General features: G+C 60.6%; 53 protein-coding genes (2 of these 53 running past the window's edge). 12 read left to right on the top strand and 41 right to left on the bottom strand.

All coding sequences use genetic code 11. The features are described 5' to 3' along the window. On the top strand, window positions 1–338 hold the 3' portion of the coding sequence (locus tag I9H07_RS21210; protein WP_024673647.1) for an AI-2E family transporter. It extends 673 nt beyond the left edge of the window; only the last 338 of its 1,011 coding nucleotides appear in the window; the start codon falls outside the window, past its left edge; its stop codon occupies window positions 336–338. Window positions 339–398: 60 nt separating this feature from the next. Here the strand turns inward: I9H07_RS21210 and I9H07_RS21205 are convergent, their stop codons facing one another. After that, on the bottom strand, window positions 399–1,664 hold the full coding sequence (locus tag I9H07_RS21205; protein WP_236424019.1) for an Hsp70 family protein: 1,266 nt from the start codon (window positions 1,662–1,664) through the stop codon (window positions 399–401). 311 nt (window positions 1,665–1,975) lie between these two features. Here I9H07_RS21205 and cbpA point away from each other — a divergent pair, with 311 nt between their 5' ends. Beyond that, window positions 1,976–2,920, top strand: coding sequence for a curved DNA-binding protein (gene cbpA, locus I9H07_RS21200; RefSeq protein ID WP_024672060.1), 945 nt, complete (start codon window positions 1,976–1,978; stop codon window positions 2,918–2,920). 82 nt (window positions 2,921–3,002) lie between these two features. Here the strand turns inward: cbpA and I9H07_RS21195 are convergent, their stop codons facing one another. The 19 genes from I9H07_RS21195 to I9H07_RS21105 form a co-directional block, all read right to left on the bottom strand. Beyond that, entirely contained in the window at window positions 3,003–4,133 is a 1,131-nt protein-coding gene (locus I9H07_RS21195) for a sensor histidine kinase (RefSeq protein ID WP_236424022.1), read from the bottom strand. A gap of 293 nt (window positions 4,134–4,426) precedes the next feature. Further along, a complete protein-coding gene (ureC, locus tag I9H07_RS21190; protein WP_058825251.1) occupies window positions 4,427–6,127 on the bottom strand; it encodes an urease subunit alpha in 1,701 nt (566 codons plus the stop codon). A 255-nt stretch (window positions 6,128–6,382) separates the two neighbouring features. After that, window positions 6,383–6,688 (bottom strand): urease subunit beta, encoded by a 306-nt coding sequence (locus tag I9H07_RS21185; protein WP_024666231.1) that lies wholly within the window; start codon window positions 6,686–6,688, stop codon window positions 6,383–6,385. Then, window positions 6,685–7,218, bottom strand: coding sequence for a GNAT family N-acetyltransferase (locus I9H07_RS21180; protein ID WP_024672057.1), 534 nt, complete (start codon window positions 7,216–7,218; stop codon window positions 6,685–6,687). The genes I9H07_RS21185 and I9H07_RS21180 overlap by 4 nt, the downstream gene beginning before the upstream one ends. A gap of 10 nt (window positions 7,219–7,228) precedes the next feature. Beyond that, the gene (locus I9H07_RS21175) at window positions 7,229–7,771 is read right to left on the bottom strand and encodes a GNAT family N-acetyltransferase (protein ID WP_058825252.1); all 543 of its coding nucleotides are present in this window, start codon (window positions 7,769–7,771) and stop codon (window positions 7,229–7,231) included. A 10-nt stretch (window positions 7,772–7,781) separates the two neighbouring features. Beyond that, entirely contained in the window at window positions 7,782–8,084 is a 303-nt protein-coding gene (gene ureA / locus I9H07_RS21170; protein ID WP_005888604.1) for an urease subunit gamma, read from the bottom strand. 85 nt (window positions 8,085–8,169) lie between these two features. Beyond that, window positions 8,170–9,015: an urease accessory protein UreD gene (locus tag I9H07_RS21165; protein ID WP_236424024.1), complete on the bottom strand. Its 846-nt coding sequence runs from the start codon at window positions 9,013–9,015 to the stop codon at window positions 8,170–8,172. Between the two features lie 48 nt (window positions 9,016–9,063). After that, the gene (gene urtE / locus I9H07_RS21160; RefSeq protein WP_058392532.1) at window positions 9,064–9,762 is read right to left on the bottom strand and encodes an urea ABC transporter ATP-binding subunit UrtE; all 699 of its coding nucleotides are present in this window, start codon (window positions 9,760–9,762) and stop codon (window positions 9,064–9,066) included. A gap of 110 nt (window positions 9,763–9,872) precedes the next feature. Continuing rightward, entirely contained in the window at window positions 9,873–10,733 is an 861-nt protein-coding gene (gene urtD, locus I9H07_RS21155; protein ID WP_024672053.1) for an urea ABC transporter ATP-binding protein UrtD, read from the bottom strand. After that, on the bottom strand, window positions 10,730–11,809 hold the full coding sequence (gene urtC, locus I9H07_RS21150) for an urea ABC transporter permease subunit UrtC (RefSeq protein WP_024672052.1): 1,080 nt from the start codon (window positions 11,807–11,809) through the stop codon (window positions 10,730–10,732). Before urtC ends, urtD begins: the two co-directional genes overlap by 4 nt. Continuing rightward, window positions 11,809–13,398, bottom strand: a complete 1,590-nt coding sequence (urtB, locus tag I9H07_RS21145; RefSeq protein WP_236424026.1) for an urea ABC transporter permease subunit UrtB — start codon at window positions 13,396–13,398, stop codon at window positions 11,809–11,811. The genes urtC and urtB overlap by 1 nt, the downstream gene beginning before the upstream one ends. A gap of 217 nt (window positions 13,399–13,615) precedes the next feature. After that, window positions 13,616–14,881, bottom strand: a complete 1,266-nt coding sequence (gene urtA, locus I9H07_RS21140; protein ID WP_024672826.1) for an urea ABC transporter substrate-binding protein — start codon at window positions 14,879–14,881, stop codon at window positions 13,616–13,618. Window positions 14,882–15,135: 254 nt separating this feature from the next. Then, window positions 15,136–18,564 (bottom strand): dermonecrotic toxin domain-containing protein, encoded by a 3,429-nt coding sequence (locus I9H07_RS21135; protein ID WP_236424028.1) that lies wholly within the window; start codon window positions 18,562–18,564, stop codon window positions 15,136–15,138. A gap of 247 nt (window positions 18,565–18,811) precedes the next feature. Next, window positions 18,812–20,185: a PepSY-associated TM helix domain-containing protein gene (locus I9H07_RS21130; RefSeq protein WP_236424030.1), complete on the bottom strand. Its 1,374-nt coding sequence runs from the start codon at window positions 20,183–20,185 to the stop codon at window positions 18,812–18,814. A gap of 83 nt (window positions 20,186–20,268) precedes the next feature. Further along, window positions 20,269–20,643: a DUF2946 domain-containing protein gene (locus I9H07_RS21125; protein ID WP_268946282.1), complete on the bottom strand. Its 375-nt coding sequence runs from the start codon at window positions 20,641–20,643 to the stop codon at window positions 20,269–20,271. Window positions 20,644–20,716: 73 nt separating this feature from the next. Beyond that, window positions 20,717–21,178 carry a copper chaperone PCu(A)C gene (locus I9H07_RS21120; RefSeq protein ID WP_236424031.1) on the bottom strand — a complete coding sequence of 154 codons (462 nt, stop codon included), beginning with the start codon at window positions 21,176–21,178 and terminating at the stop codon, window positions 20,717–20,719. Between the two features lie 183 nt (window positions 21,179–21,361). Beyond that, window positions 21,362–22,102, bottom strand: a complete 741-nt coding sequence (locus I9H07_RS21115) for a cobalt-precorrin-6A reductase (RefSeq protein WP_058825257.1) — start codon at window positions 22,100–22,102, stop codon at window positions 21,362–21,364. Continuing rightward, entirely contained in the window at window positions 22,099–23,211 is a 1,113-nt protein-coding gene (locus I9H07_RS21110) for a cobalt-precorrin-5B (C(1))-methyltransferase (protein WP_058825258.1), read from the bottom strand. Before I9H07_RS21110 ends, I9H07_RS21115 begins: the two co-directional genes overlap by 4 nt. Further along, complete coding sequence (locus I9H07_RS21105; RefSeq protein WP_058825259.1) at window positions 23,211–24,413, bottom strand: bifunctional cobalt-precorrin-7 (C(5))-methyltransferase/cobalt-precorrin-6B (C(15))-methyltransferase; 1,203 nt, start codon at window positions 24,411–24,413, stop codon at window positions 23,211–23,213. Before I9H07_RS21105 ends, I9H07_RS21110 begins: the two co-directional genes overlap by 1 nt. Window positions 24,414–24,541: 128 nt before the next feature. Between I9H07_RS21105 and cobG the strand changes: the two genes are divergently transcribed. The 8 genes from cobG to I9H07_RS21065 all read left to right on the top strand — a co-directional run bounded on the left by cobG (window position 24,542) and on the right by I9H07_RS21065 (window position 32,124). Then, window positions 24,542–25,882, top strand: a complete 1,341-nt coding sequence (cobG, locus tag I9H07_RS21100) for a precorrin-3B synthase (protein ID WP_283107540.1) — start codon at window positions 24,542–24,544, stop codon at window positions 25,880–25,882. Further along, on the top strand, window positions 25,879–26,505 hold the full coding sequence (locus tag I9H07_RS21095) for a precorrin-8X methylmutase (RefSeq protein WP_024644125.1): 627 nt from the start codon (window positions 25,879–25,881) through the stop codon (window positions 26,503–26,505). The genes cobG and I9H07_RS21095 overlap by 4 nt, the downstream gene beginning before the upstream one ends. Next, window positions 26,505–27,236, top strand: a complete 732-nt coding sequence (locus I9H07_RS21090; protein ID WP_024674957.1) for a precorrin-2 C(20)-methyltransferase — start codon at window positions 26,505–26,507, stop codon at window positions 27,234–27,236. Before I9H07_RS21095 ends, I9H07_RS21090 begins: the two co-directional genes overlap by 1 nt. Then, complete coding sequence (gene cobJ, locus I9H07_RS21085; RefSeq protein WP_236424033.1) at window positions 27,236–28,939, top strand: precorrin-3B C(17)-methyltransferase; 1,704 nt, start codon at window positions 27,236–27,238, stop codon at window positions 28,937–28,939. The genes I9H07_RS21090 and cobJ overlap by 1 nt, the downstream gene beginning before the upstream one ends. Window positions 28,940–29,285: 346 nt before the next feature. After that, window positions 29,286–30,068, top strand: coding sequence for a hypothetical protein (locus I9H07_RS21080; protein ID WP_058392521.1), 783 nt, complete (start codon window positions 29,286–29,288; stop codon window positions 30,066–30,068). A 58-nt stretch (window positions 30,069–30,126) separates the two neighbouring features. Next, complete coding sequence (locus I9H07_RS21075) at window positions 30,127–30,825, top strand: hypothetical protein (protein WP_236424034.1); 699 nt, start codon at window positions 30,127–30,129, stop codon at window positions 30,823–30,825. Then, a complete protein-coding gene (locus I9H07_RS21070) occupies window positions 30,818–31,453 on the top strand; it encodes a hypothetical protein (RefSeq protein WP_236424037.1) in 636 nt (211 codons plus the stop codon). Before I9H07_RS21075 ends, I9H07_RS21070 begins: the two co-directional genes overlap by 8 nt. 35 nt (window positions 31,454–31,488) lie before the next feature. Further along, window positions 31,489–32,124, top strand: a complete 636-nt coding sequence (locus I9H07_RS21065; RefSeq protein ID WP_236424038.1) for a hypothetical protein — start codon at window positions 31,489–31,491, stop codon at window positions 32,122–32,124. A 6-nt stretch (window positions 32,125–32,130) separates the two neighbouring features. Here the strand turns inward: I9H07_RS21065 and I9H07_RS21060 are convergent, their stop codons facing one another. From I9H07_RS21060 to cpaB, 20 genes are all read right to left on the bottom strand, one after another. Continuing rightward, window positions 32,131–32,727, bottom strand: coding sequence for a MarC family protein (locus I9H07_RS21060; protein ID WP_003313945.1), 597 nt, complete (start codon window positions 32,725–32,727; stop codon window positions 32,131–32,133). Between the two features lie 75 nt (window positions 32,728–32,802). Beyond that, window positions 32,803–35,592 carry a hybrid sensor histidine kinase/response regulator RetS gene (gene retS, locus I9H07_RS21055; protein ID WP_236424040.1) on the bottom strand — a complete coding sequence of 930 codons (2,790 nt, stop codon included), beginning with the start codon at window positions 35,590–35,592 and terminating at the stop codon, window positions 32,803–32,805. A 90-nt stretch (window positions 35,593–35,682) separates the two neighbouring features. Next, window positions 35,683–36,978, bottom strand: coding sequence for a phosphoribosylamine--glycine ligase (gene purD, locus I9H07_RS21050; protein WP_024674964.1), 1,296 nt, complete (start codon window positions 36,976–36,978; stop codon window positions 35,683–35,685). Between the two features lie 122 nt (window positions 36,979–37,100). After that, complete coding sequence (gene purH / locus I9H07_RS21045; RefSeq protein ID WP_024674965.1) at window positions 37,101–38,705, bottom strand: bifunctional phosphoribosylaminoimidazolecarboxamide formyltransferase/IMP cyclohydrolase; 1,605 nt, start codon at window positions 38,703–38,705, stop codon at window positions 37,101–37,103. 83 nt (window positions 38,706–38,788) lie between these two features. Further along, a complete protein-coding gene (fis, locus tag I9H07_RS21040; protein ID WP_005888657.1) occupies window positions 38,789–39,109 on the bottom strand; it encodes a DNA-binding transcriptional regulator Fis in 321 nt (106 codons plus the stop codon). Continuing rightward, window positions 39,106–40,119 carry a tRNA dihydrouridine synthase DusB gene (gene dusB / locus I9H07_RS21035; protein WP_024674966.1) on the bottom strand — a complete coding sequence of 338 codons (1,014 nt, stop codon included), beginning with the start codon at window positions 40,117–40,119 and terminating at the stop codon, window positions 39,106–39,108. Before dusB ends, fis begins: the two co-directional genes overlap by 4 nt. A 317-nt stretch (window positions 40,120–40,436) precedes the next feature. Continuing rightward, on the bottom strand, window positions 40,437–41,756 hold the full coding sequence (locus I9H07_RS21030; RefSeq protein ID WP_058825264.1) for a DUF3426 domain-containing protein: 1,320 nt from the start codon (window positions 41,754–41,756) through the stop codon (window positions 40,437–40,439). Between the two features lie 24 nt (window positions 41,757–41,780). After that, window positions 41,781–42,659 (bottom strand): 50S ribosomal protein L11 methyltransferase, encoded by an 879-nt coding sequence (gene prmA / locus I9H07_RS21025; protein ID WP_058392513.1) that lies wholly within the window; start codon window positions 42,657–42,659, stop codon window positions 41,781–41,783. Between the two features lie 137 nt (window positions 42,660–42,796). After that, window positions 42,797–44,140 carry an acetyl-CoA carboxylase biotin carboxylase subunit gene (gene accC / locus I9H07_RS21020; RefSeq protein ID WP_024674969.1) on the bottom strand — a complete coding sequence of 448 codons (1,344 nt, stop codon included), beginning with the start codon at window positions 44,138–44,140 and terminating at the stop codon, window positions 42,797–42,799. Window positions 44,141–44,157: 17 nt separating this feature from the next. Beyond that, complete coding sequence (gene accB, locus I9H07_RS21015; RefSeq protein ID WP_024674970.1) at window positions 44,158–44,613, bottom strand: acetyl-CoA carboxylase biotin carboxyl carrier protein; 456 nt, start codon at window positions 44,611–44,613, stop codon at window positions 44,158–44,160. A 77-nt stretch (window positions 44,614–44,690) separates the two neighbouring features. Beyond that, window positions 44,691–45,143 carry a type II 3-dehydroquinate dehydratase gene (aroQ, locus tag I9H07_RS21010; protein WP_024674971.1) on the bottom strand — a complete coding sequence of 151 codons (453 nt, stop codon included), beginning with the start codon at window positions 45,141–45,143 and terminating at the stop codon, window positions 44,691–44,693. 129 nt (window positions 45,144–45,272) lie between these two features. After that, on the bottom strand, window positions 45,273–47,057 hold the full coding sequence (locus tag I9H07_RS21005; protein WP_268801390.1) for a protein-disulfide reductase DsbD: 1,785 nt from the start codon (window positions 47,055–47,057) through the stop codon (window positions 45,273–45,275). A gap of 106 nt (window positions 47,058–47,163) precedes the next feature. Then, window positions 47,164–47,436 (bottom strand): DUF3613 domain-containing protein, encoded by a 273-nt coding sequence (locus tag I9H07_RS21000; RefSeq protein ID WP_024674973.1) that lies wholly within the window; start codon window positions 47,434–47,436, stop codon window positions 47,164–47,166. Further along, window positions 47,433–48,173, bottom strand: a complete 741-nt coding sequence (locus tag I9H07_RS20995) for a hypothetical protein (RefSeq protein ID WP_024674974.1) — start codon at window positions 48,171–48,173, stop codon at window positions 47,433–47,435. The genes I9H07_RS21000 and I9H07_RS20995 overlap by 4 nt, the downstream gene beginning before the upstream one ends. Before the next feature lie 48 nt (window positions 48,174–48,221). Next, complete coding sequence (locus I9H07_RS20990) at window positions 48,222–49,109, bottom strand: type II secretion system F family protein (protein WP_236423714.1); 888 nt, start codon at window positions 49,107–49,109, stop codon at window positions 48,222–48,224. Window position 49,110: 1 nt separating this feature from the next. Beyond that, window positions 49,111–49,995 (bottom strand): type II secretion system F family protein, encoded by an 885-nt coding sequence (locus I9H07_RS20985; RefSeq protein WP_236423716.1) that lies wholly within the window; start codon window positions 49,993–49,995, stop codon window positions 49,111–49,113. A 19-nt stretch (window positions 49,996–50,014) separates the two neighbouring features. Further along, complete coding sequence (locus tag I9H07_RS20980) at window positions 50,015–51,271, bottom strand: CpaF family protein (RefSeq protein WP_024674977.1); 1,257 nt, start codon at window positions 51,269–51,271, stop codon at window positions 50,015–50,017. Then, window positions 51,271–52,461 carry an AAA family ATPase gene (locus I9H07_RS20975; protein ID WP_236423718.1) on the bottom strand — a complete coding sequence of 397 codons (1,191 nt, stop codon included), beginning with the start codon at window positions 52,459–52,461 and terminating at the stop codon, window positions 51,271–51,273. The genes I9H07_RS20980 and I9H07_RS20975 overlap by 1 nt, the downstream gene beginning before the upstream one ends. Next, the gene (locus I9H07_RS20970; protein ID WP_236423720.1) at window positions 52,458–53,708 is read right to left on the bottom strand and encodes a type II and III secretion system protein family protein; all 1,251 of its coding nucleotides are present in this window, start codon (window positions 53,706–53,708) and stop codon (window positions 52,458–52,460) included. The genes I9H07_RS20975 and I9H07_RS20970 overlap by 4 nt, the downstream gene beginning before the upstream one ends. A 20-nt stretch (window positions 53,709–53,728) precedes the next feature. After that, on the bottom strand, window positions 53,729–54,688 hold the full coding sequence (gene cpaB / locus I9H07_RS20965; protein WP_236423721.1) for a Flp pilus assembly protein CpaB: 960 nt from the start codon (window positions 54,686–54,688) through the stop codon (window positions 53,729–53,731). 321 nt (window positions 54,689–55,009) lie between these two features. On the opposite strand from cpaB, the gene I9H07_RS20960 reads away from it, so the two are divergent. Continuing rightward, a complete protein-coding gene (locus tag I9H07_RS20960; protein ID WP_236423723.1) occupies window positions 55,010–55,234 on the top strand; it encodes a Flp family type IVb pilin in 225 nt (74 codons plus the stop codon). A gap of 40 nt (window positions 55,235–55,274) precedes the next feature. Next, window positions 55,275–55,682, top strand: coding sequence for a response regulator (locus tag I9H07_RS20955; protein ID WP_024674981.1), 408 nt, complete (start codon window positions 55,275–55,277; stop codon window positions 55,680–55,682). Between the two features lie 377 nt (window positions 55,683–56,059). Here I9H07_RS20955 and pbpC read toward each other — a convergent pair whose 3' ends face one another. Next, window positions 56,060–57,437 carry the 3' portion of a peptidoglycan glycosyltransferase PbpC gene (gene pbpC, locus I9H07_RS20950; protein WP_236423725.1) on the bottom strand. It continues 971 nt past the right edge of the window, so the window shows 1,378 of its 2,349 coding nt (coding positions 972–2,349); its start codon lies beyond the right edge, outside the window; the stop codon is at window positions 56,060–56,062.

Raw genomic sequence — 57,437 nt, 5'->3', positions numbered from 1 at the left:
TTCACCTGCCGCTGACCAAAACCCTGATCATCATGACCTTCCTGCTCGGCCTGTTGCCGGTGGTGGGTAACCTGATGTCCAACACGCTGATCTTTATTGTCGGCATGTCGATCTCGATCTGGGTCGCCCTGGCAGCACTGGGTTATCTGATCGTGATCCACAAGGTCGAGTACTTCCTCAACGCGCGAATCGTTGGCGGGCAGATCAATGCCAAATCGTGGGAGCTGTTGCTGGCGATGCTGCTGTTCGAAGCCGCATTCGGCCTGCCGGGCGTGGTGGCAGGGCCGATTTACTATGCGTATCTGAAGAGCGAGTTGCAGAAGGAAGGGCTGGTTTAACGCTAATGTGATAGCGCCACCTGACTGACTATCGTGCGACGCTCTGCGTCCGCTGTTGAGCTAGCCGTAACGCTTTTTCGCCTCGATCGCCAGGCCGCTACCGATGCTGCCGAAGATGTTGCCTTCTACGTGGCGTGCGTTGGGCAGCATGGCCGCGACGCTGTTGCGCAGTGCCGGAATACCGCTTGAACCACCGGTGAAAAACACCGTGTTGACCTGTTCTACGCTCACGCCCGCATCGTTCAGCAGATTCGTCACGCTGTTGCGCACCCGCTCAAGTTGCGCATCAATCGCCGCTTCAAACATCGCCCGGCTCAATTCCACACTGAGCCCCGGCTCAACACGGTCCATCGGCAGATGGCGGTGTTCGGCGTGGGTCAGCTGGATCTTGGTTTCTTCCACTTCCATGGCCAGCCAGTGTCCGGCGCGTTGTTCGATCAGCTTGAACAGGCGATCGATGCCGCCGGTGTCCTCGATGTCGTAGCGCATGCTGCCCAGCGCCAGTTGGGACTTCTGCGAATACACCGCGTTGATGGTGTGCCAGGTCGCCAGATTAATGTGGTGGCTGGTGGGCATGTAGGCACCGCTTTTCATGCGGCTGCCGTAACCGAACAGCGGCATCACACCTTGCAGGCTCAGTTGCTTGTCGAAGTCGGTCCCGCCGATGTGTACGCCGCCGGTGGCCAGAATGTCCTGTTGGCGATCATCGTGCCGGCGTCGCTCGGGCGACAGGCGCACCAGCGAAAAGTCTGAAGTACCACCGCCGATGTCGACGATCAGCACCAGTTCTTCGTTTTCAATGGTCGACTCGTAATCGAAGGCTGCCGCGATAGGTTCGAACTGGAACGACACATCCTTGAAGCCGATCTTGCGCGCCACTTCAGCCAGCGTGTCTTGCGCCTCTTGGTCAGCCTGCGCGTCGTCATCGACAAAATGCACCGGGCGACCCAGCACCACCTGTTCGAAGTCACGTCCGGCAGTGTTCTCGGCACGTTTTTTCAGCTCACCGATGAACAGCGCCAGCAGGTCCTTGAACGGCATCGCCGTGCCCAGCACGCTGGTGTCGTGCTTGATCAGCTTGGAGCCCAGCAGGCTCTTGAGCGAGCGCATCAGGCGGCCTTCGTAACCCTCCAGATACTCGTGAAGCGCAAGGCGGCCATACACCGGGCGGCGCTCTTCCATGTTGAAGAACACCACCGATGGCAGGGTAATCTTGTCGTCCTCCAGCGCGATCAACGATTCCATGCCGGGGCGTTGCCAGCCGACGGTGGAGTTGGACGTGCCGAAGTCGATACCGCAGGCACGGGCCGGGGATTGGTCATTCATGTCTTTTACGTTCCAGTCAAAAAACGGCCGCGCAGTTTATGTCAGCGCGGGCAAATTGCGTAGCGCGACACGTCGCTTATATTTGCCTGGCTGTATTTGCGGCCAAGGCTTGAACTGAGGCCCATCACCCCCAATCTTGAAGGTATTCTCGGTAGACCAGGTTGTCGAAGGCTCGACCCGCCTCAAATGCGGCTGGCTACCTGTACATTTTTCGACGTTAGGTAATCCAGATACCTCATAAACAGAGGGAGCTGGGCGCGTGACGCCAGCGTATCTGGCTTTGCCGGATAAATCGGATGGGTGATCGTTACATGGATTTCAAAGACTACTACAAGATACTTGACGTTGAGCCCACTGCGGACGACAAGGCGATCAAGACCGCCTATCGCAAACTGGCGCGCAAGTATCATCCCGACGTCAGCAAGGAGGCGGGCGCCGAAGACAAGTTCAAGGAAGCGTCCGAAGCCTACGAAGTGCTCAGCAGCCCTGACAAGCGTGCCGAGTACGATGAACTGCGCAAGTACGGTCGACAGGGGCGTCCGTTCCAGACCCCGCCGGGCTGGCAGAGCCGTGCCGGTGCGGGCGCAGGCGGATACGAAGAGACGGCAGACTTTTCCGAGTTTTTCAGTTCCATTTTCGGTGGTCGGCCGCAGCAGGGCGGGCGTACTCGCAACCCGGGGCGCAAGGGCCAGGACGTGGAAATGGAGCTGGCGGTGTTCCTTGAGGAAACGCTGTCCGGGGAATCCAAGCAGGTCAGCTTCAAGGTGCCTCAGCACAGCGCCAACGGGCAGCGGGTCAGCGATATCACCAAGACCCTGAACGTGAAGATTCCGGCAGGTGTGGTCGACGGCGAGCGCATTCGTCTCAAAGGTCAGGGCGCGCCCGGTATCGGCGGCGGTGCCAATGGTGATCTGTACCTGATCATCCGCCTGGCGCCGCATCCGATGTTCGAGGTTGAAGGCCATGATCTGGTGATCACTGTGCCGCTGGCCCCGTGGGAAGCCGCGCTGGGCACCAAGGTGGCAGTGCCGACGCTGACCAGCAGGCTCAACCTGACCATTCGGCCTGACAGCCAGAACGGTCAACGCCTGCGAATCAAAGGCAACGGCCTGATGAACAAGAATGGCGAGCGCGGCGATCTGTATGCGCAGTTGAAGATCGTCATGCCCAAGCAGTCCGACGAAGCGACGCGGGCGCTCTGGCAGAAACTGGCCGACAGCGCGTCGTTCGACCCGCGTGCGCACTGGAAGGGGTAAGCACTGGCAACGCCGTCTGATTCGGCGTTGATATGACGTGAAGCGTCACGGCTGCATGCCGAGCGGCATGCAGCCAGCCGATTCAGTTTTTTGGCAGCACCACGGTAAACGTGGTGCCATCGCCGATGGTCGAGGTCACGGTGATGCTGCCGCCATGGGCGTTGATCACTTCCTTGACGATGAACAGGCCTAGCCCAAGGCTGGTCGACGTGCCGCGTGTTTCGCTGTTTTCTTCGGTGCTGCGCACCAATGGATCGAAGATCGTGCCAATGGCGTCTTCGGCAATCGGTTTGCCTTCGTTGTGCACCACCAGCACCACTGATTTTTCGGACCCGGTGACGCTGACCGTGATTTCATGGCTGGCTGCGCCATGCTGCAAGGCATTGCCGATCAGGTTCTGCAACATCTGGCTGATCCGTCCAGTGTCCCAATGACCCTTGGTGTTGCCTTCGATGCTGAGCACCGGAGTGGAGTCCGGTCGTCCGGCGCAGGCTTCTTCAATGGCTTCGCGGCAGGCGCTGGCCAGGTCCATGTATTTGCGCTCTACCGGCAACCCGGCGCCCAGGCGGCTGCGCACGAACTCAAGCAGATCGCTGACCATCGCGCCCATGTGACGGGTACTGGTCTGGATGCGTGCGACGTAAGCCCCGGTCTTTTCGTCCAGCGCTATTTTGCGTGCCAGCAATTCAGTGGACATGCTGACGGCTTGCAGCGGCGCGCGCAGGTCATGCCCCAGAATGGCCAGAAAGATATCCCGTGAGCGTCCGACTCGCTCGGCATAGGCGGCGGTGGACTCTGCCAAGGCTTCGTCAATCGCTTCATTGAAACGAATCACATCCTGAAAGTCAGCCAGTTGCGGGGCCGCCAGGCTTTCGGCCCACAGACGAATGACGCTGGCGCGCAGATGGCGAAACTCGGACGTCATCTGCACCAGGTCAAAACCGACCTCATGGCGCAATTCGCCATGGCTGCTGGCGGCCTCATCCAGGCTCGGCGTCTTGTTCAGCTCCTCGCCACGGGCCTTGGCGATCTCTTCACTCTTGCTCTGTGCCGTTTTCATGTCGCGTGCAGCCGCGAGCAGAATCGACTTCGCGTGATCCCGCAACTCGACCTTGGTCATCGTTTCTGCAGCCGGTTTCAGGGTTCTGGCGAAGTCTTCCCATTCATCGACAATGCGATCCACATGAATAACGATGAAGTCGGAAAGGCGCATGGCCGAGTACCTTGCTGGAGGTGCGTGACGAAAGATGGCGCATATTACCTCCTTTACATGACATGAAACACAGAGTGTTTACTGTCATTTCGGTCGGTAAACGCCCTTTTTTCGGGGGCCTGTGTCCACCCGGCAGCTTGAGTGAGGGGCGTGCCCGAGCATGGAGGTCACGACGCTCGTCGATGCTCCGCGTGGGCATGCGCCTCTGCGCCCGTTTTTGAACCGGCGATGCTGAACAGACTTCCGGGCACGTCAGGGTTTTTTATAACCCTGAGTGCGGTGCCCGGATGTGACTAGAACAGAAAATACCGCTGCGCCATCGGCAGCACATCCGCCGGTTCGCACCACAGCAATACGCCATCGGCCTTGACCTGATAGGTCTGTGGATCGACCTCGATGTCCGGCAGGTAGTCGTTGTGGATCAGGTCCTTCTTCTGCACAGTGCGGCAGCCTTTTACCACGCCGATCTGTTTTTTGAGGCCCAGCGATTCCGGCACTCCTGCGTCGAACGCGGCCTGGCTGATGAAGGTCATGCTGGTGGCGTGCAGCGAGCTGCCATAGCTGGCGAACATCGGGCGGTAGTGGACAGGTTGCGGTGTCGGGATCGAGGCATTGGCATCGCCCATCAGGCTTGCGGCGATGGCGCCGCCCTTGAGGATCAGGGTCGGTTTCACGCCGAAGAACGCCGGGCGCCAGAGCACCAGATCTGCCCATTTGCCCACTTCGATGGAGCCCACTTCGTGGCTGATGCCATGGGTGATCGCCGGGTTGATGGTGTATTTGGCGATGTAGCGCTTGGCGCGGAAGTTATCGTTGCCAGGGCCATCCTGCGGCAGCGGGCCGCGCTGTTTCTTCATTTTGTCGGCGGTTTGCCAGGTGCGCATGATCACTTCGCCGACCCGGCCCATGGCCTGGCTGTCGGAGCTGAGCATCGAAAATGCGCCCAGATCGTGAAGAATGTCCTCGGCAGCAATGGTCTCGCGGCGTATGCGGCTCTCCGCGAAGGCCACGTCTTCGGCGATACTCGGGTCCAGGTGGTGGCAGACCATGAGCATGTCCAGGTGCTCGTCGATGGTATTGCGGGTGAAGGGCCGGGTCGGGTTGGTCGAGCTTGGCAGCACGTTCGGCGAGCCGCAGGCCCTAATGATGTCCGGTGCATGGCCGCCGCCAGCGCCTTCGGTGTGGTACGTGTGGATGGTGCGGTTCTTGAACGCGGCCAGGGTGGTTTCGACAAAACCTGACTCGTTCAGCGTGTCGGTGTGAATCGCGACCTGCACGTCATATTCGTCGGCAACACTCAGGCAGTTGTCGATGGCGGCCGGCGTAGTGCCCCAGTCTTCATGCAGTTTCAGGCCGATAGCCCCCGCCTTGACCTGCTCGATCAACGGGCCGGGCAGGCTGACGTTGCCCTTGCCGGTGAAGCCGATGTTCATCGGGAACGAGTCCGAGGCCTGGAGCATGCGCGCCATGTGCCATGGGCCGGGTGTGACCGTGGTGGCGTTGGTGCCGGTGGCGGGCCCGGTGCCGCCGCCGATCATTGTGGTCACGCCGCTCATCAACGCCTCTTCGATCTGCTGCGGGCAAATGAAGTGGATGTGCGTGTCGACGCCGCCTGCGGTGAGGATCATGCCTTCACCGGCAATCACTTCGGTGGCCGCACCGACCGCAATGGTCACGTCCGGCTGGATGTCCGGGTTGCCCGCCTTGCCGATGGCGGCGATGCGCCCGTTCTTGATGCCGACGTCGGCCTTGACGATGCCCCAATGGTCGATGATCAAGGCGTTGGTGATCAGCGTATCAACCACGTCAGCGGCCAGCAGTTGACCCTGGCCCATGCCGTCACGGATAACCTTGCCACCGCCGAATTTCACTTCTTCGCCGTAGGTGGTGAAGTCCTTCTCGACCTCGATCCACAATTCGGTATCCGCCAGTCGAACCTTGTCGCCAACGGTGGGGCCGAACATGTCGGCGTAGGCTTGTCGGCTTATCTTCATCTTTCGGGTCTCGGATTCAGAGCTGCAAGCTACAAGCCGCAAGCTGTAAGTTTTTGACTATCGTGCCAATGCTCCGCGTTGGCATGCATCCCGTGACGCTCCGCGTCACAAATCTTCAGTCTTGCGCGATGGTGGGTGTAATCGAGGCGCAGGCTTTTCTGCCCGGCTCCGATGCGACGCAGAGCGTCACGAACAGCATTCCCACGCGGAGCGTAGGAACGATATTCAATATGCGTTTCGCTTGCAGCTGCGCTGCTAAAGCGCACCCATCACCCGGCCGGCAAACCCGTAAACCTCGCGCAATCCCGCCAGATCCACCAGCTCGACTTCGCGGGACTGGCCCGGTTCGAAGCGCACGGCGGTGCCGGCCGGGATATTCAGGCGCATGCCACGGCTGGCGGCACGGTCGAAGGTCAGTGCGTCGTTGGTTTCAAAAAAATGAAAGTGCGAGCCCACCTGAATCGGCCGGTCGCCGCTGTTGGCGACGGTCAGGCTGTGGGTGCGGCGTCCGGCGTTGAGTTCGATGTCACCGGGCTGGATCTGGTATTGACCAGGGATCATGTCGGTTGCCCCAAGGTTTTGAAATAAATGGCGGTCGGCCGATAACGACCGTCCGGTGTTGCGCAATAATCCGGCAGCTCACCGACACGGTTGTAGGCCAGCGAACGATAGAACGCTTCAGCCGTCGAGCCCGCCTCGGTGTCCAGATGCAGCAGCCCGCGCTTGTGTTTCACCGCAGTCTGTTCCACCTCGTCCATCAGTTGCCTGCCAAGGCCACGGCCCCGGGCCTCAGGCAGTACCATCAGTTTCTGCACTTCGGCGCGGTTCAGGCCGTTGGGCTTCTGACACAGCGACAGCTGCGCGCTGGCCAGCACATTATCGTCCTCGGCCACCACCCATAGCAGCAGATTGCCTGCGGCAATATCGGCTTTCAGACCATCGCACCAGGCAAACGCCTGCGCCATGTCCAGGTCCGCCATGAACCCGACCGAGGCGCCGTCATGAACCGTGTCGAACAGCAACTGCGCCAGGCCATGGCGATAATGCGCGAAGCTTTCAGCGGTAACCCGTCGCAGGTGTGCATGGTTCATGGCGTGCTCTCTAGAGGGATTTGGGCGCTTGTGACGCGGGCGGCGAAGCGCCCGGCGACAGGTCAAGCTGCATGAACGTCAGGTCCAGCCAGCGGCCGAATTTGGTGCCGACCTGCGGCATCTGCCCGGTGGTCTTGAAGCCTAGACGATCATGCAGAGCGATGGAGGCCGCGTTGCCGCTTTCGATGGCGGCCACCATCATATGCTTGTCGCAGGCGCGGGCGCGCTCGATCAACTCAGCCAGCAAGCGCGGCCCCAGGCCCTTGCCACGCTGGTCGGCGCGCACGTAGACCGAGTGCTCGACGGTATGGCGAAAGCCCTCGAAAGGCCGCCAGTCGCCAAACGATGAATAACCGAGTACCTCGCCTGTGCGGTCGACGGCGATCAGGATCGGATAACCCTGGGTCTGGCGAGCCGTATGCCAGGCCTGACGGTTGGCCAGGTCGACCGGCTGCTCATTCCAGATCGCCGTGGTGTTCAGCACTGCATCGTTGTAGATGGCCAGAATGCCCGGCAGATCGCCCGGCAATGCATCACGAATCAGCTCCTGCATGATCACTCCCTCAAGCAATCGGCTGGTGTACGGTGACCAGTTTGGTGCCGTCCGGGAAGGTGGCCTCCACCTGGATCTCCGGGATCATTTCCGGAATACCTTCCATGACCTGATCGCGGCTCAGCAGGGTGGTGCCGTAGTGCATCAGATCAGCGACGGTCTGCCCGTCACGCGCGCCTTCCAGCAACGCCGCCGAGATATAGGCCATGGCTTCCGGATAATTGAGCTTCACACCGCGTGCCAGACGCCGTTCGGCGACCAGTCCGGCGGTGAAAATCAGCATCTTGTCTTTTTCGCGTGGCGTCAGGTCCATGAGGTATTCGCTTCTTCAGATTCGGTCGTTGATCGTTCCCGTGCTCCGGCCAGAAATGCCGCCCTGGATGCATCGGGCCCAACCCTCAGGTATTCCAGATTCTCGGCGTTATCGCTTCGCGTCCCAGCAGGGCAGGGCGCAGGCGTTTCCAGATTTCTATCAGCCAGGCCCTGGCGTGCAAGGCTTCATCAGCCAGACAGCGCGCGACGATTAATCCCGGCAACTGAGTCAGATTACCGCGGACCGGATTAGGCATCGACAGTGAGCGGCAATCTTCAAGCAGGTCGCTGGGCGCCTCACCGGTCAGCAGCAGGGTGGCGAACACCGTTTTGCCATCCAGCCCGATGGGCGAATCCAGCAGCCCGTCAGCGCCGATAATGCGTTGCCGCTCGTGCCAGAGCAATGCGCCGTCGCGACGGATGTCCAGATGCGACTGAAAATGCCCGTCCTCGAAACGCTCACCACTGGCGGGACGGCCCAGCGCCACGACATCCCAGTAGCATAACCGGGCATCACCATGCAGTTCGATGCGCGTGGTCAGTTCTGCCTGAGCGTTGCTGAACACGATGGTTTCCTGCGGGAGCCATTCCAGCGTCGCGCCGGGCTGGACATGCAGCTCCAGTTGCTGAAATGCCGGGCTGGCGGCGCGATACCATTTGGCTGCGCCGGGGCTGGTCAGTTGTGCCCAGGCCGCTGCGCCGACGTTGACTGAAATATCCAGCCGGTCGCCACCGGCGATGCCGCCCGGTGGATGAACGATGATGTGCTGGCACACCTCGGGTCCTTCGGCGTACAGATGTTTCTGTACCCGAAGGGGCCCTTTGTGGCGGCGTTGTGTCGGGCGCGTGCAGTCGTCAAAACGGCCATAACCCAGCTCCAGCTCGGCATGCCAGCTGGGCGTGAACAGGGCGGTGTGGGCAGGCAGGTTCATGGCATCTTCACTGGTTGGTCGAGTGCTGCACGATAACGGATTGGCGCATCAAATGGTGACCAGGCCGCGCACCCCGTCGGCCTCCATGTTTTCGCCGCGGCCTTGCTGAACGATCTCGCCGCGCGACATCACCAGATACTGATCAGCCAGTTCCGCCGCAAAATCGTAGAACTGCTCGACCAGCAAAATCGCCATGTCGCCGCGCTCGGCCAGCTTTTTGATCACCGCGCCGATCTCTTTTATCACCGACGGCTGGATGCCTTCGGTGGGCTCATCGAGGATCAGCAGGCGCGGGCGACTCGCCAGCGCCCTGCCAATCGCCAGTTGCTGCTGCTGACCACCGGACAGGTCTCCGCCACGGCGATGCTTCATCTGCAGCAGCACCGGAAACAGCTCGTAGATGAAGGCGGGCACTTCCTTGGCTTCAGAGCCGGGAAAGCGTGACAGGCCCATCAGCAGATTTTCCTCGACCGTCAGCCGACCGAAGATCTCTCGGCCCTGTGGCACGTAAGCAATACCGGCGTGTACGCGCTGATGTGTCTTGAAACCGGTGATGGCCTTGCCTTCCCAATGCACCGCGCCTTCCTTCGAAGGCAGCAGGCCCATCAGGACGCGCAGCAGCGTGGTTTTACCGACGCCATTGCGGCCCAGCAGGCAGGTGACTTCACCGACCTTCACCTCAAACGACAGACCGCGAAGAATATGGCTGCCGCCGTAATATTGGTGGAGCTTTTCGACCTGGAGCATGGTGGGTCCTTTTTTGAGCTGCAAGCTACACGTTTCAAGCGGCAAGAAAGAGCAGCATGCTGCCTTTGCTTCTAGCTTGCCGCTTGCAGCTAAAAGCTTGCAGCTGGGCGCTAGCGCCCTAAATACACTTCAATCACGCGTTCGTCGGCCTGTACGTCGTTCAGTGAGCCTTCGGCCAGTACGCTGCCCTGATGCAGCACGGTGACGTGATCGGCAATCGAGCCGACGAAGCCCATGTCGTGTTCCACCACCATCAGCGAGTGCTTGCCTGCGAGGCCCTTGAACAGTTCGGCGGTGAACTCGGTTTCGGCGTCGGTCATGCCAGCCACCGGTTCGTCGAGCAGCAAGAGTTGCGGGTCCTGGACCAGCAACATGCCGATTTCCAGAAACTGCTTCTGGCCGTGGGACAGCAAGCCTGCCGGGCGATGCATCGAGGAGGTCAGGCGAATGGTGTCCAGCACTTCGTTGATCCGGTCCTGCTGTTCGCCGCTGAGGCGCGCGCGCAGGCTGGCCCACACCGATTTGTCGGTCTTCTGCGCCAGTTCCAGGTTTTCGAACACGCTCAGGGCTTCGAATACCGTGGGTTTCTGAAATTTGCGGCCAATGCCGGACTGGGCAATCTGCACCTCGCTCATCTGCGTCAGGTCCAGCGTTTCACCGAACCACGCTTTGCCGTGGCTGGGGCGGGTCTTGCCGGTGATGACGTCCATCAGCGTGGTCTTGCCTGCGCCATTGGGGCCGATGATGCAGCGCAGTTCACCCACGCCGATGTACAGATTCAGGTCATTCAACGCCTTGAAACCGTCGAAGCTGACGCTGATGTCTTCCAGCGTGAGGATCGTGCCGTGGCGCGTATTCAGGCCTTTGCCGGCGCTTTTGCCGAAGCCTACGGCGTCGCGGCTGGTGCCGGCGTCGGAGTTGGGGGCCAGCACCGGTTCGAGCATGCAGGACGGGGTCGGAGTGGTTTTCATTGCTCGCTCCTTTTCTTCAGCAGGCCGATCACACCCTTGGGCAGGTACAGCGTGACGATGATGAACAGCGCGCCGAGAAAGAACAGCCAGTATTCCGGGAAAGCCACGGTGAACCAGCTTTTCATGCCATTCACCAGACCCGCGCCCAGCAGCGGGCCGATCAGTGTGCCGCGACCGCCCAAAGCGACCCAGACAGCCGCTTCGATGGAGTTGGTCGGCGACATTTCGCTGGGGTTGATGATGCCCACCTGCGGCACATACAAGGCCCCGGCCAGGCCGCACATGACGGCGCTCAACACCCAGACGAACAGTTTGAAGCCGCGTGGATCGTAGCCGCAGAACATCAGTCGGTTTTCGGCATCACGCAGCGCCGTCAGAACCCGGCCGAACTTGCTCTGCGCCAGCTTCCAGCCGATGTACAGGCTGGCGACCAGCAACACGACAGTGGCCAGAAACAGCACGGCACGGGTGCCTTGCGAGCTGATGCTGAAGCCCAGAATGCTGCGGAAGTTGGTGAAGCCGTTGTTGCCGCCAAAACCGGTTTCGTTGCGGAAAAACAGCAGCATGCCGGCAAAGGTCAGAGCCTGGGTCATGATCGAGAAATACACGCCCTTGATACGTGAGCGGAAGGCGAAAAAGCCGAACACCAGCGCCAGCAACCCCGGCGCCAGCACCACCAGGCACAGCGCCCAGAGAAAATTATCGGTGCCCGCCCAGTACCACGGCAGTTCGGTCCACGACAGGAAGGTCATGAATGCCGGCAAGCCGTCGCCTGCGGCCTGACGCATCAGGTACATACCCATCGCATAACCACCCAGCGCGAAGAACAGGCCGTGCCCCAGCGATAAAAGCCCGGCGTAGCCCCAGACCAGATCCAGCGCGAGGGCGACGATGGCGTAGCAGAGAATCTTGCCCACCAGCGTCAGGGTGTAGGCCGACACCTGAAAGCTGTTGTCGGCAGGCAAGAGCGACAGCAGCGGCAGTGCCAGCAGCACGGCGAGGATCAGAATGCCCACCGTCAGCGTGCCTTTGGGGCCGACTTTTTGTGCGGCAGTTACCATCAATGGCTGGCTCATCAGTCGATCACCCGTCCTTTCAATGCGAAGAGGCCTTGCGGACGTTTCTGGATAAACAGAATGATCAGCGCGAGGATCAGGATCTTGCCCAGTACCGCGCCGATCTGCGGTTCGAGAATCTTGTTGGCAATGCCAAGGCCGAAGGCCGCGGTGACACTGCCAGCCAGTTGCCCGACACCGCCGAGCACCACCACCAGGAATGAATCGATGATGTAGCTCTGGCCAAGGTCCGGGCCGACGTTGCCGATCTGACTAAGCGCAACGCCGCCCAGACCTGCGATGCCCGAGCCCAGCCCGAAGGCCATCATGTCGATGCGCCCGGTCGGCACGCCACAGCAGGCCGCCATGTTGCGGTTCTGGGTCACTGCGCGCACGTTCAGGCCCAGACGGGTCTTGTTCAGCAACAGCCAGGTCAGTACCACCACGAACAGCGCGAACGCGATGATTACGATGCGGTTGTAAGGCAGCACCAGGTTGGGCAGCACCTGTATCCCGCCGGACAGCCATTCCGGGTTGGCGACTTCGACGTTTTGCGCGCCGAACGCCAGCCGCACGGCCTGGATCAGCATCAGGCTGATGCCCCAGGTGGCGAGCAGGGTTTCCAGCGGGCGGCCGTACAAATGACGAATCACCGTGCGCTCCAGGGCCATGCCGATAGCGGCGGTGACAAAAAACGCCACTGGCAGCGCGATCAACGGGTAGTACTCGATCGCGCCCGGCGCATAGCGCTGGAACATCAGTTGCACTACATAGGTTGAATACGCGCCCAGCATCAGCATTTCGCCGTGGGCCATGTTGATCACGCCGAGCAGGCCGAAGGTAATTGCCAGGCCCAGTGCCGCCAGCAGCAGGATCGAACCCAGTGACATGCCGCTGAACGCCTGACCGAGAATTTCGCCAATCATCAGCTTGCGGTTGACCTGCGCCAGACTGGTTTCAGCGGCGATGCGAACCGACGCGTCGGTTTCAACGCCTGGCTCCAGCAGCGATTCAAGTCGGGTGCGGGCCAGCGGATCGCCGGTTTCGCCAAGCAGGCGTACTGCCGCCAGGCGCACCGTGGGGCTGGAATCGACCATCTGCAGGTTGGCCAAGGCCAGTGTCAGTGCACTTTTGACGCTGGAATCGGTTTCGCTGGCCACTCGTTGGCTCAGCAGAGCCAATTGTGCAGGGCGGGCGCTTTTTTGCAGTTGCAAGGCGGCCGCGAGACGTAGCCTGGTATCGGCTGCCAGCAGTTGATGGCTGGCCAGCGCGGTTTCGACCAGGCCACGGAGTCGATTGTTCAGGCGCAGTTTGCGCGGCTCGTCGGGGGTGGGGGCATCGGCAGCAGCGGGTGCATCGGCATCCGCGGGCACGTATTTCTCGTTGCTTTCGATCCAGGCGCGCTTGCTGCTGTCAGCGGCAACACGGCCATCGCGCAACGCTTCCAGCAGTTCGATGCGTTCAGGGACCGGGCTGGCTGCCCAGGCCTCGAGCAGCTCGGCCTGTCGGGAAGAACTGGCCGCGGCAAAATCACCGGCATCGCTGGCCTGCGCTGCAAAGGGCAGCAGCAGGCTGAACGCGAGGATGAAGCGGTAGAGGTAAGAAGGCATATCAATATGGCCTTGATTCAGTATGGCGTTCCACAGGGCGCTCGTGGTTGTCCGCCCTCACACTGCTCGTTCCTCACGCTCCGCGTGGGAATGCCTTTCGTGACGCTCTGCGTCACATTTGCATCGAGCTGCATTTTCGGGGGTGGACGCGGAGCGTCCAGAACTGCATTCCCACGCTGGAGCGTGGGAACGATCAGGCGTCAGGCAACGTTATCCGTCAGTTGCTCTTCACCGGAGTGTCCGGCTTCTTGTCGTTGCCGGGGATGTACGGGCTCCAGGGTTGGGCGCGGATCGGTTCTTTGGTCTGCCAGACGACGTTGAACTGCCCGTCGTCCTGGATTTCGCCGATCATCACTGGCTTGTGCAGGTGGTGGTTGGTCTTGTCCATGGTCAGGGTGAAGCCGGACGGGGCGGCGAACGTCTGCCCGGCCATGGCTTCACGCACCTTGTTCACGTCGGTGGATTTGGCTTTTTCGACGGCCTGTGCCCACATGTGGATACCGACGTAGGTGGCTTCCATCGGATCGTTGGTGACGGCTTTGTCAGCGCCCGGCAGGTTCTTCTGTTTGGCGTAGGCTTTCCAGTCAGCGACGAACTTCTTGTTGACGGGATTTTCCACCGACTGGAAGTAGTTCCAGGCGGCCAGATGGCCCACCAACGGTTTGGTGTCGATGCCGCGCAGTTCTTCTTCGCCTACCGAGAAGGCGACTACCGGAACGTCGGTGGCTTTCAGGCCCTGGTTGGCCAGCTCTTTATAGAACGGCACGTTGGAGTCGCCGTTGACGGTCGAGATCACAGCCGTCTTGCCGCCCGCCGAGAACTTCTTGATGTTGGCGACGATGGTTTGATAATCGGAGTGACCGAACGGGGTGTAGACCTCTTCGATATCGGTATCTTTCACACCTTTGGAGTGCAGGAACGCGCGCAGAATCTTGTTGGTGGTCCGCGGGTAAACGTAGTCGGTGCCCAGCAGGAAGAAGCGCTTGGCCGAGCCGCCGTCTTCGCTCATCACATACTCGACCGCAGGAATGGCCTGCTGGTTAGGCGCTGCGCCGGTATAGAACACGTTGGGCGACATCTCTTCGCCTTCGTACTGCACCGGATAGAACAGCAAGCCGTTCAACTCTTCAAAGACCGGCAATACGGATTTTCGCGACACCGAGGTCCAGCAGCCGAATACCACGGCAACCTTGTCCTGCGTCAGCAACTGACGGCCCTTTTCCGCGAACAGCGGCCAGTTGGACGCCGGGTCCACAACCACGGGTTCCAGCATCTTGCCGTTGACACCGCCTTTGGCGTTGATTTCGTCAATGGTCATCAACGCCATGTCTTTAAGCGAGGTTTCGGAGATAGCCATGGTTCCGGACAACGAATGCAGAATGCCGACCTTGATGGTCTCGGCAGCCTGAACGGTCCAGGTCAGCCCCATGGCGGCGATCGATGCGGACAGGGTAAAGGCTTTGATCAGGCTGCGACGCTTCATTGACTGGCTCCCTTCATTGTTTTGATGGTTCTGCGGCGGTGCATTACGTTGCCCGCTACAAGCTTTAGCAAGGTCTGGGCCAAGCCCCGCACGTCGCAAAACGGAACGAATGTGTCGCGGGGCGAGGAGGGTGTGCACCAAGGTGGAACCCGGTTCTGCACAAGGTGCATTCCGGGCGCTGCATTGGTGCAAAGGTGTTCAGGCAGGACAGCCAGCCGAGTGCGCCGGCTTTCCTGATCAGTCGCTTGCGGGTTTCAGACCCACCATTCAGGTTCTCCGGTGTAGAGGTCGTAGGTCTGGTCGACCAGTTGCTCGGGCGCATCGAACCAGGCGAACAGTTGTCCGTTGATCCGCTTGGTCGCACCCAGTTGCACGTATGTCCCCGGTGGAATGGCTACGTGATCACCAAGAAAGCCGGTGAACATGTTTTTCTTGGGCACCCCCGGCGCATAGATGAAGAACACCGGGTGGTTTTCGGCATTGGCGTTGCGGCTCACAAACCCGTCCTGGCTCCACCTGGAGGCGTTGGCTCGCGACACCGACGCAGACTGCACGCCGTTGTCGGTAAATACCGCACCCACTTCGCGCTCTAGGCACGCCACTCCGTCGCTGGATACATAGGTGGCGCGAAATGCAGTGCCTTCCCACGCCTTGAGCTTATGGAACTGACGTAGAAACTTGCGTGTCGTGGCGTTGCGCACGCCGCTTCGCAGCAGCGGATTGATGTCCATTGAACCGCCTTCCACGTAGGCGACGATTTCGGAAAAGTTTTCTGCGTTGGACGTCTTGGCCAGCGCCAGGTAGTCGGTCTCGAACGCCAGGCGTTCGGTGCTACTGGCCTCTTCCAGAGACGCCGGCCAGTGAGTTGTCAGGCTGGCCAGCCGGGATTGAGCATTACGGATTGCCGTCTGACTCATGCGCGGGATCTGTTTGCCCACGATTTTCCAGGTGCCGCTGGTGCTGCGCAAGGCAAACTCCTGCTCGTGCACCAGTTGCGTTGCATCCATCGGGTTGACCCGATAAAGGCGTGAGTGACCGAACATGTTGGCCCGCCGGCTCAGAAAGCAGGTCTGGCCTTCTACCTCAATGGCGACGAAGCGTTTGGGGTCCATGGTGACGATCAGTTTAGAGTTTGCAAAACGTGGAGCCTTGGAGTGCGACAGGAGGTAGCCGATCTGTACCTGACCGTCACGGCCTACTCTGCGTATCAGGTGCGGGCGTCTTGGCTTTTTTGTCGCGCTGACTGCCGGTTTCAGGGCCAGCGCCAAGTGGCCGACCAAGGCGATGGCCAGATAGCTGATGGCGCTCAGGAACTCTTCGGCAGCACCTTCCAGATCATTCTCATCGACCTTTGAAAAGGCACTCCAGGTCTTGTACAGGCCTACCCCCAACGAGACAGGCAGCATGATCGGATCAGGCAAAAACAGAATCGCAATGCCGGCGAGCAGATCGAATCCCCGGGCCGATTGCCCCCTGCCGGTTGCCTGACTCATCTGCCGTTTGGCTTCGTTGATCAGATGGTTGATCTTGGTCTCGTGATTTTCCTCGTAAATGTCTTTGCTCTGGCTGACAAACACGACCGGGTGCAGCAGCCTTGACGGGATCGGTAGCAGCGTCAGTTGGGTGAATACTTCTGGCGGACGCCAATGCTTGGCTTCCTTTTCGTACTGCATCGCATTCAGCGTCTCAAGACGCCTGGAAACCGGTATTTGCTGAATCAGATACTGCTGGAAGGGTCTCTCTTCCAGAAAGCGGGTAGTCAGGTGATACATGCTGTTGAACCAGCGGAAAACCACACCGTCGGAAGCATCCAGCGTGCAAAGCACCAGCGGCCCCTTCTCGAATTTACCGGCTGGAGCAATCAGCATGACATTGGTCATCTTGAATTGATTGACGCTGAAAAACCTGACCTCTATGGCTTCGCCGTTGACGGTTGGACGTCCTTGCGGCGCGGGGGAGTCCAGCACTGCCTTGATCCACTCGCGGCCCAATGGTGCAAAAGCCTGCTGCTCCAGCTCCAGCAGCGCCATCTTCATCTGCGCCTCCAGCATGGCCTTTTGCAATTTTTTCAACTGCTGTGCGTAGGCCGAGGTCCTCAGATGAAGGTCGAGGTAATCGCTGAGATGCTGCGGGTCCTCTATGGCCTCTACCAGCGCCTTGATAGCTGACTTTTCCAGTCGAGTGATGACGGCACCGGTGTCATCGACAGCCCGGACTACCAGTGCGTCCTCGACCAGAATACGGTGAGCACGGTCATGCGCCAATTGCCTGAGTGAGACCTGCAGAGTACTGGTTGCCGGTGGCACGGGGGCGCCGGTAATCTCCTGCACTTCAGTGCCTACACGATAAGTCATTGACAGCGTGATGCGTTCTGCTGCTGTCGGGATGGACGACCGTTTCAGCATGTCATCCAGTTGCTTGTCGATATAGCGCGTGAGGTAGGTGCGGCTGTCGTTCTCCGGCTGGTCGAAGTTATCCTTGCTGGCTTGCCGGATGCTGACGATCGATTCACCAAACCGTTGTGCCTGATCCAGCCATTCCTGGTGTTGCGATGGCGTCATGGTTTTCCACCATTCGGGCATCTGGCTCTGAATCAGATCGGCGTCCAGTCTGTCGAGCCGCCAGTGGTTATCGAAATAAACGTCCGATCCCGGCAGATGGGTCAATGATTGCTCGAAACAAATCTCGTCCATGCGTTGAGCGCGAGCGAGTTGTACAGCCTGTGCAAAAATTGACTGCTGTCTGACGACCAGACCTGCATGCAGCAGGCTCAGGAAGTCGCCTTCCATCAAGGTGTACTGCCAATGCAGCTCGCTGGCGTTGGAGTCGATCTGGTTCACCTGTTCAGTTCCCAGGCTTTGCCCGTATTCGAGGACTGACCCCCTCTTGACCAGGGTTTCGTGCAATTGCTTCAAGGACGCAAATGCCTGCAGCCCTTCGTGGGGCGTGAACAGCAGGACATCTTCACGTTCTTCTTCGTCGATCCGTACCGGTTCGTCACGCAGGCGTCGGGCAATGACAAACGCACCGTAAAGCGACACCGGAGGACCCTCGCCGGTACGCGCCGAGAGGCTGTACACACTGTGCGCTTGAATATCCGCGATGTTTGCGGCCAGGCTGGTGTCGCATGGGCGCAGTGCTTGCGAAAGCAGGCTGTAGTGGTTGGTGGTCATTTTTTCCAGCGCAATGAGCACTACGCACTCGGATTTCAGGCACTCGATCTGTTCGGCGATGAACTGACTGCGCCGGGTGTCGCCGCCATCGGTGGCTGCGCTCCAGTAGTCTGCCAGTTTCTGGCGGTAGAACGGTTCCAGTTGCTGGTTGATCTGGTTGTAAAACAGGGTCGTGGCCGCCCCGTCCAACAGCGGGATGGCTGGCGTTTGTGACGTGGAGGAGGGCGATGGGTAGAGCCCTTGTACGTCGCTGTGGGCCCAGTTCAGATGACCGGTGAAATACTCGACCAGGCTGGGTATCAGGGGAGCATTGATTAGGTTCCCGTCGTCTGAAGCTGCCTGGCTGTCCCGGTAGCTCAGCGATGTGGTCTGAACATCCAGCTCGGGTATGAGGCGGTGCAGCAGATCACGGGCCAGTTCCAGCGTAACCTGGCTGAAAGTGGGCGGGTAGGTCTCGCTGGCAGGTGGGTTGTCTGGCAGTGGGGGTGATGCGGTGAGCGGTAGGTTCATGGTGCCGATTCGTCTGCATGATGGATGATCCGCTCAAGGCGTTGGCCGGGCGGTTCATTTCATATAGTCAGGCTTGAAGGCACACGGGTATCGGCCAGCGCAGTTCGAGGACTGCAGCAACGGCTGTCTGATCGGTAGGAAGTATCGGAAACGCGCGAGATTGAGGTAAGGGCGAGGCCTGAAACCGGGTATGAGGAGGAATTCATCACAACGCCACTCAATGGTTTCAGGCCCCGCAGGGAGCAATCTAAGCTGTTGTCGCCTGTTTGGCAAAGCGCGAAAGCACTATTCGATCAAGCACCCAGACAATCAGCATTGAAACACCCACCAGAGGGAAGAGTGCGCCCAATGCAATCATGACCACGGTCGCCGTTTTCCAGCGCGGCAGATCGTGACGCAACGGCGGTACACCCAGCCCGCGCTGAGGTCGGCGCTTCCACCAGATCACCAGGCCGCTGACCGAGCTGAGCAACACCATCAGGCACACCAGCAGGATCAGCAACTGGTTGACCCAGCCGAAAAACTTGCCTTCATGCAGCATTACGCCCAGCTCGGTGGCCTTGGACACTGCGCTGTAATCGACATAGCGCACATCGGCCAGCACTTTGCCGGTGTACTGGTCGATATGCAGCGTGGCGTCATCGCGTGGGTCGTCGGCGAACACCGACACGGTAAACACGCCATCGGCGGTCTTCGGCTGGGTGATGCTGTAGCCCGGCACGATTTCTCTGGCCCGTGCGATGTCGACCACCTTCTGCAACGACACCTTTGGCGCGGCCGGTGCGCTGGACATGTGCATGTGGTCCATGTGCTCGGCGTGTTCGCCGGTAGACACCGGCATCGGGGTGTTCTCCATGGCCCACGGTACCGTCTGCACGCTGGCGCTGTTCAGCTCGCCGGCCGTTCTGTCGGATTTGGGCACGTTGGTCCACATCGCTGCCGGGAAGGTATTCCACACCGCTGCGTATTGCTTGCCCCACAGACCGGTCCAGGTCATGCCGCTCAACAGCATGAACAGCAGCAATAATGCGCCCCAGAAACCCGTAACTGCGTGCAGGTCTCGCCACAGCACTCGGCCTTTGGCGGTCAGGCGCGGCCAGAACACGCCAGCCGCCGAGCGACCGCGTGGCCACCACAGATAGAGGCCGGAGACCACCAGCACAATGCCCCAGCCCGCCGCCAGCTCGACAAGCCGGTCACCCACGGTGCCGATCATCAATTCGCCATGCAGTGCGCGGGCAATCGCCTGCAAATTATCCTTGGCGTCCTGAGTGCCAAGAATGTCGCCGCGATAGGGATCGACGAAGACGTTGACCTCGCGCCCCTGCTCGCTGACCACAAACTGCGCACTGCCCTCGGTGCTGGTGGGCGGGAAATATTTGCCGATGGCGGCCTGTGGGTAAGTACTCAGCACCCGCTGTTGCAGCTCATCGGCACCAAGACGATGCTCGGTCGGCGTCACGTACAGCAGATCGCTGTACATCAGGTTGTCCAGTTGCGGCTTGAACAGGTAAATGATCCCGGTCAGAGACAGCAGGATCATGAATGGCGCAACGAACAGCCCGGCGTAGAAATGCCATCGCCAGGCCAGGTTATAAAAGGACACAACAGGTTTGGACACGTTCAACGCTCCCCAATAGGGATAACACAGCACGAACCGCGCGCAGCCTTGAGCCGCGCGCGGTCGTGGAATCTTTTTTCTGGTTATACGGTGATGAGCGTCGGCGGAGCCCGGCTGCGGGCATTGGGGAAGATCGGTTTGTGTGCGTGCCCTTGCAGGGGTTGTAAGGCGAAGAAATCGCCAGGTCTTGGCGGCGGGGCAGCCACCAGCTCCAGTACCTGGGGCAGCGCCGGGCAACTGAACAGCAGGGTGCAATAGCCGCACTTGGCCCACAGCGCGTGATCGCTCATGCCGGTGTCGGCAGGCATGGCGTGTTCGGCACCGTGATGGGCGTGGCTGTCAGCCGACATGTCCATGCTGGCGGGCATGGACATCGACATACCGGCGTGCTGATCCATCGGCATCGACTGGGAGACCAGTGGACCGATAAAGATCATCAACATGGCAAACAGGCTCAGCCAAACGCCCCGGTTATTACGGGGGCTGGTGGAGCTATTGCGGCGGCGTGTGGCGTTCACTCTGGAAAGCGACTCAGTGCTGGTGTTCCGGGGCCTGCTTTTGTACCACGACCTGCACCTCGACATCTCCCGCCTTTTCAAAATGCAGGGTCATCGGGAAGCGCTGGCCGACCACCAGCTTCGAACGGTCCTTGATGTCCAGCAGCATCACATGCCAGACCATCGGCGCAAAACTCACTTTGGCGCCTGCCGGGATATCGACCGCCTGAACAGGCTGCATCTTCATCAAGCCGTCGGCGTGTACATGCTCATGCAACTGCGCCTGCCCGGCGATGGGGGTGTCGACGCTGATCAGCCGGTCGGCGCTGTCGCCTTTATTCTCAATCGTGAAATACGTCGCCACAGTCGGTGCATTGGGCGGCAGTTCCATTGACCACGGATGGCCAATCAGCAACTTTCCTGCCTTGTACTCATGGGCCTGGACGAAGCAGGCTGGCAGCAGCAGTGCGGCCAGCAGGAATGCTTTTTTGAGCATGGGGGGATTCTCCGGGGGCTTTCAGATGTTTTGCCCATCGTTATAAACAAGTCCGGCTGACTCTCGTGCGTTGGCATGCATTCATGAAGCCCTGCGTCACACATCCAAGCCGCGCCGCACATTCAATGTCGGACGCAGAGCGTCCATAACTGCATTTCTACGCTGGAGCGTGCGGAACGAGAACTATCGTGGGTTCAGCCTTTTTTCAGCAAGCCCCAACGCCCCCAACACCTCATCCACGCCCCAGAACACTCGATCCACCTCAGGCAGTTGCGGGCGTTTCAGGATCAAGACGGGCAGGCCGCGTTCGCGGGCGACGTCCAGTTTGGGTTCGGTGGAGCTGCTGCCGCTGTTTTTACTGACCAGTACGTCGATATTGCGTTGTTCGAACAACTGACGTTCATCGTTCAGCAAAAACGGGCCGCGTGCGCCGATCACTTCGCAGCGGTCGTTGCCGGGGTAGCTGTCCAGGGCGCGCAGTGTCCAGAACTGATGTTTGGGGATTTCATGCAAGTGCTGCAACGGCTCGCGCCCCAACGTGAACAGCGGGCGTTTGAAAGGCGTCAGCGCCGTGACCAGTTCTGCCCAGTCAGCCACTTCGCGCCAGTCATCACCCGCCCCGGGTTGCCACGCAGTACGGCGCAAGGCCCAGCAGGGGATACCGGCGAGCTGCGCAGCCAGTGCCGCATTGTGGCTGATCTGCGCGGCATACGGATGGGTGGCATCCAGCAGCAGATCGATGCCTTGTTCGCGAACGTACTGCGCCATGCCTTCGGCACCACCGTAGCCACCGACTTTCAGCTGGCAAGTCAGGTCTGTCGGCACCCGACCTACGCCAGCCAGGCTGTAGATATGCTCAGGTCCGAGTGTGCGGGCAATTGCCAGGGCTTCGGTGATGCCGCCCAACAGCAGGACTCTTTTCATGGTGCCTCTCTCGATGATGCAACGCCTGCCTGACCCACCAGCCCGCCCTGACGATCAATCGCGAACACCTCGACCTGAACGCTAGCCGGCACCACGCTACGCGCGAAATTCAGCGCATGGCGACACACTTCGTCACCCAGCGGCACTCCGGCTGCAGCGCTCATCGCCAACGCTTGCTGACTGGTGTTGGCGTGCAGGATCTGTTGCTGCAAGGCCGCGTCCGCCCCGACCTCTGTCGCCCAGCGCGCCAGTTGCGGCAGGTCGATACTCGAATGACGGCTGTGCAGGTCCATGTGACCGGCCGCCAGTTTGCTGATCTTGCCGAAGCCGCCGCACAGGCTCAACTTATCCACAGGCACCTTGCGCAGATGCTTGAGCACCGCGCCAACAAAGTCGCCCATTTCGATCAGAGCGATGTCCGGGATGTTGTAGACGCGGCGCATGGTGTCTTCGCTGGCGTTGCCGGTGCAGGCGGCGATATGCCGATAGCCGTTGGTCGTCGCAACGTCGATGCCTTGGTGGATCGAGGCGATGTAGGCCGCACAGGAGAACGGCCGGACAATCCCGCTGGTGCCGAGAATCGACAGCCCGCCGAGAATCCCCAGGCGCGGGTTCATGGTCTTGAGTGCCAGCGCTTCGCCGCCCTCGACACCAATCGTGATCTCGAAACCGCCGCGGTAGCCCTGTTCATCCGCCAGCTGCAGCAAGTGCTCGGTCATCATGCGTCGCGGTACCGGGTTGATGGCCGGTTCACCCACCGCCAGCACCAGCCCGGGCCGTGTCACGCTGCCGACACCTGCGCCTGCCACGAAGCGCACGCCGGGTGATGCTTGCAGCCTGACGCGGGCAAACACCAGCGCGCCGTGGGTCACATCCGGGTCGTCACCGGCATCCTTGAGCGTTCCGGCCTCCGCGAAGTTATCCACAACACGGCAGAACTCCAGACGCATCTGCACCTGTTTGCCCTTGGGCAATACAATCTCAACCGCATCGCTGGCCTGTCCGCTGAGCAACAATCGCGCGGCCGCCAGGCTGGTCGCGGTCGCGCAACTGCCGGTGGTCAGGCCACTGCGCAGCGGGGCTGGCTGTTCGGCGGTTTCTTCGCGCATCAGGGTTTGACCACGTCCAGCACGGTAATAGGCAAGGCTTGCCGCCAGGTATCAAACTCGCCAAGCGGCTGGGCATGCGCCACATGAATGCGCGTCAGTTCGCCGCCATGCCGCTCGCGCCAGGCCATCAAGGCGGCCTCGCTTTGCAGGGTCACCGCGTTGGCAACCAGCCGGCCGCCAGAGCGCAACTGCTCCCAGCAGGTTTCCAGCACGCCAATACGCGTCACCCCGCCGCCGATAAAAATCGCATCCGGACGTTCCAGGCCGTTCAACGCCTGAGGCGCACTGCCGCGAACCAGTTGCAGGCCGGGCACGCCCAGCGCATCACGATTGAATTCGATCAGCTGCTGGCGACCTTCGTCGGCCTCGATGGCCATGGCCCGGCAGGTGGGGTGGGCGCGCATCCATTCGATGCCGATGGAGCCACACCCCGCGCCCACATCCCACAGCAACTCGCCCGGCACTGGCGCGAGGCGGGCGAGGGTGATGGCCCGCACATCTCGCTTGGTGAGCTGGCCGTCATGCTCGAAAGCACTGTCCGGTAACCCGGCCAGCGTGCTCAAGCGAATGGCACCGGCATCGGCGCGACAATCGATGGCAACCACGTTCAGGGCCGCGATATCAGGGGTGCCCCATTCGCTGGCCAGCCCTTCGACACGCCGTTCGGCTTCGCCGCCGAGGTGTTCAAGTACGGTCATGCGGCTCGGGCCAAAGCCGCGATCACGCAGCAGACCTGCAATGATCGCCGGGCTGCTGCCGTCGTTGCTCAGTACCAGCAGGCGCACGCCATGATGAAAGTGGGCGTTCAGGGCCGCTACGGGGCGGGCGACCACCGACAACGTGACAACCTCCTGCAGCGGCCAGCCCAGCCGGGCCGCAGCCAGCGAATAAGAAGACGGTGCTGGCAGAATGCGCATTTCTTCGATGGCGACCACGCGCGCCAGACTGGCACCGACGCCGAACAGCATGGGATCGCCGCTGGCCAGCACGCAGATCTCGGCACCGCGCTGTTCCAGCACCGGGTTCAGCGAAAAAGGACTCGGCCAGGCACGCCGTTCGGCCCGAATACAAGGCGGCAGCAACGCCAGCTGGCGCGGGCCGCCGAACACCTGATCAGCGTGCAACAGCGCGTGCCGGGCGTTCTTGCCCAGGCCCTTGTAACCGTCTTCCCCGATTCCCACGACTGTCAGCCACGGCGACATGCACATACCTCAATTCGAACTTCCGACAGAGCGCCTTTTCATGCCTGCGGACAAAGCAGGCATAATACCGCGCCCAACGGGGTACAAGTGCGCTAATCCGTTTCCAGCCAGTCACATCGGGTGATCCATTGAACGAGCAGCCAGCCGCTCGCACATCGTCTGTAACGCTACGCCCCTCGGCCTGTCCGGGGTTGCTGCGTATCGTCCCGGCGCTGGACGGCGGGATCTGCCGGATCAAGCTGGCAGGCGGGGTTATCACCAGTGAACAGGCGCTGGCGGTGGCAGAAGCGGCGCAGACCTATGCGCAGGGCGTGATCGAGGCCACCAACCGCGCCAATCTGCAGATTCGCGGCATCGGCGCTGATCATGACGGGTTGATCCATTCGTTGATGGCGACCGGACTCGGCCCGGCCAGCCCGGCCAGTGATGACGTGCGCAACCTGATGCTCAGCCCGACCGCCGGGCTGGACCCGCACATGCTGTTCGATGCCCGGCCGCTGGCAGCACAGATTCTCGATGCGCTGGAAAACCATCCGCGTTTTCACGAACTGTCGCCCAAGTTCGCGCTGTCGCTGGACGCGGGCGAAGCGCTGGTCATGCTGGAGCACCCCCATGACGTGTGGCTGTCTGCGCTGAAACTGGACGGCGAGGTGGGGCTGGCGTTCGGGCTGGCCGGTTGTCCCGCCCATGATCGGCCACTGGCCGCTGTGCCGCTGGCTGCCGGACGGGCGCTGGTTGTCGCGTTGCTGGAGCTGTTTCTCGATCTGGCCCGGCCGGAACACACCCGGATGCGGCATCTGCTGGCCGAATTATCCACAGGCGAGCTGCTCAGTCAGCTCTCGACCCGACTGAGCTGCACATTGCGGGTTGACCCGATCGTTATCGGCTGGCAGCGTCCTGGGGTCGAAGGCAATCGCCATATCGGGGTTTATCCACAGGCGCAGTCCGGCCTGGTTGCGGTGGGCGCAGTGGTGCCGCTTGGTCGTTTGAATGCAGCCATGCTCGCCACCGTGGCGCATCTGGCTGAGCAGCATGGCGACGGCACCTTGCGCCTGACACCGTGGCAAAGCCTGTTGTTGCCCAATGTGCCGGGCGAGCGTGCGTCCGCGGTCATGGCGAACTTGAACGCTGCGGGCCTGATCTGTTGCGCCGATCAGCCGCTGGCGCAGATCGTGGCCTGTACCGGTTCTGCCGGTTGCGCCAAAGGGCTTGCCGATACCAAGACCGATGCCATGCAGCTGGCGGCCGTGCTGGCGGGCAGTCAGGCGGTGCATCTGAGCGGTTGCACGCGTTCCTGTGCCGCTGCTCATGTGGCGCCGGTGACCTTGCTGGCCGTTTCGCCCGGCCGTTACGACCTTTATTTTCGCGACGCTGCGCATTCCGGTTTCGGGGTGCTGCGCGCGCGTGACCTTACTATTGAAGCAGTTGGCGCGCAGTTGAACGCCGGCTCACGGAGCAACATTGCATGATTGATTACATCCGCGATGGTCAGGAGATATATCGCAATTCCTTCTCGATCATTCGCGCTGAAGCGCGCCTGGACACGATCCCCGCCGACCTGGAAAAACTCGCCGTGCGCGTGATCCACGCCTGCGGAATGGTCGAAGTCATCGAAGACCTGCGCTTCTCGCCGGGTGCCGGTACCGCCGGGCGCAACGCCCTGGCCGCCGGTGCGCCGATCCTGTGCGACGCGCGCATGGTCTCCGAAGGCATCACCCGCACCCGACTGCCCGCCAATAACCCGATCATCTGCACATTGCATGACGAAGGCGTGCGCGAAATGGCGCTGGAACTGGGCAACACCCGCTCCGCGGTGGCTCTGGAACGGTGGCGTCCTCATCTCGAGGGCAGTGTGGTGGTGATCGGCAATGCGCCGACCGCGCTGTTCTATCTACTGGAAATGCTCGATGCCGGTGCGCCGAAACCTGCGCTGATTCTCGGTTTTCCGGTCGGTTTCGTCGGCGCTGCCGAATCCAAGGCCATGCTCGCCGCCGACAGCCGCGGCGTGCCGTTCGTGATCATGCAGGGTCGTCGCGGCGGCAGTGCAATGGCTGTCGCCGCCGTCAACGCACTGGCCACGGAGATCGAATGATGCAGGCACGCGGTCGATTGATTGGCCTGGGCGTCGGCCCCGGCGACCCGGAGCTGATTACCGTCAAGGCCCTGCGCCTGCTGCGCGAATCACCCGTGGTGGCCTATTTCGTCGCCAAGGGCAAGAAAGGCAACGCGTTCGGCATCATCGAAGCGCATTTGCAGGACGCTCAGACGTTGATGCCGCTGGTCTACCCGGTGACTACCGAGGCATTGCCAGCGCCGTTGTCCTACGAGAAAGTCATCAGCAGTTTCTATGATGAGTCCAGCCTTCAGGTGGCCGCGCATCTGGATGCCGGGCGTGATGTGGCGGTGATCTGCGAGGGTGATCCGTTCTTCTACGGTTCCTACATGTACCTGCACGATCGCCTGGCCGAGCGTTACGAAGCCGAAGTGATTCCGGGTGTGTGTTCAATGCTCGGGGGTGCGTCGGTACTGGGTGCGCCGTTGGTGTATCGCAATCAGAGCCTGTCGGTGCTGTCCGGCGTGCTGTCCCACGACGACCTGAAACGCAAGCTGGCCGATGCCGATGCGGCGGTGATCATGAAACTGGGGCGTAATTTCCACAAGGTTCGTGAGGTGCTGACCGAACTGGGCATGGCCGGTCGGGCGCTGTATGTCGAGCGGGCGACCATGAGCAACCAGAAAATCGTGCCGCTGGATCAGGTCGATCCGATGTCGTCGCCGTACTTTTCGCTGATTATCGTTCCTGGCGACAGGTGGCAAGGCTGATGAATCCCGACACTCCAGCCATCGTCATTCTCGGCAACGGCAGCCTTGCCACGGCGCGCCGCATACAGCAGCTGTTTCCCGGTGCGCAGATTCACGGTCTCGCCGAGCGGGTGAGCGGTGCTGACTGCACCTACAGTGAATTCGGCGCGACGCTGCGTCAGTTGTATCACCAGAACACGCCGATCATTGCCCTGTGTGCAGCGGGCATCGTGATCCGCACGCTGGCGCCGCTGCTGCTGGAAAAAGGCGCAGAGCCCCCGGTGCTGGCCGTTGCCGAAGACGGCAGCGCCGTGGTGCCGCTGCTCGGCGGTCTGGGCGGGGTCAACGTTATGGCGCGCAGCATTGCGACCGGGCTTGGCGTTGCACCCGCGATCACCACCAGCGGCGAATTACGTTTTGGCACGTGCCTGCTCAACCCGCCGAGCGGGTATGTGCTGGACGATCTGGAGCGCGGCAAACGCTTTGTTTCCGACCTGCTTTCCGGGGAACCTGTGCGCATCCAGGGCGAGGCCCCTTGGCTGGCCCGCGCGCAACTGCCCGAAGACCCGCAGGCCGAGTGGGTGATTCATGTCGGTTGTGGTGTGCGTGAGCCAGCAGCCAATGAATTGCTGATTTACCCGCGCAGTGTGCTGGTCGCCGTCGCCGAAATAACCAGTGAACTGGCTGCACGAGTACGTTCAGCCTTGCGCGACTCAGGCATCGCCGAACAATCGCTGGCCTGCCTGTTGGCCAGCGAAGAGCAGATGCCCAATGCGCAACTGCATCAGGCGGCCGCCGAACTGGGCATTCCTGTGCGCTTCATCGAGGCTGAGTCGGCCAGCGCAATGGCCTCACGCGCTCTGCCGCAGCTGCTGACCTGTGTCAATGTCGGCAGCGAGATGGCGATTGCCATCGCCGAGCAGCCACTGGATGCACTGCAGATCGGTCGCGGCCGTGGGCGCGTTGCGGTGATTGGCCTGGGCCCCGGCGCAGCGGACCTGATGGTGCCAGCCGTGAAGACCGAGCTGGCACGCGCCAATGATGTGCTGGGCTACGAAACCTACGTGCGCATGGCGGGGCCTTTTCGCGCCGATCAGGTGCTGCACAGCACCGACAATCGCGAAGAAATGCTGCGTGCCCGGCATGCCTTCGAACTGGCCGCGCAAGGCCGCTCGGTGGTGGTCGTGTCGTCCGGCGACCCTGGCGTCTTTGCCATGGCCTCGGCGGTGCTGGAAGCGCTGCATGAGTCTGACAACCCGCACTGGCATGCGGTCGAGCTGGAAATCCTGCCCGGCGTCTCAGCCTCGCTGGCCACCGCCGCACAGGCCGGTGCGCCCCTCGGCCACGATTTCTGCGTGCTGTCGCTGTCCGACAACCTCAAGCCCTGGGACATCATCGAGAAGCGTCTGGAGCTGGCCTGTCAGGCCGATCTGGCATTGGCGTTCTATAACCCGATTTCCCGCTCCCGACCCTGGCAACTGGGGCGTGCGCTGGAGATTGTCCGTCAGCACCGCCTGCCTGAAACCCCCGTTACGCTGGGGCGTGACGTTGGCCGACCGGGCCAGACATTGCGCGTCATTACGCTGGGTGAACTGACGCCGGAGCAGGTCGACATGCGCACCATGGTGTTGGTCGGCTCATCGCTGACCTGCACCTTTCCTCGTCACAGCGGCGGCAATTGGGTATACACCCCGCGCTGGTACGGCGAGAAGCCTACAGCCTGATCCCGCCTGTTTGTCATACCGGCGGCTTTCGGTTGTAGGAAGTCGCCGGAATCCTCCCGTAAAGAACACTCATGCACGCCGGATTCACGGCTTGCGTGTCGCGTGAATAACCGCTTGTGAGCTATCCCCACCTGTAGCTCATTGCGTTGTCTGCCAGTGGACTTTTCTTTTGCGCCCTATCTGTCGGGGGAGCCCGTGCAGTTCAACGGGGTGCTCCTTTGCAACATTCGGCAGTCTGGCAATTTGACGCCGACATTTATCGACACAGGGCGTGGGTAAACAGCCCGTTTTATTTCGTTAGTCTCGTGCCTGTCCATCGGGACGCATTAATTAAAGGACTAATGAGATGAAACAGGAAAACCCTATGAACACGACCGATAACCTTGATTACCTCGCTGCCTGTGAACTGGCTGACTGCTCCCCGTCGCTGACGGCTGCCCACCAAAGCGATGAGGTCGAAAAAACCGCTGAAGCCGCTGTAGTCGCAGGCGGTCTGATTGCCTTTGGCGAGGGCGTGTCGCGCCAGAACAAGGACGACGTCATGAACTCCTTTCTGTTCGCTACCCTGGTGGCCAACAGGGCGTTCAGCGCAGAAACCCAAAGTGATCAGTGGTACGACAAATTCAATGAAGTGCTCTCCAAGATTGGCTGGCTGTCCACTCACTGGAACTACTCGCGGTTCAACGCCGGCCGGCAACGCTTCACCATGGACGAAGTCGGCCTCGAGATTCTCGGCTCGGCGATCACCGCCGCCGCATTGCCAGGCCCTGCTTCGCTGTTGATGCTCAAGGTCGCCGCTGATGCCGTTGCTGCCCTGAGCGCCAAAAAAGAGCCGCTGCGCCTGTTCGAGCGCCAGACCAAAACGCACCGTGGCGGCAGCTTTCGCATTGCCTCCTGCATCGAGTCGCAAGATGGCACCCTCAATCTGGCCATGGGCGCCGTCAGCTTTAAGACCAACAGCGAAGTCACCAATGTTCTGTTCTGGGAATGGCAGGACACTAGCGTCGAGACCTGGAAGGGCGAGGACAATCTGGTGCTCAACACCGGTCTGTATGCACGCCACCGCGAATTGATTCAGCAAAGACTGGGTGACAGCGCCAAGAGTGCAATCGACGAGTTTAAGATCTGAACGGATTATTTGCGGAGACGCGTGTCGTCTCCGCTCCCGGGATAAAAGGAATTTTCCCATGACGCAGGAATTGAATGCCGGGGTGGTCAACGCGGGTTGTCTGCTGTTTTTTTCTGAGCGGGGTCAGACGGCCTCGCACAGCGATGTAATGGACTCGATGCTGTATGTGCAGTTGGCCGCGTCGAAGAAACACCCGAAATTTGCCAGTTTCGAAAAATGGAGTGAAACCTGGCTGGCTGCGGCAATGCGCTTTGGCTGGGTACTTAAAGCCACCGAGCATGTCAGTGAGCCGTTGCCGGCAGCCGCAGGCGAGACGATATGGAGCTGTTTCCGTCGAGCGCTTGCCGCGTCAGTCACATCAGAGGCGCTTGACCATGCAGAGCAGTCGATGCGCAAGGCGTGCGCGCAGTCGTCCGCAAGCCGGGCTATTCGACTGCTGGGCAGCCAGACACTTGAATATGCAACGGATCAGCTCGGACGGGCACAGACTCTTGTGGCTGTGCAAGCAGGTTTCGTTGACGAACGGCATAACCTGACACTGGCGCAGCTCCATTTTGTCACCCGCCAGCCGCTGAGTGCCGGCTTTCTGTTTGACGTCCTTGAGCCTGCAAGTACGGTAGGCAACGTTGGTCTGACGTTTTACTCCCTGCACCTGATGGATCACGTGTACCTCCAGTTTCGCGACCAGATCAGCTCGGCGCTGGCAAGCAAGCGCTCCGGCCTGATCGAAACACTGGTGGAGGTTCCCGATGTCTGAGGGCGATGAAAGTCTGTTGTCAGGCAGTAATCTGGTGTCATTTGCCCAAAACGTTCATCCGGATCTGCGCCAGGACATTCTGAACTGTCTGCAATACGCCCGAATTGTTGCAGATGATCTCCATTCCCCTCATCAAACATGGCGTCCATGGCTGGATGCTTACCAGCGAACAATTTCTGCCACCGGCGTGCATCCAGGCGCACAGATCAGGGATGCCCGCTTTAAAATTCACCGTTTCAAGGATATCGGCAGGTTGCAGCTACCTGCGCTCAGCAACTCCGCAGAACTTCGCCAGTTATACCTGCGCTCACTCGACAGCCTTCTGGCCAGCGATCATGCGCTGGCATTTTTCAGCAACTGGTTTGTGTCGGGCCGCTCCGAAAGCTTTCAGATCATCCCCTGTGCGATGCAAAGCGAAGACGAAGCAACGATCCTGCTGTGCGGTATGCAGATGACAACATTCGCGCTCAGGCCCGCGCTCTACTTCTGGCAAATATTGGGAGGGGAAATGCAGGTACATGCTGCCGGTATGGCGTTCCGTTTCAGCCGCCAGCGCTTTGAACCGTATCGTCAGACTGTTCAGGACATCCTGTCCGATCGTGCTATAGCCGAAATCATCAGCCTGTAACGAGTGATCAGGTCCCATGAAAGGGAGTAACGACAATGAGTACATACACAGATAACGCCGCTTACCTGGGCGATATCCCCAGCATGGTGGCATTTCTTCCGGGGCTATCGAGCGAGGAGCGCACGGACATTCAGGACGTGCTGCTGGAAGCCCAATTGTTCGCTGGCAAACAGTTTGACTTCAAAACACAGTGGAGCAGCTGGATGCATTATTACCGCAGCCGGCTCAAGGCACGCGGTATACAACAAAAAGGTGTGATTCTGGGCAACTCGCTGGTCCTGAGTAGCGTTGACGATTTGTTGCAGGCGACCTTCAAGGTCAGCAATTCTGCGGATCGCAAGCGTCTTGGCAGCATGGTGCAGCGTGCCGTTACTGCAATGGGCGTCAATCAGGCAGTAGAGTCCTACTTTAAAAACGGTTTCGATCAGGGGCGTCTGGGCAGTTTTCAGGTCGTACCCTGTGAACAGTATGAGCCGAACCGGATACTCCTGTTGCTGTGCAGCATGCACCTGAGCGTGGACGATTACGCAGCGAGCGGACGCAGGCTGCTGTTCCACTTCAAGGGCGGCAGCTACAGCTTCGACAGCACTATTTATGCGGCCTACCGTAACGATGTGGCGCGCTACCTGGACGGCAAAGCCCAAAGCCTGGTGCGTTCTGCATCTATTTGAGGCGGATCAGGGCAGCAGATAGCCCCGTATGCCGGTAAAAATAATCTGCGCCGCCAGCGCGCAGACAAACAGCCCCATCAAGCGGCTGACAATCTGCAAGCCCTGATCACCCAGGATGCGTTCGATACGGTTGGACAGGTACAGCACCACGCCAACCGTCAAGCTGGCCAGTGCGATACTCAGAATGGCGGTGAGCTTGTCGTCCCAGTGGGGCTGGCTGACGCCCATGACCAGCAGCGCGCCGATGGTGCCGGGGCCGACGGTCAGCGGAATGGTCAACGGAACGATGGTCACGTCCTGCTGGATATTGTCGGTCTGCACGGCGGATTTGCCCTGCGCCATACCCAGTGCCGAAATGAACAACACGCTGCCGGCGCCGATCCTGAATGCATCGACCGTGATCCCGAATACATCGAAAATCACTCGCCCGAACAGATACAACAGCACACTGGAAACCAGTGTGGCGAGCGCCACTTTCCAGGCCAGACGTCGTTGTTCCTTGCGCGAGTGACCACGGGTCAGGCTGATGAAGCAGGAAAGAACAAAGAACGGGCTGTAAAGCACGAGCATTTTCAGATAAACGCTGAACAACACGTGAAGCATGACTTGGCTCGCATCGGCAGATGAATGGCGTTGCCAGTCTATCAGGCGAATGTCAGGCAGGCTTTCCCGATGCTGTCAGTTCTGTTGATAGAGTTCGCCGGCCGAAGTCAGCCCGCGCGCCTTGTCGCGATGCGCCACCCAATGCTCGACCAGTTCGCGCAGTTGCGACAACTCGATAGGCTTGGCCATGTGGCCGTCCATCCCGGCCTGACGTGCGCGATCCTTGTGTTCAGTAAGAATGTGTGCGGTCAGTGCCACAACCGGTGTGCGGACCCGCTGATTGCCGACTTCCCAGGCGCGCAATTGCTCGGTGGCCGAGAAACCGTCGAGGATCGGCATTTCGCAATCCATCAGCACCAGGTCGTAGCGCTGCGCTTTCATGGCGCGTAGCGCTTCTTCACCATTGCTGGCGGTATCGGGATTCAGATTGAGCTTGCCGAGCATGCCGCGAATCACCTTGGTGGAGATGCTGTTGTCTTCAGCCACCAGGATCCGGAAGTCACTCGGTACGCTGACCGGCGTATTGAACACCGGGCTGGTCTTGGGCGCCGTGACGCCTTTGTTCAGTTGAGTCAGTTCATCGGCCAGGGTGGTCTTGAGCGTATAGCCCGCCACGGGTTTGGCCAGAATGCGCTTGATGCCGGAGTTGCGGGCGATGATCTTGCTGGGCGCATTGCTGATGCCGGTGAGCATGATCAGCAGGATGTCGTGGTTCAGGCTTGGGTCTTCCTTGATCTTGGCGGCCAGTTGCATGCCGGTCATGCCGGGCATGTTCTGGTCCAGCAGGACCACGTCGAAATAGTCACGCAGGTGCGCCTTGGTGCGCAGCAGTGCGAGGGCCTCCTTGCCGGACGCCACGGCGCTGACATTCAGGCCCCAGGCGCTGCATTGCTGGACCAGCACCTTGCGGCAGGTATCGTTGTCGTCGACCACCAGCACCCTGGCATCTTTCAGCGGGCTGTCCAGATCGATGGTCGGCTGTTCCAGCAGCTTGGCGTCCAGCGGCAGGGTCAGCCATAGGGTGTTGCCTGGCGTGCCGCTGTTCTGGATACCGAATTCGCCGTCCATCAACACGATCAACTGTCGGGCAATCACCAGCCCCAGATGACCGCCGAGCCTGCTGCTGGCGAGGAAGTTCCTGCTGTGCAGTTCGGCATGCAACAGTTCGTCGCGCTCTTCGTCGGACAGCGACTCGCCGCTGTCCTGAACCGCAATGCGCAAGCGAGAAGGGCCGGTTCTGGACGTTTCCAGCGCTACAGCCAACAGGATTTCGCCTTCGTCGGTTTTCTTCAGGGCGTTTTCCAGCAGACTCAGCAGCGTTTGACGCAAGCGGGTCGGATCGCCGTTGATAACGCGAGGCACCTGCGGCTGGATAAGGCTGATCAGTTCGACCTGCTGCTGCTCGGCTTTGGCGCGGAAAATGTTTAGACAGTCCTCGACCAGCGCGCTGATATCGAACTGCACATCGTCGAGTTCGATCTGCCCTGATTCAAGCTTGGTGATGTCGAGAATCTCGTTGATCAGCGTCAGCAGTTCGTTACCGGCACTGTGAATCGTCTGGACATAGTCGCGTTGCTTGACCGAAAGCGGCGTGCCAAGCAACAGCTCGGTCATGCCCAGCACGCCGTTCATGGGGGTGCGTATCTCATGGCTGATCTTGGCCAGAAATTCTGCCTTGGCATTGATTTCAGCGGTGCTGGCGGCCTGATCGCGGCTGAGGCTGAAGCGGTCCTCGGTAATGCTGCGATGGCGTTCGCTCAGGGCCAGGCTCATCAACAGGCCGCTGATGCAGAACACGCTCAGCAACGCGAGTATCAGCCATTGTGGCGGGATCAGGCTCAGCCACAACAGGCCCGGCAGGACCACCATGTAACCGATATTGAAGGTGATCATCCCCATTACGAACAGACGTGCCGAACGATAGCCTTTCTGCCAGTGCCATACCGACACCGCGAGGATGCTCAGGGTGGTCAGCGACACCAGTAAAAAGGTCAGGATGTTGATCGGCAGCGTGCTGTCAAACAGCACGATCAGCGCGCCAAGCCCCATGAGTACGGCGTTGCCCAACAGCAGTCGATCGAGCTTGCGTGCATTGCGATGGACGAAGAAACAGTGGGTGTAGATGAGGCCTGCCACGGCAGCCAGCAGCAAGGCCAGGTGCGCACTGGGCGTCTGGGCGATGTGCCACGGGTCGATCGGGCGCAGCAGGTTGAGCAGCAGCAGGGCGCTAAGCCCGAGCAAGGCCTCACAGGCCGCCAGCCACAGGTTGCTGCGTGAGCGGGTATGCCCGTAGCGCGTCAGGTTCTGCACGATCAGCATCGCCAGGGCGCCAAACAGCAGGCCGAACAGAAACGGTTCGGTCTCGTCTGCAGCGCTCTGGATTGCCGGTTCCAGCGTAATGCTGGGGCGCATTTTCTGGGCCGATACAAGCCTCAGGTAGATATCCAGAGGGGCGGCGCTTTGCGGGATGGGCAGCAGGAAATCGTTGGAAGGCAGGCGCTGATCTTCAACAGGCACCTCATTGCCGGTGCGCAGGTGATCGATCAACTGGTCACCATCCATGACATACATGTCGGCGCTGGCAAGGTCCGGCGCGAAGATGCGCAGCAGTTGCTCATGCTGGGTGGGGTGCAACCGGTAATGCAGCCACACCGCACCGCTGCGCTCGGTAGCGCTGACACGTTCCAGTTCAGTGGGGCTGAATTGATTCTGATAGCGCGCAGAACGGATTTCATCCAGCGTCAGGCTGGCGTTTTCGTCGAGCAGCGTTGACCAGCCTGCACCATGCTCTGCCTGAGCCGACAGCATGAACAGCAAGGTCAGCAATCCGACCGTTGAGGCTATGGCAATCCTGAGCCAGCGCACTATGAAATCCCTTCGTGAGTGAATGCCTGGTAAAACCGCGAAGTGCAGGTCAGCCGGCCAGTTCCTGTGGTCAGGCGCTGGCCTGGTTGATTATTGCTGTTCTTCGCCACGCTCGCGGGCAATGGCGCGGTAGCCAATGTCATTACGGTAAAAACAACCTTCCCAATCGACTTTCGATGCCAGTGCGTAGGCATTTAGCTGCGCGCTGCCGACACTGTCACCCAGTGCTGTGGCACACAGTACACGACCGCCGCTGGTCACGACACGATCATCCTGCAAGGCGGTGCCTGCGTGGAATATCTTGCCTTCCAGTTGCGCAGCGGCTTCCAGCCCCTCGATGATCGCGCCTTTGGCGTAATCACCAGGATAGCCACCGGCCGCCAGCACGATACCCAGGCTAGGACGCGGGTCCCATTGGGCTTCGACCTTGTCCAGTGCCTGCGCCAGTGCCGCTTCGATCAGCAGTACCAGGCTAGACTGCAGGCGCAACATGACCGGCTGGGTTTCCGGGTCGCCAAAGCGGCAGTTGAATTCGATCACTTTGGGGTTGCCAGCCTTGTCGATCATCAGACCGGCATAGAGAAAACCGGTGTAAACGTTACCTTCCTCGGCCATGCCACGCACCGTTGGCCAGATCACCAGGTCCATGACGCGTTGATGAACGTCGGCGGTGACCACCGGGGCAGGGGAGTAGGCACCCATGCCGCCAGTGTTCGGGCCGCTGTCGCCGTCGCCGACGCGCTTGTGGTCCTGGCTGGTGGCCATTGGCAGTACGTTCTTGCCATCGACCATGACGATGAAGCTGGCTTCTTCGCCATCCAGAAACTCTTCGATGACGACGCGTGAACCGGCATCGCCAAAGGCATTGCCGGCCAGCATGTCGCGTACCGCGTCTTCGGCTTCGGTCAGGGTCATGGCCACGATGACGCCTTTGCCGGCTGCCAGACCGTCGGCCTTGATGACGATCGGAGCACCTTTTTCACGCAGATATGCCAGTGCAGGCTCGATCTCGGTGAAGTTCTGATAATCGGCAGTCGGGATCTTGTGGCGCGCCAGAAAGTCCTTGGTAAATGCCTTGGAGCCTTCAAGCTGCGCGGCACCGGCCGTCGGGCCGAAGCAATCCAGGCCACGGCTGCGGAACAGATCGACAACGCCTGCAACCAGCGGCACTTCCGGGCCGACGATGGTCAGCGAAACGTTCTTCTCTGCGAAGTCCGCCAGTTGCTCAAGCGCCAGAACGTCGATGTTCACGTTCTCACATTTGGCTTCAATCGCCGTGCCCGCATTGCCGGGTGCGACAAACACCTTCTGAACACGCGGGTCCTGAGCGACTTTCCAGGCCAGGGCATGTTCACGACCGCCACTGCCAATGATCAAAATATTCACAAAAACTCCTTCGGAGTAGTTACAAGCTGTTAGCTACAAGCTGCAAGTAAAAGCGCAGTGTTCAGCTTGTAGCGTTGAATGGTTGGTACGCTAGGCTTTAGCTTGAAGCTTACCGCTGCCTTTTAGTGCCTGAAATGGCGCATGCCGGTGAACACCATCGCAATGCCGGCTTCGTCTGCCGCAGCAATCACTTCGTTGTCGCGCATCGAGCCGCCTGGCTGGATGACGGCGGTGATGCCGACCTTGGCCGCGTTGTCGATACCGTCGCGGAACGGGAAGAATGCATCGGAAGCCATGACTGCGCCCTGAACCTGCAAGCCGGCATGCTCAGCCTTGATGGCGGCGATACGGGCCGAGTTGACGCGGCTCATCTGGCCTGCGCCGACGCCGATGGTCTGGCGGTTGCGGGCGTAGACGATCGCGTTGGACTTCACGTACTTGGCGACTTTCCAGGCAAAGATCAGGTCGTGCATTTCGTGTTCGGTCGGCGCTCGCCGGGTGACGACCTTGAGGTCGGCTTCGGTGATCATGCCGATGTCGCGGCTCTGCACCAGCAGACCGCCGTTGACACGCTTGTAGTCCCAGGCCGGCAGGCGCTCGCTCCACTGGCCGCTGGTCAGCAGGCGCACGTTGGCTTTGCTGGCGATGATGGTGCGCGCTTCGGCACTGACGCTTGGTGCGATGATGACTTCGACGAACTGACGCTCGACGATGGCCTTGGCGGTTGCCGCATCCAGCTCGCGGTTGAAGGCGATGATGCCGCCAAACGCCGATTCCGAATCGGTGGCGTAGGCCAGTTCGTAAGCCTGGCGAATGCCGCCTTCGTCATCCGGGCAGACTGCAACGCCACACGGGTTGGCGTGTTTGACGATCACGCAGGCTGGCTTGACGAAGCTCTTGACGCATTCCAGTGCCGCATCGGTGTCGGCCACGTTGTTGAACGACAGCTCTTTGCCCTGCAACTGGGTCGCGGTGGCGATGCCGACTTCGGCAGGTTTGGCTTCAACGTAGAACGCCGCGCTCTGGTGCGGGTTCTCGCCGTAGCGCATTTCCTGGGCCTTGACGAACTGGGTGTTGAAGGTGCGCGGGAACTGGCTGCGGCCTTCGGTGCTAAGGGTTTCTGCCGTCTGGTCGACGCCGCCCAGGTAGTTGGCGATCATGCCGTCGTAGGCGGCGGTATGTTCGAACGCCTTGAGCATCAGCTCGAAACGCTGTGCGTAGGTCAGGCCGCCTGCCTTGAGGTTTTCCAGAACCTGGCCGTAGTCACCGGCATTGACCACAATCGCGACATCCTTGTGGTTCTTGGCAGCGGAACGGACCATGGTCGGGCCGCCGATGTCGATGTTCTCGATGGCGGTCGGCAGGTCGCAACCCGGTTTGGACACGGTGGCTTCAAACGGGTACAGATTGACCGCTACCAGATCGATCGGCTTGATGCCGTGCTCGTTCATGATGGCGTCGTCGATACCGCGACGGCCCAGAATGCCGCCGTGAATCTTCGGGTGCAGGGTCTTGACGCGGCCGTCCATCATTTCAGCGAAGCCGGTGTAATCGGCCACTTCGACTGCCGCAACGCCATTGTCCTTCAGCAGCTTGAAAGTACCGCCAGTGGAAAGAATCTCGACGCCCAGCGCTTCAAGCTCGCGGGCAAATTCGAGGATTCCTGTCTTGTCGGATACGCTGATCAGAGCGCGGCGGATCGGCAGGCGGGTAGTCTGGTCGGTCATCTGGATTTCCATCAAAAGCAAAAGAAGTCAGCAAAAAAAAGCGACCGGGTGCAGGGAGGGTCGCTTTTTCTGTTTTGAATGCTTTAAAGCAGATCGTACTGTTTGAGTTTCTTGCGCAGCGTGCCGCGGTTCAGCCCCAGCAGCTCGGAGGCCTTGGTCTGGTTGCCCTTGACGTAGTTCATCACGCTTTCCAGAAGCGGGGCCTCGACTTCCGACAACACCAGGTTGTAGACGTCAGTGACGGATGCGCCTTCGAGGTGGGCGAAATAATTGTGCAACGCCTTCTCGACGCTTCCGCGCAGGGTCTGACCCTCTTCGCTCGGCGTGTTGAGGTGCTGTTTCAAATTGACATTGTCGCTCACGGGTGTTGTTCCACTCACTAAAGTCTCGGTCATCAACGTCATGCGGCCACCTCGTTATCATTCTGGTTATCCGGGCCCTTGCAGCCTTGGCTGAAGAACTCCCGAACGTTGGCGCACTGTGCTTCCGTATCTTCCAAACGATTGAAGAGGGCGCGAAACTCTCTGGCGCCCGGCAGGGTTGCGAGATACCAGCCGACATGCTTGCGTGCAATGCGCACGCCCATCACGTCGCCATAGAAAACGTGGAGCGCTGCCAGATGCTCAAGCAGAATGCGTTCCACTTCACTCAACTGCAGGGCCGGGAGTGTTTCTCCGGTGCGCAGGTAGTGTTCTATCTCGCGAAAAATCCAGGGACGCCCCTGGGCGGCCCTGCCAATCAGTAATCCGTCTGCGCCGGTGGCCTGGAGTACACGCCGGGCCTTTTCGGGTGAATCGATGTCGCCATTGGCAAAGACCGGAATCGACACCGCCTGCTTGATCATGGCGATGGTGTCGTATTCAGCTTCACCGGTATAAAGGTCGGCCCGGGTGCGTCCGTGTACCGCCAATGCCTGAATGCCGGCCTGCTCGGCGATCTTCGCCACGGTCAGACCGTTACGGTTGTCGCGATCCCAGCCGGTGCGGATCTTCAACGTGACGGGCACATCGACTGCCGCTACGACGGCCTGCAGGATGTCATTGACCAGTTGCTCGTCTTTCAACAGCGCCGAACCGGCCGCCTTGTTACATACCTTCTTGGCCGGACAACCCATGTTGATGTCGATGATCTGGGCACCCAGTTCGACATTGGCACGTGCTGCATCGGCCAGCATCTGCGGATCACCACCGGCGATCTGTACCGAGCGTGGCTCGGGATCACCTTCGTGGATCATGCGCAGACGCGATTTGCGGCTGTTCCACAGGCTCATGTCACTGGTGACCATTTCCGACACCACCAGGCCCGCACCGAGCTGGCGGCATAACTGACGGAAAGGCTGGTCGGTGACGCCCGCCATCGGGGCGAGAACCAAGCCGTTGTGCACTGTATACGGGCCGATGCGTACTGCCGACATAGCCTTACCTGTTGTGGAGGCCAAATCATCCGCAGGCCGTGTAAAAAACCGTTTCACCCGGTCTGCAACGGCCCGTCCAGCCAGCCGCTTGCGCCACCGTCAGATCGAACCGAGAGTTTGAAAAAGGGTTGGCATGATACCCGCTCTCGATGACTGGATAAAGGCTGAATTGGATAAAATCTGAACAGTTGTCTTCGGCCCCCGAAGAGCACAATCAGGGGCCGATTGATGGAGAAACTTCTGTAATCGTGCAGCGTTCCATAGCGCAAACCGCCATGATCGAGATCAATGTGGCGGCTTGCGGTGGTGCTTCGCCGTCATTCCGGAGAACGGAAGTTCAGGCTGTAATTGACGGCTTTGGCGCCCGGATCAAGGATGTCCAGCGCAATATGGATCGGCGTCTGCGGCGGCATCTCTTCCTTGCCGGCCAGTTCGCCGCTCAGGTATTCGCTCGGTTTGAACCGACGACTGGCAATCAACTGACCGCTGGTGTCGGAAAAGCGCAGCTCCAGCAGCGGGAATGGCTGCGAAAACGGTGCGCGGTTGTAGATGATCGCATCGACCACCAGAGCCCCCTGAAAATCGGGATGGCTGCGCACCACCAGATTGCTGCTCTTGAGCTGGGAAATGTCGACTTTGGTCGGCACTTTGCAGCCGATCTGCGGGCAGATTTCCTGAAACCAGGGGCGGTACTGGTCCTGGCGCGCCAGTTGATCGAAGTGATACCAGACGTATTGACCTGCCAGGCCGCCCAGCGCCAGTACCACCAGCACGATCCAGGCAAAGCGCCTTCCCCAGCGCGGTTTGGGCCGCTGCCAGTCCAGTTGCAGTGGGTCGTCGGTCAGGTCCAGCAATGTCTGATCGCGTACGGCCGGTTCATTGCGTGCGCGTTTGCTGCGCGGATCAGGCTCTGGCTCATGCTCGTCATCCTGATCATCGTCATCCACGGCTGACCAGCGTTCGACTTTCTCGACAGGCAGGGCTTTGCGCTGAGTGATGACGGGCAGGTTGGGCTCGTCATCGGCGAGGTCTTTATCCAGCGACAGCGAAGGCTCGGTCCGGTTGTTGTCTGCAACAGGCTCCGGCTCTTCAATCGAATCGGCTGGTGAAACGACTTCGGCGTGCAGTTCTGGCAAATGCTCGACATCGTCGTTGCGTACGGTGTCGACCCAGGCGGCCTCGTCGGTCTGGCGAGTGTCGCGCTTGGCCGTCAGGCTCAGCGTGTCGTTGTCGGCAGTGCTGGCCGGGTGCCCGAACGTGTCGGGTCGGCGGGGCTGGCGCTGCTCAAGGCGCGCCAGCTCTTCATCCAGGTTCAGGTTGTCGAGATCCATTTCGCTGACCTGCCAAAGATCGTCATCGTCCTCTATGGCCTTGGTCTGCACCGGTTCTGGCGCGCGTTTGGGCTCCGGCGTGGCGGGCTGCTCGGGCAGCGCAGGCTCGACGGCGGTGGGTAGCGGCGCAGTTGCCGTACGCTCGGAGTCGTCGATGGCGCGCTGTTCCAGCAATTGCCGGGCGGCGTTGAAAACCTGCAGGCAGGCTCCGCAACGCACCACGCCGCGCGCCACGCTCAGTTGCGCGTGGCTGACTCGGAAACTGGTCTGGCAGTGCGGGCACTGGGTGACAAAACTGTCGGTCATGCGGCAATCCGGTTCATGCGGCGATTAACGGCGGCGGCCTGTGATGCGTACCCAGCCATCACGGTTTGCGATCGGGTCAAGCTCAAAGCTTTCAGCATAGGCCGCAGCGACTTCTTCGCCCTGTTCGGCCAGGATCCCGGACAGCGCCAGGCGACCGCCGGTCTTTACCAGCGTGGTCAATTGCGGGGCCAGCGAGACCAGCGGGCCGGCCAGAATGTTGGCCACCAGCACGTCGGCTTGCTGGGCGGGCAGGTCTTGCGGCAGGTACAGCGGGAAACGTTCGGTCGCGATGTGGTTGCGCCCGGCGTTGTCGCGCGAGGCTTCCAGCGCCTGTACGTCGATGTCGGTGCCCACCGCCTGTTCGGCACCCAGCAGCAGTGCGGCGATGGCCAGAATGCCCGAGCCGCAACCGAAATCCAGTACGTTGCAGCCTTTGAGGTCCTGGCCATCAAGCCATTCAAGGCACAGAGCGGTGGTCGGGTGCGTGCCGGTGCCGAATGCCAGGCCCGGATCGAGCAGCAGGTTGACCGCGTCGGGTTCCGGCGCAACATGCCAGCTCGGGACGATCCACAGACGCTGGCCAAAGCGCATTGGCTGGAAGTTGTCCATCCAGCTGCGTTCCCAGTCCTGATCCTCGATGACTTCGGCGCTGTGTTCGGGCAGTTCTGCGCCGGTCAGCAGGCTCAGGTGAGCAAGGACCATTTCGGCATCGGTGTCCGCTTCGAACAGCGCCAGCAAGTGGGTGTGCGTCCACAGCGGCGTGGTATTGAGCTCGGGTTCGAAAATCGGCTGGTCTTCGGCATCCATGAACGTCACGGACACGGCGCCGACTTCAAGCAGGGCGTCCTCGTAGGTTTCGGCTTGTTCTGGGCTGATGGCGAGACGGACTTGCAGCCAAGGCATGGCGGATTACCTTCGATTCGGAAATAGGTGCGGCTTGCACGGCCGTTGAGGCCGCAGGAAGCGGGCAAGTTTACTGCTATGCGCTGCAAACAACAAAGCCGCATCACTGCGGCTTTGTCGTTCTGAAACACGTTGGCTTATTGATTGGCCAGTTTGTGTTCCAGGTAGTGGATGTTGACGCCGCCTTCGCAGAAGCCTTCATCACGTGTCAGATCACGGTGCAGCGGGATGTTGGTCTTGATCCCGTCGACCACGATTTCGTCCAGGGCATTGCGCATGCGTGCCATGGCTTCTTCGCGAGTCGCGCCCCACGTGATCACCTTGCCGATCAGCGAGTCGTAGTTCGACGGTACCTTGTAACCGCTGTACAGGTGCGAGTCGACCCGCACGCCGTTGCCGCCTGGTGCATGGAAATGCTTGACCAGACCCGGGCTCGGAACGAAGGTTTTCGGATCTTCAGCGTTGATCCGGCATTCCAGCGCATGGCCCTTGATGACGACGTCATCCTGGGTGTACGACAGTTTGTTGCCGGCGGCGATGCTGAGCATCTCCTTGACGATGTCGATACCGGTGACCATTTCCGAAACCGGATGCTCCACCTGAACACGGGTGTTCATTTCGATGAAGTAGAAACGACCGTTCTCGTACAGGAACTCGAAAGTCCCCGCGCCGCGATAGCCGATGTCGACGCACGCCTTGACGCAGGCGGCCAGTACATCAGCCCGTGCCTGTTCATCGATGAACGGTGCCGGTGCTTCTTCCAGAACCTTCTGGTGACGACGTTGCAGCGAGCAATCGCGGTCGCCCAGGTGAATCGCCTGACCCTGGCCATCGGAAATGACCTGGACTTCCACGTGACGTGGGTTGGTCAGGTATTTTTCCAGATAGACCATCGGGTTGCTGAACCAGGCTGCCGCTTCGGCGCGGGTCTGGGAAGCGGCCTCAATCAGGTCTTCTTCGCGATGCACCACACGCATGCCGCGACCACCACCGCCACCGGCGGCCTTGATGATCACCGGATAGCCGACTTCGCGACCGATGCGCAGAGCGGTTTCTTCGTCTTCCGGCAGCGGGCCGTCGGAACCTGGAACGGTTGGCACGTTGGCCAGCTTCATGGCGTCCTTGGCAGAAACCTTGTCGCCCATCAGGCGAATGGTGTCTGCTTTCGGGCCGATGAAGGCAAAACCGGATTTTTCGACCTGTTCGGCGAAATCGGCGTTTTCCGCGAGGAAGCCGTAGCCCGGGTGAATCGCCGTGGCGCCGGTTACTTCAGCCGCAGAGATGATCGCCGGGATGTTCAGGTAGGACAGATTGGCCGGTGCGGGACCGATGCAGACGGTTTCGTCTGCCAGGCCCAGGTGCATCAGCTCGCGATCTGCCGTGGAGTGTACAGCGACGGTCTTGATGCCCAGTTCTTTACAGGCACGCAAGATGCGCAAGGCAATTTCGCCGCGGTTGGCGATCAGAACTTTTTCCAACATCGCAGGCTCTCCCCGGTTCAAACGATAGTGAACAGCGGCTGGTCAAACTCAACCGGCTGACCGTTTTCTACCAGGATGGATTCGATCACACCGCTGGCTTCTGCCGTGATGTGGTTCATCATTTTCATCGCTTCGACGATGCAGATGGTGTCGCCTTTCTTCACGGTCTGGCCGACTTCGACGAATGCTGGCGAAGTAGGGGCCGGGGTGCGGTAGAACGTACCGACCATTGGCGACTTGACCACAAAACCGTTCAGCTTCGGAGCCGCTGGCGCCTCTGCTGCGGCCGGAGCGGCGGCAGGTGCTGGTGCTGCGACCGGAGCGGCCATTGGAGCAGGAGCATAGTAAGGCTGCGCCGGGGTCTTGCTGTGACGGCTGATCCGTACGGACTCTTCGCCTTCACGAATTTCCAGCTCGTCAATGCCGGACTCTTCCAGCAGTTCGATCAGTTTCTTGACTTTGCGAATATCCATTAATCAACTCCCAAGGTTCTGTAAGGGCTTTTTGGCGGCTGCTTCAAGCCGTGAGGTCAGCTTCAGGGCTGTACTCGTCACGGCTTGGCGCTGGCGGCCAGTTGTTCCAGAGCGGCTTCCAGGGCCAGTCGGTATCCGCTGGCGCCCAGGCCGCAGATCACTCCTACAGCGACGTCTGAAAAGTAGGAGTGATGACGAAAAGGTTCGCGTTTGTGCACGTTTGATAAGTGCACTTCGATGAATGGGATGCTCACTCCCATCAGCGCGTCACGTATTGCAACGCTTGTATGCGTAAAAGCGGCCGGATTGATCAAAATAAAATCCACACCCTCATCACGAGCGGCATGGATTCGGTCGATCAATTCATATTCGGCATTGCTTTGCAGATACATCAGATGGTGACCGGCATCGCGCGCGCGCTGCTCCAGGTCCTGATTGATCTGAGGCAGGGTGATGGTGCCGTAGACCCCGGGTTCCCGAGTACCCAGCAGGTTCAGGTTGGGCCCGTGAAGGACCAGGATAGTCGCCATTGCGTGTTCCTTTTGTTGTCTGCGAGCGGTTTACGCCCGGCGACTATGCCGGAAGGGCAATGGACTGTCCAGTTAACTACAGTAGCCAGCACGATGACCGATATTCGCGCAAAGTTTATGACTCATCGTTTAGTTTGGGTCATTTGCTCTATTCAGGCGCTCAAGCATGCCTGTTACGTCGATTTCGCCGACGACTCGCACATTTTGCAGTTCTTCGCCGTTTTTGCCGAAAAAAAGCATCGCCGGCGGGCCAAACAGCTTGTAGCGGTCGAGCAGGGCGCGTTGTTCTGCATTGCTGTCGGTCATGTCGAAACGGATCAGGCTGTACCCCGCCAGCCCGGCGACGACACCCGGATCAGGCAGGACTTCGTGTTCGATGACTTTGCAACTGATGCACCAGTCGGCGTACCAGTCGAGCAGCAATGGCTTGCCCGCGCTGCTGGCTTCCTGCAGTACGCGGTCCAGTTCGGCCGAGGTGGTAATCGTCTGCCATTGCGAGGCGGTCGATGCCGCTGCCCCGTTGTTTGCCGTGGCGTATTCCCGGCCCAGGGGGCGCATGGGGTCGGTCTGTCCGGACAACGCGCCGTACCAGCTGGCCAGTGCATAGACCAGCAGCGCCAGCCCGAGCAGTTGCGCCAGTTTTTGCCGGGTGGTTTTTTCGGTGAATTCCAGGGCGCCGAGAAACAGCGCGACACCAGCCGACAGCAGGCCGACCAGCAGTAGGGTGATTTGCCCCGGCAGCACGCGGCTGAGCAGGCCGATTGCCAGAGCCAGCAGCAACACACCAATCGCATTCTTCACGGTGACCAGCCACGGGCCGCTTTTCGGCAGCCAGGTGGCACCCCCGGTCGCGATCAACAGGAGCGGCGCGCCCATTCCCAGCCCCAGGGCAAACAGTTTCAAGCCACCACCCAGCGCATCACCACTGGCACTGATGTACAGCAGCGCGCCCGCCAGTGGGGCTGACACGCACGGCGAGACCAGCAGGCTGGAAACCACGCCCAGTACTGCTGCACCCCAAAGTGAACCGCCTTCGGTCTTGCCGGCGATACGGTCCAGACGCGAGCTGATCGATTGCGGCAGGCGCAGTTCGAACGCACCGAACATCGCGATGGCAAAAATCACGAAGAACGCTGAAAACGGCACCAGCACCCAGGCTGATTGCAGTCGTGCCTGGAGATTCAGGCCTGCACCGAACATGCCCATCAGCGCGCCGAGCAACGCAAAACAGGCTGCCATCGGCAACACGTAAGCGAGAGACAGGCTCAGACCGCGCAGGCCGCCAACCTGACCGCGCAGCACGACGCCGGACAGAATCGGCAGCATCGGCAATACACACGGGGTAAAGGTCAGGCCGACACCGGCGAGGAAAAACAGCGCCAGTTCTTTCCAGCCCCAAGTGGCTGCAGGCGCCGGTGCGGATGCCTCGGCAAGCGGGCTGGCAGCCACATCGCCGATGGTCAGCCGTTCGGTTTCAGGCGGGTAGCACAGGCCCTTGTCGGCGCAGCCCTGGTAGGTGACAACCAGCGTGAAGGGGCGCTGCTCACCGGGTTTGCGTGGCAGGTCGATGTCGAGAATGCCGTGATAGACCTCTACGTCGCCGAAGTACTCGTCATGTTTCTGTTCGCCCTTGGGCAACTGCGCTTCGCCCAGGCCGATATCGGCGGGCTCGGTGCGGAACTGAAAGCGATGGCGGTACAGGTAATAGCCTTCGGTGGCGACCAGGCGCAGCTTGATTGATTCTGGCGTGGTGTCGACCAGGCTCAACTGAAACGCCTGACGAACCGGCAGAAAATCCTTGCTGTTATCCAGCGAGGTGCCACCCAGTGTCGAAGCGGGACGGTTATCAAACAGGCCCGAAGCCGAGACCGGCAGGGCGAGGATCAGTAACATCAGGCAGAGCAAACGGCGCATGGCAATCTCGAATCTCGAAAGTCCGCGCATGATAACGGAGTGCTTCCCGGCCTGCCGAGGGCAGGTTGTAAGAGTGGGTTTCAGTAGGTCGGTGATAATGCCAGATTTACTTCTTGCCCGATGAAAAGCTGCCGCCCGCTTCCTGATCGTAAAACTCCGGGATCTTGTATTTATAGGTTTCAAGCCAGCGTTGCAGGCTCAAGTCACGTTCCGCCGCGGTGTTGACTTGCGGCGTCGGCGAAGCTGCTCTGCCACTGGCCTGTAGCTGCAGCCACGTTTCGGTCTGCCTGGGGGCGGAGGTCGACGGGTCACTGTTGTCAGCCCAGGTGTTGTCGGCAATCAACAGCAGGGCAATGCCTGCCAGCATGATGCGCTTCATGGTCGTCCCTCGTGTGACGGAAGAGTCGTTTGCCCCGCCGCGCTCGCGACAGGTCTGGCGGGTGCCGACCGGGCGGCGGCGGGTTTCCTGAGTTGCTCGGCGCGCGCCTGGGCATCGGTGATCTGCTCAGGCGTCAGTCCTGCCCTGGTGGCCAGCTCGGCAGCCTGTGTCCAGTTGTTCTGATAAATCAGCAGCGTGGCCAGATTCACGGCTGCCAGCGAGTCGGACTGTTTGAGTTCCATGGCCGTCAGAAATTGAAAGCGTGCCGGCTCCAGTTGCAACTGGTTGAGGTACACCACACCCAGATCGTTGCGGATTTTTTCGTCGGTCGGTTGCAGCTTGCTGGCTCTGAGCAAGTGCTGCTCAGCCAGCACATTGTCACCGCGCGCCGCAGCGAGCTGCCCCAAGCCATGTTCACCCTGCGCGGCGCGACAGGTGCCCAGCAGGCTGCGATACAGCGGCTCGGCTTCATTGCTGCCCAGCAGGCGCAAGACCCGGGCCTTGCGCAGGCGGACCTCGCCAAGGCTGTCCGGCAAGCCTTCGAGATTGGCCAGACTGGCATGCAGGCGCCCTTCATCGGCCATGTTTTGCGCGAGATTGAGGGCGAACTCCTGATCCGAAGTCAGCTTGGGGCACTCGCTGGCCTGTGCCGCAGACGTCTGCGTCCACAATGCCCGACCGTCGCTGGCACATCCGCTCAGCATCAGGATGCCGATAACCGCAATGGCTGCTTTCATCAAACCTTTTCCTTCCTTGTAGTGGCGAACCAACACTGGCGACCCGGGTTATAAACCGCCCAGAGCGCGACTGATGGCGATGAATCCGGGCCCGGCCAGAACGATCAGCAAGGCCGGGAACAGGAACACCATCATCACCATCGACATTTTCGCCGACAGCTTGGAGATGTATTCCTGCAACCGGGTCAGGCGTCGATCGTCGATCAGTTGCTTGAGCGTCAGCAGCGATTTCAGGGCTCCGCCGCCCTGATGGATCAGTTGATTGAGGATCACGCAGGTATCGCTCAGCTCATCGACCGCCAGCAGCGCAGCGGTCTTGCGCAGTTCTTCACCCAACTCCAGCCCGGAATCGACCCGGGTCAGAACCGTACGGATTTCTTCGGACAGTACCGGCAGCAGGTCCTTGCCCTCGTTGCTCAGCACGCGCAAGGCCTGTTCGACCGCCATGCCGGATTCGAACAGGATGCGCAGCAGGGGGATAAACGTGGAAATCTCTACCACCACCTGTTTCTGTCGGCGTTTGGCGGCTGCGGCGAGAATTCTCTTCGGCAGCAGGTAACCGACGCCCAGCGCAAAAACCGGCGCAATCAATGGCTGCTCGACAGCTTTGAAAAACAGCAGCTGGGCCAGCGCGACTATGCACATCAACCCGACAGGCACGCCGATCTGGCAGGCAGCAAACAGCGAACGTTTACTCGCGCGACGCCAGCCGATGCGGTTGAGTAATATCTGGGTTTCCGAATCGAGGCTGATGCTGCGCTGGCCGAGTCGCGTGTCACCCAGCAGGCGCAGCAGGCTGCCGAAACGGCTTTCGCGCACGACAACGCCTCGCAGGCGCTGCGCCACCAGACGCTCGTCGCGACGCCTGCGGGCCAGTCCGGACAGCAGAAGAAACGCCGCCGCGGTGAGCATCAGGGCACTGAACAGCAGATCCATGTCAAATGCTCCTCAGCATGCGCCACAACATCAGGCAGCCCAACAATTGCAGGGCAAACGCCATGCTCAGCAGGATGCGTCCGCTGCCGTCGTTCCACATGTGCAGCAGGTAATTGGGGTTCACGGCCATGAAATAACCAGCCATGCCGACCGGCAGCAGCCCTAGCACCAGTGCCGTCATGCGCGTTTCGCCGGTCATGGCGCGCAACTGGCGACCGGCCTGCTCGCGGTCGCGAATCAGCCTGATCAGGTTCTCCATCAGTTCGCTGGCATTGCCGCCATACCGATGGTTGACCCGCAGGCCCAGGGCAAACAGGTGAAACTCGTCGCTTTCGTACAGTTCGGCGAAATCCCTGGCGGCATCCGGCAGGCTCACCCCCAGTTGCACGTTGCGTTCGATGCGGCTCATGCCGTCCTTGAGCGGCTGGTCTGCGGCGGCGATACCGTAAAGCACGGCATCGGCCAGGGTTCTGCCTGATTTGAGACTGCGCACGCTGTGGTCGAGCAATTGCGGCAGTTGCTCGATCATGCGCCGCACACGCACGCGAGCCCGCCAAGAAACGAACAAACGCAACATCAGCGGCACGCCAAGCAGCGCAGCGCCCGCGCCGATGCCGCCGCCCAGCCCGTAGCCGATCAGAATCAGCAGCGCATACAGCGTCAACACCAGGCCCACGCGCTCGGTCGGCAGGCCCAGCCCGGCGCGTATAAAAGCCCGGTCGAGCCAGGCCCAGCCGGTTTTTTCGACAACAGGCTCGACCTGGCCTGCCGTCAGGCGCTGCCTGACCCGTTCGCTGGCCTCTTGATTGAGCGCTAGATAAAACATGCGCACGGACGCCATCAGCAGCAGCACGGAAACCAGGCCGAGTATCAGAGATGCCGTCATGCCGCCTCCTTGGTCTGAATCAGTAGCCCGGCCGCAGTTTTTCACCGGCAGCATGCGCAGCCTCACGCATGAAACCGACCCCGGTGCGCCGATCCAGACGAAACAGCGTGTTGGTGACATAGATGTCATCGCGCACACCGACCACTTCCACCACCTCGCTGACGCAGCGTCGACCATCCGGCAGGCGGGCCAGCTGGATGATCACGTCCAGCGCCGCACAGACCATTTGCCGCAGAGTCTTTTCGGGAATCAGGCGTCCGGTCAGGCCGACCAGGGTTTCCAGACGCAACAGCGCATCCTGTGCATTGTTGGCGTGGACGGTGCTCATCGAGCCATCGTGGCCGGTGTTCATCGCCGTCAACACGTCCAGCACTTCGACGCCACGAATCTCGCCGAGGATGATGCGGTCCGGGCGCATCCGCAGTGAGTTGCGAATCAGGTCGCTGGCCCTTACCTCGCCATGGCCTTCGGCATTCGGCGGGCGGGTTTCCAGGCGCACCACGTGTGGATGGCTGAGTTGCAGTTCGGCCACGTCTTCGATGGTCACCAGGCGTTGGCTGCTGTCGATCAACTGGCTCAGGACGTTGAGCATGGTGGTTTTGCCCGTGCCGGTGCCGCCGCTGACCAGAATGTTGCAGCGCTTGCCGACTGCTTCCTGGAAAAATTCGAAGATCGGCTGGTCGATGGTCTGCATGGCCACCAGATCGGCGCTTTTGAGCATGTCCTTGCGAAATTTCCGTATCGACAGACAAGGGCCGTCCAGCGCGATGGGCGGGATGATGGCATTGACCCGGCTGCCATCGGGCAGGCGGGCGTCGACCATCGGCGAGGACTCGTCCAGCCGCCGACCCATCGGGGCGAGAATGCGCTGCATCACGCGCTCGACATGATGCGAATCCATGAAACGCAGGTCCGTGTGATGCAATACACCGTCACGTTCGACGAACACTTTGCTCGGTCCGTTGACCAGGATTTCCGTAACCGAGCTGTCGCGCAGCAGCACTTCCAGCGGGCCGAAACCGGTCAGCTCATCGACCAGCTCTTCAGCCAGACGCTCCATTTCGTAACGCGAGATGGCCAGCCGCAGGCGAGCGACGTACTCGGCCACCTTGTCGATGACAAATTGCGCCAGCGCCGGTCGCGATCCTTCAAGCAGGTTTTTGCCGCTTTCTTCGATGCCGTCGATAATGTAGCGGTGCAACACCAGTTTCAGGCCTTGCCCGTCATTGGCCTGACCTGGCGAGCGTGAGGACACGCCAAACAGTTTTTCCGCCATCATTTATTCCCCCACAGTCGTGCGAACCAGCCCTGATCCGGTTTGTCGTGAGTATCGGAGTGACGAGCGAGGTGTTCACCAAGGCGGCGCAGCCCGGTGCACAAGGCGTCACGCGACGCCAGTTCGAAGAGTGTGATGCCCTGATTCTTGGCGTTGAGGCGCAGCTCCGGCGCGAGGGGCAGCACGGCAAGCACCGGCAGGCCGAAGGTTTTGCCCAGGGTTTCCGCGTTGGGCGCGACCGAGCGCTGGTAGCGGTCGACCAACAGGCCGGCGTGCTGCATTTTCATGCCTTTTTCGCGCCAGTGGGCGAGCACGGTCAGATTACGACGGCAGCCCAGTACGCTCTGATCGGTGTACCACAGCAGTTGATCGCAATGGCTGACCAGCGAGCGCAGCGCCTCACTGTCCGGCTGGCCCACGAGGTTGACGATGACGTGCTGAAAGTGCTGACGCAACGCGCTCAGCAGCATGTACAGCTCGGCGGCGCTGGACTGCTCCAGATGATCGTCGGCGTCGGTGTAGGCCAGAATGCGCAAGCCGCTTTCGCAGGTAGTGAACGCACTGTCGATCAGCGTTGCATCCAGCCTGCGCAGGTGGCGCAGGGCATCACCGAAGCTGAACGAGGATTCCAGACCCAGCATCGACAGGCTGTCGCCGCGTGGCAGGCCCATGTCCAGCAGCAGCGTGCGTTGCCCGGTCTTGTGCACCACCATCGCCAGATGTGTCGCGATCAGCGCTCCGTCGTCATCGCTTTGCGCGCCATACAGCACTGACAGGCCGCTCATGTTCGGGTTCGGCGTCACGGCGGGCAGACGCTTGCTCAGGCGTCTGACCAGCCCGGCGACTTCGCTGGAGCGCGAACCGTAGGCCACGAAATCCCGAGCCCCGGCACGCATGGCGTTGAGCACCAACTGGTTGTCCATGCCATCGCCCAGCGCAACGATTGCCAGCATTGGCTTGGCTTCCAGCGCGCCTTCGATCAGCGCGCTCTGGGTCATCAGATGCTCGCGGTCGAGGCCGACGAACACCACGCTGGCAAAGGTCACGTCGACCAGCGCCAGCAGATCGTCGAGGCTGCCGGTTCCGGCGCTGACCACCTGACCCAGGGAACCGAGGGCGCTTTGCAGCCACTCCAGATCGGTGTTGTTACGGGTAATTGCCAGAAACGTCTGGCTCAGGCTCTGGCTCATTTGGATAACCCGCTGCGACGGTCAAAATCGCCGTTCTCCAGGAAATACAGGCGCGGGAAGCTCGGGTCGTAAGTGCGCAGACTCTCTCCCGGCAGCGAGGGCAATTGGGCATTGGCGGCCAGTGGTTGCACCAGATGCGGAGTGACGATCATCAGCAGCTCGCGCTCGTCGCGCTGGATCTGCGAGCTGCGGAAGAAAGCACCGAGGATCGGGATGTCGCCCAGACCGGGAAACTTGTCCACCGAGCCGCTGTTGCTGGAGCTGATCAGTCCGCTGACCACGAAGCTTTCGCCGTCGGCCAGCGCAATGCTGGTGTCGGTGCGCCGGATGTTCAGCGCCGGCACGGTCGTGCCGGCGATGGTGATACCGGCGGAGAAATCCAGCTCACTGACTTCCGGCGCAACCTTGAGCAGGATCCGGTCGCGTCCCACTACCGTCGGAGTCAGGGTCAGACGCACGCCGAATTCCTTGTACTCGATGGAAATGCCGTTGCCTTCACCATTGGGCACCGGCACCGGGAACTCGCCACCGGCCAGAAAGCTGGCGCTCTGGCCGTTCAGCGCCACCAGGCTGGGGCGTGCCAGTGTGTAGGCGTAGCCGCTGTTTTCCATGGCGTTGAGCATGCCCAGCACCTTGCTGCTGCCGCCACCCCAGACGATATTGAAGTTGCTGTTGTTCAGCGGAATGCTCGGCCGGGTGCCGCTGACTGTGCCGGGCGTGACGTTGACGCCGGGCACCGTGCCGGGCGCGCCGAACAGAAAATTGTTCGAGCCTTTGCCAAAGATCGAAGTGCTGGCTTCCTTGAGTTTGCTGCGGCTGACTTCGACGAAACGGATGTCGGTCTGCACCTGACTGGGCAACTGCGTATCGCCGGACGGCGCGGAGGCTGCCTCGACCATCGACACCGTGGCTCGGCCGCGGACGAATACCATGCTCTGGCGCGGAGCGGTCGAGCAGGCAGTCCAGACCATCAGGCTGGTCGTGCCCTGAGCGACGCCGGTCAATAGAAAGCCATCGTTGCCGCTGACGTGTACATCGGCAATTTTCGGGTCGCCCACGGCAATGCGGGTGATGGCGACCGGCGAACTGATGTTCTGTTGAATACCCTGATCGATTTCCACCGCCGCAGGCATCGCAGCCAGCGCGCTGCAACTGCCTGACGCGGCCCAGACTGAATCCACAGACAGGGCGGTCACCAGAACGACCAGCAGCCTGCTTTTTTTAACCGGCACGAAACAGCAGCTCATCAAATGCAATCCTTGCTCTATCAGGGAGTTTGTTGCGTGATCTGGTTACCGCGTATCACCTCGACGGGGCGCGGTGCGCGGGATGTTGCACCTGGCGTCGGCGCACTGGCCGTGCTCAGGCTCAATTGTCGGAAGCTGACCAGTTGACGATTGGCCGAATCCAGCCGCTCGGCGATGTCGCGACTGCCGGCTTCGCCCGCCCAGTAATTCTGCAGATTGCCTTCATCTGCACTGCGCACGGCCAGGCGCAATACGCCGGTTTGCGAGGCCAGCATCAGGCGCCCCAGCAGCGCTTCGGGCACGGCAACCGACACCGTCCGCGCATTGATCCGGTGCTGTTCTTGCTTGAGGCGTTCGTCAGCCGTAACGGGCTGCACCGGCTTGCCATTACGATCCGGGCCAAGCAATTCACCGATGCTGAGCACGCGCAGGGCGGGCACCACCACTTGGCTGGATCGATTGAGGTTGGTGGTGTCTTCCGGCAGATAAAGCAGCACGTCCACGTAATCGCCCGGGCTGAGCTGCCCGGACGCGCCGATCACTTCGTCCACCTGCAAGGCCAGCGCCCGCTCATGCGGACGAATCATCCTCGCCAGCGTGCCGCCTGCCTCGAAGCTGCTCTCGCTGAGCCAGGTTCCGGCAGTCAGCGTTCGCCAACTGCTGCGGCCTACGAGTTTATCGATGGCGTCAAAGCTTCCGGGCGGCGCGACCTTGAGGCGTTCGATTTCCAGATCATCCACAGTGATCGGCGTGTAGGCGGGGATATCCCGGGCGACGACCACGACATTGTGGCGCAATGATTCCTCGACGGACGGTGTCGGGGCGGTCTGGGTGGTTTGTTCGGCGGTTACCGGGGGTGCTGTCGGTGGGGCAGCGACAGATGCATCAGGCGGCCTGCCGATGACAATTCCCAAGTATCCGGCGATCAACGCACCCAGCAAAAACAGTACAGCGAGCACCATAGTGATACGACTGCTCATGGCAACTTTCCCTTTGTCATCGCAGGACACTCTCGAACCGGTGCGTCAACTTCGTAATAAAGCAACGGTGAACTGCATACAGGCTTTTGTGTGACGTTAGCTCATTGTTTAAAAAGCGCCATAGTGCTTTGGTATGAAAGGGTTTTTGTCTGATCAGGCAGCGCTTGAAGTGCCTGTTTCGGGGGTTATGCCGGGTCTATAACTTTCCGGTTAATGCTTTTTTGCGATTGTGGGTTTGGGGTTTGGGGACAATGCTGAGGGTGCAGATGGTTTCGCATGTGTGATGCATGTTCGCGCCTCGGAGGCGCAAGGAGAAATAAGATGTTCCTTACCAAGATTTATGTAGGTGCCTACACTCGGATTAGTTGTTTTTTGAGAGATCGTGAAGCTGCTTCAGGTATTGAGTACGCGTTGGTAGCGGCGATGGTTGCCGTGGCATTGATTGCTTTTGTTCCAGAAATCAGCAAAAGCGTGGCGGCAATTTTCACGAAAATTCAAACTGCCTTAACGGGTACGCCAGCAACCACCACACCTGCCGCGGGGTAGTTTATGATTGTGCTTCCGAGATACTTGTCGAGATAATCCTATGGCTGTCCATGCCCCCCGCCAGCAATTGCTTCTGGTTGACGACGAAGAGGACGCAAACGAGGAGCTGGCGGAATTGCTCGAAGGCGAGGGGTTCTGTTGCTTCACCGCGTCTTCCGTCAAGATGGCCTTGCACCAGCTGACTCTCCATCCGGATATCGCACTGGTGATCACTGATTTGCGGATGCCGGAGGAAAGCGGCATCCAGTTGATCCGCCACCTTCGCGATCACACCTCCCGCCAGCACTTGCCCGTCATCGTGACCTCAGGCCATGCCGATATGGACGACGTCAGCGACCTGCTGCGCCTGCATGTACTCGACCTGTTCCGCAAACCCATCTACCACGTCCGCTTGCTGGAAACCCTCAACAACCTGTTCCCCGAACCGAAGATTTTTCAGGTGCAGTGACGGCGGGTTTCGAAGCGCTAAGCGTTATACACAAGTCCCGATGAGCAAAAAAACGCAGCTCAGACCGCGACAGCTTTCGCCCCGCGCATGGGCGCGAGAAATGTTCTCCCGGACACCTATCGTTCCTCACGCTCCGCGTGGGAATGCAGTTCGTGACGCTCTGCGTCACATTGCAGCCATGGCGCATCACTCAACCCGGCCCAAGATATAGGCAGCACTAAAGCCTGCGACTCCTTTGCGCTTTGATACCGCGCCAGGCTGCAGCTTTGTGACGCGGAGCGTCACCCAATGCGTGCCAACGCGGAGCATTGGCACGAGAGTCAGTTGGACTTGTGTATAACGCTGAACGTCGGTCTTGATGCTCGGCGTCACACTCCTCACTCCACCACGCTGAATTCAACCCTTGCCGTCTGGCCGCTTTCGTCCAGGACGCTCAGTTGATAACGCCCTGGTTTGTTCAGGGTCGGGGTGAAATCTTGCCGGGTGTCGGTGTCTGCCAGCGGCGCGCCGTCGATGAACCACCAGCGTCGTCCGCTGCCGCCCAACGCCGAGAGTTTCAGGCGCAGGGCCTGGCGGCTGGTAGCGGGCAGGCGCAGGTTGTCGCCTTCGCGCACGCCGACGATGCTCAGTGGCGGTGCAAGGTTCAGGTTCTGCGGCGGGCAATCCGGGTCGGCGGGCGGCAGCCTTGTTTCACGGCGTTCCGCCTTGGGCAGCCAGGGTTCCAGCGGCGCCGGCCACAGGGCGATATCCTGCGGCTGGGCATCCGGGCAACTGGCGCCGACCCGCAAACCCTTGGCATTGACCCAGATTCGCTCCTGCAAACCCAGCCCGAGCGGTTGATCGGCTGCTTGCAAGGTCGGCGGCGTGGTGCTGTCCAGCGTCCAGGCGAAGCGCTGGCGGCGGCAATTCGGGTCGCTCTTGCTAATCGGCTGACCCAGCGGCCAGCAGATCGCCGCCACACCGACGTTCAACGGCACTGGTTGCACCGGCGCCGCAATCCCGCGCTGGCTGTCGCGATTGACCAGTACATCGTGAACCTGAAGCATCAGCGGTGCGGCGGAAGCCAGTCCGAACTGCCCCGGCACCGGCGTACCGTCCGGCCTGCCGATCCACACGCCCACCAGAAAGCGCGGCCCTACACCAATCGCCCAGGCATCACGGAAGCCATAACTGGTGCCGGTCTTCCAGGCCAGTTGCGGACGCTGCACCAGCTCTGCCCGCGGATCAATATCCGGCCGCGACTGACCGCTGAGAATACGACGGATAATCCACGCGGCCCCCGGCGACATCATCCGCCGTTCGCGCAGCCGGTCCTGCGGTTGCAGTCGCACATCGGCACTTCGACCGCCCCGGGCAAAGGCGCTGTACCCGGTCACCAGATCTTCCAGCCGGCTGCCGGCACCCCCCAGAATCAGCGCCAGACTGGGTTCGGCCAGCGGCGGCAAGGTCAGCGGCACGCCGCCATTGCGCAGTTCGGCGGCAAAGCGTTTCGGGCCATAGACTTCCAGCAGTTGCACAGCCGGCAGATTGAGTGACATCGACAGCGCCGAACTGGCCGCCACCGGCCCACCGAAACCGGTCGAGAAATTGCCCGGCCGGTAATCGCCATAACGACGCGGCACATCCTGCATCAGTGATTCGGAGTGAATCAGCCCGGCGTCCATCGCCATACCGTACAGAAACGGTTTAAGCGTCGAGCCCGGAGAACGCAGTGCGGTGACCATGTCCACATGGCCGAAACGCCTGGCATCGTTG

Origin of the sequence: Pseudomonas syringae (genome assembly GCF_023278085.1) — a bacterium.
Classification (GTDB): Bacteria; Pseudomonadota; Gammaproteobacteria; order Pseudomonadales; family Pseudomonadaceae; genus Aquipseudomonas; species Aquipseudomonas syringae_Q.
Note: the sequence above shows the minus strand (reverse complement) of the source record. Positions and strands in the feature narration are given on the sequence as shown.

Excerpts from the sequence above, each read along its gene's own strand:
- I9H07_RS21115 (WP_058825257.1), bottom strand. The coding sequence starts at position 22,102 with ATGAAAAGAGTCCTGCTGTTGGGCGGCATCACCGAAGCCCTGGCAATT.
- I9H07_RS21095 (WP_024644125.1), top strand. The coding sequence starts at position 25,879 with ATGATTGATTACATCCGCGATGGTCAGGAGATATATCGCAATTCCTTC.
- accC (WP_024674969.1), bottom strand. The coding sequence starts at position 44,140 with ATGTTGGAAAAAGTTCTGATCGCCAACCGCGGCGAAATTGCCTTGCGC.
- I9H07_RS21000 (WP_024674973.1), bottom strand. The coding sequence starts at position 47,436 with ATGAAGCGCATCATGCTGGCAGGCATTGCCCTGCTGTTGATTGCCGAC.
- I9H07_RS21075 (WP_236424034.1), top strand. The coding sequence starts at position 30,127 with ATGACGCAGGAATTGAATGCCGGGGTGGTCAACGCGGGTTGTCTGCTG.
- urtB (WP_236424026.1), bottom strand. The coding sequence starts at position 13,398 with ATGCCTTCTTACCTCTACCGCTTCATCCTCGCGTTCAGCCTGCTGCTG.
- I9H07_RS20990 (WP_236423714.1), bottom strand. The coding sequence starts at position 49,109 with ATGGATCTGCTGTTCAGTGCCCTGATGCTCACCGCGGCGGCGTTTCTT.
- fis (WP_005888657.1), bottom strand. The coding sequence starts at position 39,109 with ATGACGTTGATGACCGAGACTTTAGTGAGTGGAACAACACCCGTGAGC.
- dusB (WP_024674966.1), bottom strand. The coding sequence starts at position 40,119 with ATGTCGGCAGTACGCATCGGCCCGTATACAGTGCACAACGGCTTGGTT.
- urtC (WP_024672052.1), bottom strand. The coding sequence starts at position 11,809 with ATGAGCCAGCCATTGATGGTAACTGCCGCACAAAAAGTCGGCCCCAAA.
- I9H07_RS21065 (WP_236424038.1), top strand. The coding sequence starts at position 31,489 with ATGAGTACATACACAGATAACGCCGCTTACCTGGGCGATATCCCCAGC.
- I9H07_RS21175 (WP_058825252.1), bottom strand. The coding sequence starts at position 7,771 with ATGCAGGAGCTGATTCGTGATGCATTGCCGGGCGATCTGCCGGGCATT.
- I9H07_RS21205 (WP_236424019.1), bottom strand. The coding sequence starts at position 1,664 with ATGAATGACCAATCCCCGGCCCGTGCCTGCGGTATCGACTTCGGCACG.
- I9H07_RS21080 (WP_058392521.1), top strand. The coding sequence starts at position 29,286 with ATGAAACAGGAAAACCCTATGAACACGACCGATAACCTTGATTACCTC.
- I9H07_RS20980 (WP_024674977.1), bottom strand. The coding sequence starts at position 51,271 with ATGGCGGAAAAACTGTTTGGCGTGTCCTCACGCTCGCCAGGTCAGGCC.
- I9H07_RS20975 (WP_236423718.1), bottom strand. The coding sequence starts at position 52,461 with ATGAGCCAGAGCCTGAGCCAGACGTTTCTGGCAATTACCCGTAACAAC.
- I9H07_RS20995 (WP_024674974.1), bottom strand. The coding sequence starts at position 48,173 with ATGAAAGCAGCCATTGCGGTTATCGGCATCCTGATGCTGAGCGGATGT.
- I9H07_RS21120 (WP_236424031.1), bottom strand. The coding sequence starts at position 21,178 with ATGCTCAAAAAAGCATTCCTGCTGGCCGCACTGCTGCTGCCAGCCTGC.
- I9H07_RS21195 (WP_236424022.1), bottom strand. The coding sequence starts at position 4,133 with ATGCGCCTTTCCGACTTCATCGTTATTCATGTGGATCGCATTGTCGAT.
- I9H07_RS20985 (WP_236423716.1), bottom strand. The coding sequence starts at position 49,995 with ATGACGGCATCTCTGATACTCGGCCTGGTTTCCGTGCTGCTGCTGATG.
- I9H07_RS21185 (WP_024666231.1), bottom strand. The coding sequence starts at position 6,688 with ATGATCCCTGGTCAATACCAGATCCAGCCCGGTGACATCGAACTCAAC.
- I9H07_RS21165 (WP_236424024.1), bottom strand. The coding sequence starts at position 9,015 with ATGAACCTGCCTGCCCACACCGCCCTGTTCACGCCCAGCTGGCATGCC.
- cbpA (WP_024672060.1), top strand. The coding sequence starts at position 1,976 with ATGGATTTCAAAGACTACTACAAGATACTTGACGTTGAGCCCACTGCG.
- I9H07_RS21070 (WP_236424037.1), top strand. The coding sequence starts at position 30,818 with ATGTCTGAGGGCGATGAAAGTCTGTTGTCAGGCAGTAATCTGGTGTCA.
- urtD (WP_024672053.1), bottom strand. The coding sequence starts at position 10,733 with ATGAAAACCACTCCGACCCCGTCCTGCATGCTCGAACCGGTGCTGGCC.
- I9H07_RS21135 (WP_236424028.1), bottom strand. The coding sequence starts at position 18,564 with ATGAACCTACCGCTCACCGCATCACCCCCACTGCCAGACAACCCACCT.
- I9H07_RS20970 (WP_236423720.1), bottom strand. The coding sequence starts at position 53,708 with ATGAGCTGCTGTTTCGTGCCGGTTAAAAAAAGCAGGCTGCTGGTCGTT.
- I9H07_RS21090 (WP_024674957.1), top strand. The coding sequence starts at position 26,505 with ATGCAGGCACGCGGTCGATTGATTGGCCTGGGCGTCGGCCCCGGCGAC.
- prmA (WP_058392513.1), bottom strand. The coding sequence starts at position 42,659 with ATGCCTTGGCTGCAAGTCCGTCTCGCCATCAGCCCAGAACAAGCCGAA.
- I9H07_RS21005 (WP_268801390.1), bottom strand. The coding sequence starts at position 47,057 with ATGCGCCGTTTGCTCTGCCTGATGTTACTGATCCTCGCCCTGCCGGTC.
- I9H07_RS21110 (WP_058825258.1), bottom strand. The coding sequence starts at position 23,211 with ATGCGCGAAGAAACCGCCGAACAGCCAGCCCCGCTGCGCAGTGGCCTG.
- I9H07_RS21030 (WP_058825264.1), bottom strand. The coding sequence starts at position 41,756 with ATGACCGACAGTTTTGTCACCCAGTGCCCGCACTGCCAGACCAGTTTC.
- I9H07_RS21060 (WP_003313945.1), bottom strand. The coding sequence starts at position 32,727 with ATGCTTCACGTGTTGTTCAGCGTTTATCTGAAAATGCTCGTGCTTTAC.
- I9H07_RS20960 (WP_236423723.1), top strand. The coding sequence starts at position 55,010 with ATGTTCCTTACCAAGATTTATGTAGGTGCCTACACTCGGATTAGTTGT.
- cobJ (WP_236424033.1), top strand. The coding sequence starts at position 27,236 with ATGAATCCCGACACTCCAGCCATCGTCATTCTCGGCAACGGCAGCCTT.
- purH (WP_024674965.1), bottom strand. The coding sequence starts at position 38,705 with ATGACCGACCAGACTACCCGCCTGCCGATCCGCCGCGCTCTGATCAGC.
- I9H07_RS21180 (WP_024672057.1), bottom strand. The coding sequence starts at position 7,218 with ATGAACCATGCACACCTGCGACGGGTTACCGCTGAAAGCTTCGCGCAT.
- aroQ (WP_024674971.1), bottom strand. The coding sequence starts at position 45,143 with ATGGCGACTATCCTGGTCCTTCACGGGCCCAACCTGAACCTGCTGGGT.
- ureC (WP_058825251.1), bottom strand. The coding sequence starts at position 6,127 with ATGAAGATAAGCCGACAAGCCTACGCCGACATGTTCGGCCCCACCGTT.
- ureA (WP_005888604.1), bottom strand. The coding sequence starts at position 8,084 with ATGGACCTGACGCCACGCGAAAAAGACAAGATGCTGATTTTCACCGCC.
- urtE (WP_058392532.1), bottom strand. The coding sequence starts at position 9,762 with ATGCTCCAGGTCGAAAAGCTCCACCAATATTACGGCGGCAGCCATATT.
- I9H07_RS21105 (WP_058825259.1), bottom strand. The coding sequence starts at position 24,413 with ATGTCGCCGTGGCTGACAGTCGTGGGAATCGGGGAAGACGGTTACAAG.
- accB (WP_024674970.1), bottom strand. The coding sequence starts at position 44,613 with ATGGATATTCGCAAAGTCAAGAAACTGATCGAACTGCTGGAAGAGTCC.
- urtA (WP_024672826.1), bottom strand. The coding sequence starts at position 14,881 with ATGAAGCGTCGCAGCCTGATCAAAGCCTTTACCCTGTCCGCATCGATC.
- cpaB (WP_236423721.1), bottom strand. The coding sequence starts at position 54,688 with ATGAGCAGTCGTATCACTATGGTGCTCGCTGTACTGTTTTTGCTGGGT.
- I9H07_RS20955 (WP_024674981.1), top strand. The coding sequence starts at position 55,275 with ATGGCTGTCCATGCCCCCCGCCAGCAATTGCTTCTGGTTGACGACGAA.